The sequence below is a fragment of the Synechococcus sp. CCY 0621 genome (genome assembly GCF_019038465.1).
In the GTDB taxonomy this organism is placed as follows: Bacteria; Cyanobacteriota; Cyanobacteriia; order PCC-6307; family Cyanobiaceae; genus Cyanobium.
Genome location: NZ_JAFKRH010000026.1, coordinates 1 through 55250 on the forward strand (window position 1 = coordinate 1; position 55250 = coordinate 55250).

At 66.9% G+C, this 55250-nt stretch carries 56 protein-coding genes, 2 tRNA genes, 2 pseudogenes and 2 riboswitches (1 of these 62 running past the window's edge); of the genes and pseudogenes, 23 read left to right on the forward strand and 37 right to left on the reverse strand.

Annotated elements, in window-relative coordinates; translation table 11 throughout:
* The 3 genes and pseudogenes from KUG43_RS08070 to aroC form a co-directional block, all read left to right on the forward strand.
* Window positions 1-341: pseudogene (locus KUG43_RS08070) on the forward strand (photosystem II q(b) protein); the annotation flags it as partial.
* A gap of 222 nt (window positions 342-563) precedes the next feature.
* A complete protein-coding gene (locus KUG43_RS08075; protein WP_353617971.1) occupies window positions 564-1340 on the forward strand; it encodes a methyltransferase domain-containing protein in 777 nt (258 codons plus the stop codon).
* Window positions 1341-1388: 48 nt separating this feature from the next.
* Window positions 1389-2477 (forward strand): chorismate synthase, encoded by a 1089-nt coding sequence (gene aroC, locus KUG43_RS08080; RefSeq protein ID WP_216907919.1) that lies wholly within the window; start codon window positions 1389-1391, stop codon window positions 2475-2477.
* A gap of 8 nt (window positions 2478-2485) precedes the next feature.
* Here the strand turns inward: aroC and KUG43_RS08085 are convergent, their stop codons facing one another.
* The 4 genes from KUG43_RS08085 to psbO form a co-directional block, all read right to left on the reverse strand.
* Window positions 2486-3115, reverse strand: a complete 630-nt coding sequence (locus tag KUG43_RS08085; protein ID WP_216908093.1) for a bifunctional 4-hydroxy-2-oxoglutarate aldolase/2-dehydro-3-deoxy-phosphogluconate aldolase — start codon at window positions 3113-3115, stop codon at window positions 2486-2488.
* Window positions 3116-3131: 16 nt separating this feature from the next.
* On the reverse strand, window positions 3132-4976 hold the full coding sequence (ftsH3, locus tag KUG43_RS08090) for an ATP-dependent zinc metalloprotease FtsH3 (RefSeq protein ID WP_216907921.1): 1845 nt from the start codon (window positions 4974-4976) through the stop codon (window positions 3132-3134).
* A gap of 66 nt (window positions 4977-5042) precedes the next feature.
* A complete protein-coding gene (gene sat, locus KUG43_RS08095) occupies window positions 5043-6212 on the reverse strand; it encodes a sulfate adenylyltransferase (RefSeq protein ID WP_216907923.1) in 1170 nt (389 codons plus the stop codon).
* 105 nt (window positions 6213-6317) lie between these two features.
* A complete protein-coding gene (gene psbO, locus KUG43_RS08100) occupies window positions 6318-7130 on the reverse strand; it encodes a photosystem II manganese-stabilizing polypeptide (RefSeq protein ID WP_216907925.1) in 813 nt (270 codons plus the stop codon).
* A gap of 112 nt (window positions 7131-7242) precedes the next feature.
* Here psbO and KUG43_RS08105 point away from each other — a divergent pair, with 112 nt between their 5' ends.
* Window positions 7243-7581: a hypothetical protein gene (locus KUG43_RS08105; RefSeq protein ID WP_216907927.1), complete on the forward strand. Its 339-nt coding sequence runs from the start codon at window positions 7243-7245 to the stop codon at window positions 7579-7581.
* Here KUG43_RS08105 and coaBC read toward each other — a convergent pair.
* Together coaBC and isiD are read right to left on the reverse strand one after the other, a co-directional pair.
* Entirely contained in the window at window positions 7547-8845 is a 1299-nt protein-coding gene (gene coaBC, locus KUG43_RS08110; protein WP_216907929.1) for a bifunctional phosphopantothenoylcysteine decarboxylase/phosphopantothenate--cysteine ligase CoaBC, read from the reverse strand. The two genes, KUG43_RS08105 and coaBC, sit on opposite strands and share 35 nt — an antisense overlap.
* Window positions 8835-9053, reverse strand: a complete 219-nt coding sequence (isiD, locus tag KUG43_RS08115) for a protein IsiD (protein ID WP_216907931.1) — start codon at window positions 9051-9053, stop codon at window positions 8835-8837. Before isiD ends, coaBC begins: the two co-directional genes overlap by 11 nt.
* A gap of 46 nt (window positions 9054-9099) precedes the next feature.
* Between isiD and KUG43_RS08120 the strand changes: the two genes are divergently transcribed.
* From KUG43_RS08120 to KUG43_RS08135, 4 genes are all read left to right on the forward strand, one after another.
* Window positions 9100-9172, forward strand: a tRNA-Ala gene (locus KUG43_RS08120).
* Between the two features lie 69 nt (window positions 9173-9241).
* Window positions 9242-9415: a PCP reductase family protein gene (locus KUG43_RS08125; protein ID WP_502988589.1), complete on the forward strand. Its 174-nt coding sequence runs from the start codon at window positions 9242-9244 to the stop codon at window positions 9413-9415.
* A gap of 44 nt (window positions 9416-9459) precedes the next feature.
* Entirely contained in the window at window positions 9460-9657 is a 198-nt protein-coding gene (locus KUG43_RS08130; protein WP_015109473.1) for a DUF8635 family protein, read from the forward strand.
* 269 nt (window positions 9658-9926) lie between these two features.
* Window positions 9927-10313, forward strand: coding sequence for a DUF565 domain-containing protein (locus KUG43_RS08135; RefSeq protein WP_216907933.1), 387 nt, complete (start codon window positions 9927-9929; stop codon window positions 10311-10313).
* Between the two features lie 19 nt (window positions 10314-10332).
* Here the strand turns inward: KUG43_RS08135 and KUG43_RS08140 are convergent, their stop codons facing one another.
* Together KUG43_RS08140 and KUG43_RS08145 are read right to left on the reverse strand one after the other, a co-directional pair.
* Window positions 10333-11343, reverse strand: coding sequence for an aspartate carbamoyltransferase catalytic subunit (locus tag KUG43_RS08140; RefSeq protein WP_216907935.1), 1011 nt, complete (start codon window positions 11341-11343; stop codon window positions 10333-10335).
* Entirely contained in the window at window positions 11340-12005 is a 666-nt protein-coding gene (locus KUG43_RS08145) for a DNA-3-methyladenine glycosylase (protein ID WP_216907936.1), read from the reverse strand. Before KUG43_RS08145 ends, KUG43_RS08140 begins: the two co-directional genes overlap by 4 nt.
* 129 nt (window positions 12006-12134) lie before the next feature.
* Between KUG43_RS08145 and KUG43_RS08150 the strand changes: the two genes are divergently transcribed.
* A complete protein-coding gene (locus tag KUG43_RS08150; RefSeq protein ID WP_015109478.1) occupies window positions 12135-12272 on the forward strand; it encodes a DUF8629 family protein in 138 nt (45 codons plus the stop codon).
* Between the two features lie 28 nt (window positions 12273-12300).
* On the opposite strand, the gene KUG43_RS08155 is transcribed toward KUG43_RS08150, so the two are convergent.
* On the reverse strand, window positions 12301-12669 hold the full coding sequence (locus KUG43_RS08155) for a DUF6679 family protein (protein WP_502988590.1): 369 nt from the start codon (window positions 12667-12669) through the stop codon (window positions 12301-12303).
* Here KUG43_RS08155 and KUG43_RS08160 point away from each other — a divergent pair.
* Both KUG43_RS08160 and gatC read left to right on the forward strand, forming a co-directional pair.
* The gene (locus KUG43_RS08160; RefSeq protein ID WP_216907938.1) at window positions 12668-13486 is read left to right on the forward strand and encodes a creatininase family protein; all 819 of its coding nucleotides are present in this window, start codon (window positions 12668-12670) and stop codon (window positions 13484-13486) included. The genes KUG43_RS08155 and KUG43_RS08160 overlap by 2 nt on opposite strands.
* A gap of 27 nt (window positions 13487-13513) precedes the next feature.
* A complete protein-coding gene (gatC, locus tag KUG43_RS08165; protein WP_216907940.1) occupies window positions 13514-13807 on the forward strand; it encodes an Asp-tRNA(Asn)/Glu-tRNA(Gln) amidotransferase subunit GatC in 294 nt (97 codons plus the stop codon).
* Here gatC and crtR read toward each other — a convergent pair.
* The 3 genes from crtR to KUG43_RS08180 form a co-directional block, all read right to left on the reverse strand.
* Window positions 13804-14823 (reverse strand): beta-carotene hydroxylase, encoded by a 1020-nt coding sequence (gene crtR, locus KUG43_RS08170; protein WP_216907942.1) that lies wholly within the window; start codon window positions 14821-14823, stop codon window positions 13804-13806. The genes gatC and crtR overlap by 4 nt on opposite strands.
* Window positions 14824-14896: 73 nt before the next feature.
* Window positions 14897-16447 carry an alpha/beta hydrolase family protein gene (locus KUG43_RS08175; RefSeq protein WP_216907944.1) on the reverse strand — a complete coding sequence of 517 codons (1551 nt, stop codon included), beginning with the start codon at window positions 16445-16447 and terminating at the stop codon, window positions 14897-14899.
* A 77-nt stretch (window positions 16448-16524) separates the two neighbouring features.
* A tRNA-Leu gene (locus KUG43_RS08180) sits at window positions 16525-16606 on the reverse strand.
* A 91-nt stretch (window positions 16607-16697) separates the two neighbouring features.
* On the opposite strand from KUG43_RS08180, the gene KUG43_RS08185 reads away from it, so the two are divergent.
* Together KUG43_RS08185 and ileS are read left to right on the forward strand one after the other, a co-directional pair.
* Window positions 16698-17291, forward strand: a complete 594-nt coding sequence (locus tag KUG43_RS08185) for a Ycf66 family protein (protein WP_216907946.1) — start codon at window positions 16698-16700, stop codon at window positions 17289-17291.
* An 85-nt stretch (window positions 17292-17376) separates the two neighbouring features.
* A pseudogene (gene ileS / locus KUG43_RS08190) lies at window positions 17377-20211 on the forward strand (isoleucine--tRNA ligase); the annotation flags it as partial.
* Here the strand turns inward: ileS and KUG43_RS17465 are convergent.
* Window positions 20107-20922, reverse strand: coding sequence for a hypothetical protein (locus KUG43_RS17465; protein WP_502988591.1), 816 nt, complete (start codon window positions 20920-20922; stop codon window positions 20107-20109). The pseudogene ileS and the gene KUG43_RS17465 sit on opposite strands and share 105 nt — an antisense overlap.
* A 113-nt stretch (window positions 20923-21035) precedes the next feature.
* Between KUG43_RS17465 and mgtA the strand changes: the two genes are divergently transcribed.
* Entirely contained in the window at window positions 21036-23603 is a 2568-nt protein-coding gene (gene mgtA / locus KUG43_RS08195; protein WP_216907950.1) for a magnesium-translocating P-type ATPase, read from the forward strand.
* A gap of 111 nt (window positions 23604-23714) precedes the next feature.
* On the opposite strand, the gene KUG43_RS08200 is transcribed toward mgtA, so the two are convergent.
* The gene (locus KUG43_RS08200; RefSeq protein ID WP_216907952.1) at window positions 23715-25256 is read right to left on the reverse strand and encodes a glutamate synthase-related protein; all 1542 of its coding nucleotides are present in this window, start codon (window positions 25254-25256) and stop codon (window positions 23715-23717) included.
* Between the two features lie 43 nt (window positions 25257-25299).
* Here KUG43_RS08200 and KUG43_RS08205 point away from each other — a divergent pair, with 43 nt between their 5' ends.
* Window positions 25300-26418: a zinc-dependent alcohol dehydrogenase family protein gene (locus tag KUG43_RS08205; RefSeq protein ID WP_353617979.1), complete on the forward strand. Its 1119-nt coding sequence runs from the start codon at window positions 25300-25302 to the stop codon at window positions 26416-26418.
* On the opposite strand, the gene KUG43_RS08210 is transcribed toward KUG43_RS08205, so the two are convergent.
* Window positions 26419-26910: a nuclear transport factor 2 family protein gene (locus KUG43_RS08210; RefSeq protein WP_216907954.1), complete on the reverse strand. Its 492-nt coding sequence runs from the start codon at window positions 26908-26910 to the stop codon at window positions 26419-26421. It lies immediately after the preceding gene.
* Window positions 26911-27167: 257 nt separating this feature from the next.
* Between KUG43_RS08210 and KUG43_RS08215 the strand changes: the two genes are divergently transcribed.
* Window positions 27168-28706, forward strand: coding sequence for a SulP family inorganic anion transporter (locus KUG43_RS08215; protein WP_216907956.1), 1539 nt, complete (start codon window positions 27168-27170; stop codon window positions 28704-28706).
* 213 nt (window positions 28707-28919) lie between these two features.
* Here KUG43_RS08215 and KUG43_RS08220 read toward each other — a convergent pair whose 3' ends face one another.
* The 13 genes from KUG43_RS08220 to KUG43_RS08280 form a co-directional block, all read right to left on the reverse strand.
* Complete coding sequence (locus KUG43_RS08220) at window positions 28920-29216, reverse strand: DUF2442 domain-containing protein (protein ID WP_216907958.1); 297 nt, start codon at window positions 29214-29216, stop codon at window positions 28920-28922.
* A gap of 166 nt (window positions 29217-29382) precedes the next feature.
* Window positions 29383-29739 carry a hypothetical protein gene (locus KUG43_RS08225; RefSeq protein ID WP_216907960.1) on the reverse strand — a complete coding sequence of 119 codons (357 nt, stop codon included), beginning with the start codon at window positions 29737-29739 and terminating at the stop codon, window positions 29383-29385.
* 74 nt (window positions 29740-29813) lie between these two features.
* Window positions 29814-30161, reverse strand: coding sequence for a type II toxin-antitoxin system PemK/MazF family toxin (locus tag KUG43_RS08230; protein ID WP_216907962.1), 348 nt, complete (start codon window positions 30159-30161; stop codon window positions 29814-29816).
* A gap of 324 nt (window positions 30162-30485) precedes the next feature.
* On the reverse strand, window positions 30486-30767 hold the full coding sequence (locus KUG43_RS17315) for a ribbon-helix-helix domain-containing protein (protein WP_216907964.1): 282 nt from the start codon (window positions 30765-30767) through the stop codon (window positions 30486-30488).
* Complete coding sequence (locus KUG43_RS08240) at window positions 30730-31815, reverse strand: M14 family metallopeptidase (protein ID WP_216907966.1); 1086 nt, start codon at window positions 31813-31815, stop codon at window positions 30730-30732. The genes KUG43_RS17315 and KUG43_RS08240 overlap by 38 nt, the downstream gene beginning before the upstream one ends.
* A 303-nt stretch (window positions 31816-32118) precedes the next feature.
* Window positions 32119-32802 (reverse strand): hypothetical protein, encoded by a 684-nt coding sequence (locus tag KUG43_RS08245; protein WP_216907968.1) that lies wholly within the window; start codon window positions 32800-32802, stop codon window positions 32119-32121.
* Between the two features lie 11 nt (window positions 32803-32813).
* The gene (locus KUG43_RS08250; RefSeq protein WP_216907970.1) at window positions 32814-33953 is read right to left on the reverse strand and encodes a hypothetical protein; all 1140 of its coding nucleotides are present in this window, start codon (window positions 33951-33953) and stop codon (window positions 32814-32816) included.
* Window positions 33950-34942, reverse strand: a complete 993-nt coding sequence (locus KUG43_RS08255) for a PD-(D/E)XK nuclease domain-containing protein (RefSeq protein WP_502988592.1) — start codon at window positions 34940-34942, stop codon at window positions 33950-33952. The genes KUG43_RS08250 and KUG43_RS08255 overlap by 4 nt, the downstream gene beginning before the upstream one ends.
* 262 nt (window positions 34943-35204) lie before the next feature.
* On the reverse strand, window positions 35205-36041 hold the full coding sequence (locus KUG43_RS08260; RefSeq protein WP_216907974.1) for a hypothetical protein: 837 nt from the start codon (window positions 36039-36041) through the stop codon (window positions 35205-35207).
* A 929-nt stretch (window positions 36042-36970) separates the two neighbouring features.
* Entirely contained in the window at window positions 36971-37453 is a 483-nt protein-coding gene (locus KUG43_RS08265) for a hypothetical protein (protein ID WP_216907977.1), read from the reverse strand.
* Between the two features lie 90 nt (window positions 37454-37543).
* Window positions 37544-38422, reverse strand: a complete 879-nt coding sequence (locus KUG43_RS17320) for an FRG domain-containing protein (RefSeq protein ID WP_353617972.1) — start codon at window positions 38420-38422, stop codon at window positions 37544-37546.
* A 258-nt stretch (window positions 38423-38680) separates the two neighbouring features.
* Complete coding sequence (locus tag KUG43_RS08275) at window positions 38681-39871, reverse strand: MFS transporter (protein ID WP_216907980.1); 1191 nt, start codon at window positions 39869-39871, stop codon at window positions 38681-38683.
* On the reverse strand, window positions 39868-40587 hold the full coding sequence (locus tag KUG43_RS08280; RefSeq protein WP_216907981.1) for a Coq4 family protein: 720 nt from the start codon (window positions 40585-40587) through the stop codon (window positions 39868-39870). The genes KUG43_RS08275 and KUG43_RS08280 overlap by 4 nt, the downstream gene beginning before the upstream one ends.
* Before the next feature lie 118 nt (window positions 40588-40705).
* On the opposite strand from KUG43_RS08280, the gene KUG43_RS08285 reads away from it, so the two are divergent.
* On the forward strand, window positions 40706-41386 hold the full coding sequence (locus KUG43_RS08285) for a TetR/AcrR family transcriptional regulator (protein WP_216907983.1): 681 nt from the start codon (window positions 40706-40708) through the stop codon (window positions 41384-41386).
* Window positions 41387-41432: 46 nt separating this feature from the next.
* On the opposite strand, the gene KUG43_RS08290 is transcribed toward KUG43_RS08285, so the two are convergent.
* The 8 genes from KUG43_RS08290 to KUG43_RS08325 form a co-directional block, all read right to left on the reverse strand.
* A complete protein-coding gene (locus KUG43_RS08290; protein ID WP_216907985.1) occupies window positions 41433-42443 on the reverse strand; it encodes a pentapeptide repeat-containing protein in 1011 nt (336 codons plus the stop codon).
* Between the two features lie 435 nt (window positions 42444-42878).
* Entirely contained in the window at window positions 42879-43829 is a 951-nt protein-coding gene (locus KUG43_RS08295; RefSeq protein WP_286194547.1) for an aldo/keto reductase, read from the reverse strand.
* 22 nt (window positions 43830-43851) lie between these two features.
* On the reverse strand, window positions 43852-44403 hold the full coding sequence (locus KUG43_RS08300; RefSeq protein ID WP_216907987.1) for a hypothetical protein: 552 nt from the start codon (window positions 44401-44403) through the stop codon (window positions 43852-43854).
* Window positions 44378-44863, reverse strand: a complete 486-nt coding sequence (locus tag KUG43_RS08305) for a hypothetical protein (protein WP_216907989.1) — start codon at window positions 44861-44863, stop codon at window positions 44378-44380. Before KUG43_RS08305 ends, KUG43_RS08300 begins: the two co-directional genes overlap by 26 nt.
* 61 nt (window positions 44864-44924) lie before the next feature.
* On the reverse strand, window positions 44925-45782 hold the full coding sequence (locus KUG43_RS08310) for a hypothetical protein (RefSeq protein ID WP_216907991.1): 858 nt from the start codon (window positions 45780-45782) through the stop codon (window positions 44925-44927).
* Between the two features lie 51 nt (window positions 45783-45833).
* Window positions 45834-46250 carry a VOC family protein gene (locus KUG43_RS08315; RefSeq protein WP_502988593.1) on the reverse strand — a complete coding sequence of 139 codons (417 nt, stop codon included), beginning with the start codon at window positions 46248-46250 and terminating at the stop codon, window positions 45834-45836.
* 21 nt (window positions 46251-46271) lie between these two features.
* On the reverse strand, window positions 46272-46613 hold the full coding sequence (locus KUG43_RS08320; RefSeq protein ID WP_216907993.1) for a DUF7734 family protein: 342 nt from the start codon (window positions 46611-46613) through the stop codon (window positions 46272-46274).
* 4 nt (window positions 46614-46617) lie between these two features.
* Entirely contained in the window at window positions 46618-47229 is a 612-nt protein-coding gene (locus KUG43_RS08325; protein ID WP_216907994.1) for a DUF3177 family protein, read from the reverse strand.
* A 60-nt stretch (window positions 47230-47289) separates the two neighbouring features.
* Between KUG43_RS08325 and KUG43_RS08330 the strand changes: the two genes are divergently transcribed.
* The 5 genes from KUG43_RS08330 to KUG43_RS08350 are packed head-to-tail and all read left to right on the forward strand — an operon-like array spanning window position 47290 to window position 53696.
* Window positions 47290-48600, forward strand: a complete 1311-nt coding sequence (locus KUG43_RS08330; protein ID WP_216907996.1) for an FIST signal transduction protein — start codon at window positions 47290-47292, stop codon at window positions 48598-48600.
* Window positions 48601-48602: 2 nt separating this feature from the next.
* Entirely contained in the window at window positions 48603-49316 is a 714-nt protein-coding gene (locus tag KUG43_RS08335) for a methyltransferase domain-containing protein (RefSeq protein WP_216908105.1), read from the forward strand.
* Window positions 49316-50632: an IctB family putative bicarbonate transporter gene (locus KUG43_RS08340; protein WP_216907999.1), complete on the forward strand. Its 1317-nt coding sequence runs from the start codon at window positions 49316-49318 to the stop codon at window positions 50630-50632. The genes KUG43_RS08335 and KUG43_RS08340 overlap by 1 nt, the downstream gene beginning before the upstream one ends.
* The gene (locus tag KUG43_RS08345; protein WP_216908001.1) at window positions 50629-51615 is read left to right on the forward strand and encodes a BadF/BadG/BcrA/BcrD ATPase family protein; all 987 of its coding nucleotides are present in this window, start codon (window positions 50629-50631) and stop codon (window positions 51613-51615) included. The genes KUG43_RS08340 and KUG43_RS08345 overlap by 4 nt, the downstream gene beginning before the upstream one ends.
* Window positions 51616-51674: 59 nt before the next feature.
* Window positions 51675-53696, forward strand: a complete 2022-nt coding sequence (locus KUG43_RS08350; RefSeq protein WP_286194559.1) for an acyltransferase family protein — start codon at window positions 51675-51677, stop codon at window positions 53694-53696.
* An 18-nt stretch (window positions 53697-53714) separates the two neighbouring features.
* Here KUG43_RS08350 and KUG43_RS08355 read toward each other — a convergent pair whose 3' ends face one another.
* Window positions 53715-54365 carry a HupE/UreJ family protein gene (locus KUG43_RS08355; RefSeq protein WP_353617974.1) on the reverse strand — a complete coding sequence of 217 codons (651 nt, stop codon included), beginning with the start codon at window positions 54363-54365 and terminating at the stop codon, window positions 53715-53717.
* Window positions 54349-54507, reverse strand: a riboswitch (cobalamin riboswitch). (Overlaps the previous gene by 17 nt.)
* A gap of 50 nt (window positions 54508-54557) precedes the next feature.
* A riboswitch (cobalamin riboswitch) is annotated at window positions 54558-54722 on the forward strand.
* Window positions 54723-54749: 27 nt separating this feature from the next.
* Between KUG43_RS08355 and KUG43_RS08360 the strand changes: the two genes are divergently transcribed.
* Window positions 54750-55250: the 5' portion of a HupE/UreJ family protein gene (locus KUG43_RS08360; RefSeq protein ID WP_216908004.1), read on the forward strand. It continues 135 nt past the right edge of the window; 501 of the gene's 636 nt are visible here — the first part of the coding sequence; its start codon is at window positions 54750-54752; its stop codon lies off the right edge, out of view.

The window sequence follows — 55250 nt, forward strand, 5'->3', positions numbered from 1 at the left end:
ACATCGTGGCTGCCCACGGTTACTTCGGTCGCCTGATCTTCCAGTACGCCTCGTTCAACAACAGCCGCAGCCTCCACTTCTTCCTGGCGGCCTGGCCTGTGATCGGCATCTGGTTCACCGCCCTGGGCGTGAGCACGATGGCCTTCAACCTGAACGGCTTCAACTTCAACCAGTCGATCCTTGACGGTCAGGGCCGGGTGATCAACACCTGGGCCGACGTGCTCAACCGTGCCGGCCTGGGCATGGAAGTGATGCACGAGCGCAATGCGCACAACTTCCCGCTCGACCTGGCGGCTGCCAGCGCTACTCCTGTGGCCCTGACCGCCCCGGCCATCGGCTGATCCGGTTCCCCCGGTTTCCCTGGAATCCCCCTGACCGTCTGATCCTGGTCTGTCCTTGATCACTTTGAACCCCCTGCCTGTGCAGGGGGTTTTTTGTGGGCTTCAGGCGCCGGCCCAGATGTCTGGCAGGCTCGAAGGCAGCGAACGCCAGCTCCCCTGACAGCGCCTGAACCCAAGGCCCCAGCCGTCAGCAACGACACCTACGTGCTGGGCAACGATGCCGTGGAACTGGACCGGCTCCGTCTGCAGCACGACCTGTGGGGCCCCATCCTGCAGGCCGCCCTCGCGCGGGCCGCGCTCAGCCCCGGGGAACGGGTGATCGACCTGGGCGCAGGCCCGGGGTTCGTGGCCGTGGATCTGGCCAGGATCGTGGGCCCCACCGGCCAGGTGCTGGCCCTGGAGCAGAACCCGACCTACGTGAGCCATGGCCAGCAGCTGGCGCAGGACGCGGGCCTGGTCCAGCTGGAGATGCGTGGCCATGACCTGCTCCGCGATCCCCTGCCCGCCGGCGCCTTCGACCTGGTCTGGTGCCGCTGGGTGGCGATGTTCCTGCCAGAGGTCGAACCCCTGCTCGATCCGTTGCCGCGCTGTCTGGCCAGGGGCGGCCAGGTGCTGTTCCACGAATACGTCCACTGGGACACCTTTGGCCTCCACCCCCACGGCCACGCCATCGCCCGCTTCAGCCGGGCCGTGCAACGCAGCTTCCGCCAGGCCGGCGGTGACCCCGACATCAGCCGCCGGCTGCCCTCCCTGCTCGCCGCCAGGGGGTTCGTGATCGAGGATCTGCGGCCGCTGCCGGTGCTGGGGCGGGCGGGCGAAAGGCCGGCCCGCTGGCTGGAGATGTTCGTGACGCTGTACGGCTCCAAGCTCCAGGCCCTGGGGCTCTGGAGCCCGGAAGAAGCCGAGGCGGCCAGGCGGGAGATGGCGGCGAGCCGGGCCGATCCCGGCAGTTTCTGGGTGGGCCCCATCATCCTGGAGGTCAGGGCCCGACGGTCCTGAACCGTTCACCGCACCCGCTTCGTAGTCTCGCGCCAGTCACAGGACGCCATGGGCAGCAGCTTCGGCCACCTCTTCCGCATCAGCACCTTCGGTGAATCCCACGGCGGTGGCGTGGGCGTGATCATCGATGGCTGCCCGCCGCGGTTGTCGCTCGATCTGGAGGCCATCCAGGCGGAGCTCGACCGCCGCAAACCTGGCCAGAGCAAGATCACCACCCCACGCAAAGAAGACGATCGGGTCGAGGTTCTCAGCGGCCTCCTCGATGGCGTCACCCTCGGCACGCCGATCGCCATGGTGGTGCGCAACAAGGACCAGCGCCCCCAGGACTACAGGGAGATGGAGGTGGCCTTCCGCCCCTCCCACGCCGACGCCACCTACCAGGCCAAGTACGGCATCCAGGCCCGCAGCGGCGGCGGACGCGCCTCGGCCCGGGAGACCATCGGCCGGGTGGCCGCCGGCGCCATCGCCAAGCAGCTGCTGGCCCGGGCCGCCGGCACCGAGGTGATCGCCTGGGTGCGCCGGATCCACGACATCGAGGCCGCCGTGGATCCGGCCATGGTGACCCTGGAGGCGGTGGAGAGCACCATCGTGCGCTGTCCGGATCCGGCCGTCGCCGCGCGGATGATCGAGCGCATCGAGGCGATCGGGCGGGAGGGGGATTCCTGCGGCGGGGTGATCGAGTGCCTGGTGCGGCGGCCGCCGGTGGGTCTGGGCATGCCGGTGTTCGACAAGCTGGAGGCGGATCTGGCCAAGGCGCTGATGTCCCTGCCGGCCACCAAGGGCTTCGAGGTCGGCTCCGGCTTCGGCGGCACCCTGCTGCGCGGCAGCGAGCACAACGATGCTTTCCTGCCCAGCGAGGACGGCCGCCTGCGCACCGCCACCAACAACTCGGGCGGCATCCAGGGGGGCATCAGCAACGGCGAGGAGATCCGGCTGCGGGTGGCCTTCAAACCCACCGCCACGATCCGCAAGGAGCAGCAGACCATCGACGCCTCCGGCGCCGCCACCACCCTGGCGGCCAAGGGCCGCCACGATCCCTGTGTGCTGCCGCGGGCCGTGCCGATGGTGGAAGCGATGGTGGCCCTGGTGCTGGCGGATCACCTGCTGCGCCAGCAGGGCCAGTGCAGCCTCTGGTGACGGGCTGATCAGGGCCGCGTTGGCAGGGCGGCCAGAAGCTGCCGCAGCGGGTCTGTGGCGAAGGGGGCCGCCGCCGGCCCCTGGGCGCTGCCCACCAGCGACGCCCCCAGGGCGACGGCATCAACCCCCGCCTCCAGCCAGGGGAGGACATCACTCGGCTTCAGGCCCCCGGCGGCGATGCAGAAGGGCAGCGGCGCGCCCAGGGGATCCCGCAGCCGCCGCCAGTAGCCGATGCCCACCGTGGTGGCGGGGAACAGCTTGACGACGGAACAGCCCAGGGACCGGGCCCGGTTCACCTCGGTGGGTGACATCACACCAGGGACGAGGGTGAAGCCCGCAGCCGCCGACCTCGCCAGCAGGCGGCTGTCGAGGATGGGGGAGACGCCGTAGGCAAAACCAGCCTCCAGCACCGCCTCCAGGGCCGCTTGGCTGCAGATCGAGGCCGCCCCCAGACGCAGTTCCGGGAAGCTGGCAATCAGCTGCTGGCACTGGGCGATCCAGTCGGCGCCGGGGCCCCAGGCGATCTCAATGTGCCGCACCCCCAGATCACGCAGCTTATCGAGTTGGGGAACCAACAGGGACGGCTGCCAATGGCGAAGCACCACCAGCAGGGGCTGGTGGTGCAGGGAGGCGATCAGGGTGTGGCTGGGAGGCCTAGACGTAGGCCGCCACCGTGACGTTGCGGGAGATCAGCAGCTCCTGGAGCTCCTCGGCATCCACCGTCTCCTTCTCGACGAGGATCTCGGCCAGCTCATCGAGCACAGCCCTGTTGGCGAGCAGCACATCGGTGGCGCGGCGATAGGCATCCGCCACCAGCTGGGACACCTCCTCATCGATGGCGGCGGCGGTGTCCTCGGAGAAATCGCGCTCGGCGGCGATGTCGCGACCGAGGAACATGCCGCCCTGGGCACGGCCCAGGGCCACCGGACCGAGGCGGTCGCTCATGCCGAAGCGGGTCACCATCTGGCGCGCGACGCGGGCGACCTGCTGGAGGTCGTTGGAGGCCCCGGTGGTGACTTCATCTTCGCCGTAGACGATTTCCTCGGCGACGCGGCCACCCAGGGCGACGGCCATCTGGTTCTGCAGGTAGGAACGGGAGTACAGGCCCGACTCCATCCGCTCTTCGCTGGGGGTGAAGAAGGTGAGACCTCCGGCCTGGCCACGGGGAATGATGCTGATCTTCTGGACGGGGTCGTAATCGGGCATCAGGGCCCCGACCAGGGCGTGGCCGGACTCGTGGTAGGCCACCAGGCGCTTGCGGCGCTCGCTCATCACCCGATCCTTCTTCTCGGGGCCGGCCATGACCCGCTCGATGGCGTCATTGACCTCATCCATGGACACTTCGGTCAGCTGGCGCCGGGCCGCAAGAATGGCCGCTTCGTTGAGCAGGTTGGCCAGGTCGGCCCCAGTGAAGCCGGGGGTGCGGCGGGCCACCTTGTCGAGGTCCACATCCTTGGCGAGGGTCTTGCCGCGGGCATGGACGCCGAGGATCTGCAGCCGGCCGGCGTAGTCGGGGCGATCGACCACCACCTGGCGGTCGAAACGGCCCGGCCGCATCAGGGCCGAATCGAGCACGTCGGGGCGGTTGGTGGCCGCCACGATGATGATGCCGGTGTTGCCCTCGAAGCCGTCCATCTCGGTGAGCAGCTGGTTGAGGGTCTGCTCGCGTTCGTCGTTGCCACCGCCGAGGCCAGCGCCACGCTGGCGGCCCACGGCGTCGATCTCATCGATGAAGACGATGCAGGGGGCGTTCTTCTTGGCCTGCTCGAACAGGTCGCGCACGCGGCTGGCGCCGACGCCCACGAACATCTCGACGAACTCCGAACCGGAGATCGAGAAGAAGGGCACGCCCGCCTCACCGGCCACGGCCTTGGCCAGCAGGGTCTTGCCGGTGCCGGGGGGGCCCACCAGCAGCACACCCTTGGGGATCTTGGCGCCGACGGCGGTGAAGCGATCGGGGTTCTTGAGGAAGTCGACCACCTCGGTGAGTTCGAGCTTGGCGCCCTCGATACCGGCCACATCACCAAAGGTGACCTGGGTCTGGGGTTCCATCTGCACCCGCGCCTTGCTCTTGCCGAAGTTCATCGCCGGGTTGCCGCCACCGCCCTGGGCGCGCCGCAACAGGAAGAACAGGCCGCCAAGCAGCAGCAGCGGAAAGATCAGGCTGCCGATCGCCTGCTGCCAGGCCGCCGGCTCCCGGTTGGGCTGCACGGCGATATCGACGTTGTGGTCGGTGAGCAGCTTGAGCAGGTCCTTGTCGGGGGCGAGGTTCACCACGGCGCGCTGGCCGTCGTTCTCGACCACCTGGGCGGTGCCGCGGTCGGGGGAGATCAGAACCCGGGAGATCTCGTTGGCCTGCACGGCCTCGACGAAATCGCTGTAACGCAGGGTGCGGGGGACCCGGGCCGGGTCAGGACGCTCCAGGAAGGCGGTGCCTACCGCGATCATCACGATCACCAGGAGCACGTAGAGCCCTGCGTTGCGCCAGCGTTTCTTCACGGCCCTGTCTCCTGGATGAGGATGAAAGTAACAGAATGTTAAACGGTGTCCGGTGCTGGACGGGGCTCAGGCTGCGGCCCTGAGCACCTCCACCACGCTACGGAAGGCGAACCATTCTGGGATCTCTTCGCCGCCGCGCAGCATCTGGCGGAACTGGGTGCCGCTCAACTTACGGATGTGCAGCCCCCGGGCCTGGGCGTGCTCGGCGGTGACGTAGCCCTCCTCCTCGGTGTACACGAGGTTGAGCGACGGCACGGTTTCCATGCCCAGTTCGGTGGCCTGGTCGCGGGCGAAGTCCTGGGCCTCGTAGGGGCCATAGAAATCCTCCCCGGTCAGGGACGATTTGCAGCCCGCCATGTCGCGGCCAATGATGAAGTGGGTGCAGCCGTAGTTCTTGCGGATGATCATGTGCTGCAGGGCCTCCCGCGGGCCGGCCATGTGCATCGCATAGGGGAGGTAGGCCCAGCGGATGCGTGGGTTGGCCACCTCAGCCGCCAGGCGCTCATAGGTGGCGAAGCGCACCTCACCGGCGATGTCGTCCTCCTGGGTGGGGCCGCAGGTGGGGTGGACCAGCACCGCCGCGCCCTTGCTCACGTTGGGGGCCTCGAGGGCGCGCGTGAACAGTTCGTAGTGGGCCCGGTGGATGGGGTTGCGGCACTGGAAGGCCACCACGTCCTCGCCCGCCGGCAGGGTGGCGCGCACCTCGGCGGGGGTGCTGCAGGGGAACACCCTCTCGGGCAGGGCCAGACCCTGGAGGCGTCCGCCCAGGTAGTAGCGGCCCCGCTCGGTGGCGATCATGCGCACCGCCGGGTGCTCCAAAGAGGTGGTGCCGTAGCAGCCCTTGGCCTCGACCACCTTGTCCGGCTCCCAGCGGCTCTCAACGGTGAGCACGGCCAGGTCCTGCCCCTGGTAGGTGAGCAGCAGCCGCTCGCCCACGGCGATGCTGCCGTCGTCGGTGTCGAAGACGATCGGCAGGCCGAACAGCAGACCGCTGGTGGTGCGGTGGCCCGCCACCACCGCCTCGTAGTCCTCCTGGTGCATGAAGCCGCGCAAGGGCGAGAAGCCACCCACGATCAGCAGCTCCACGTCGCAGGCGTTGCGGTGACTGCAGTCCACCACCCGGTCCACCGCGGCACGCACCCCGTCACGCTGGTCGGTCGGCACCATCAGATCGACGAGGCTGCCGCCATGGGGGGCGATCAGATCGGAGTGAGGGGCGGTATTGGCGAGCGTCATGGCGACGGGCCGGGGCGTCACAGGGGATTCGATCCATCCTCCCAGACCGGCGCTCGGCCATGAAAAAAGGGGCCCTCAGGCCCCTTCGCTGAACGGCTTGCGCGATCAGACCTGCTCGAGACGGCCGTAGAGCTCGCCGGTGATCTTGACGTCGACGACGGCCTTGGTGCCCATGTCGGTGTCGGAGGGCTGGATGGCGGTGAACACCCCGGCGAACTCCCCGGTGCTGGGATCCACCTTGGTGATCGAGAGGTCCATGGTGCCGGTGCCATCCACGTAGCGCTTGACGGTTTCCCCGGTGAACTCATCACCGGCGGGCACCAGACCCACGGCGCTGCTGTAGCCGGTGGTGAGGCCCCGGCCCTTGGGATCGAGGAAGTTGCTGGTGCGGTAGCTGGGGGCGCGGTACTTGCCCTTCAGATCGGTGCTGGTGGAGAACGACGTGCCATCGGAGGAGGCCAACAGCTCCTTGCTGGAGAAGGTGAAGGGCACCTCCTCTCCACCGGGCAGCAGCACGGTGATCGGCTGGAAGTCGATGCCACCGAGCTCCTTGAAGCTGAGGCCGCCCGCTGTCACGGAGAGGTCGCCATAGACCTGATCAAGGCTGGAGGTGAAGCGGGTGAGGATCTTGCCGGCGACGAACTGGGCCTCCTGGCGCTTGTTGGCGGGCTCCCCCTTCACGAAGACCTCGGAGGGGTGCATGCAGATCTCCTTCAGCTGGTAACGGGCCGACGGATCCAGGGAGATCGTGCCGCGGGCGGAATCGGGCAGGGTCGGGCAGTCGTTGGCCAGCCCGGTGTTGTGGATGTCTTCGTAGGTGAGATTGGCCCGATCAACGGCCTTGGCCCCGCCGCTGCATGCGGACACCAGGGTCAGGCACAGAGCCAGCACGAGGGCCAGCAGGGGACGGAAACGCATGGGGAGAAGCCGCAGAGACGGAACGGGAACTGGGCTGGCCGGGATCCTACCGGTGCAAAACACCCATTCCAGGCGGCTTGCGTGGGCTCTCAACAACCTGTATGAGAGGACGATGTCCCTGAGCCGCACCCACCCGATCGACGACTCCACGCCCTTGGCGCCGCCGTCCCCAGCACAGGCCGCCCCCGACCTCCAGGAGCCCCTCGACGCCCTGCTCCGGATCGCCGAACAGCGCGCCCAGGAGCCCGAAGCCCTGCTTGACCTGCTGCGTCGCATCGAACACCTGCACCGCAGCATCCAGGACGGCCCCTTCCGCAACAGCCTCCCCAGCGACCGCAACGGCCTGTTCACCCTGCTCTCCGAGATGGAAAGCAGCGGCGGCTGGCCCTACATCCCGCGGTTGCAGCTGCGCACGTTCATGGATCTGCTGTCGCCTGAACCGGAGCCCTGAGCGCCATCGCCTCGGCCAGCGCCGACAGCAGTTCGTGGGCCAGGGCCAGTTTGCCCGTGGGGCCGAAGTGGCGCTGCCGCTCCCTGGGGCCGAGCAGCCAGCCCTCGTTGCTGGCGGCCCCGAACCCCGCATCGGCGCGATCGATCGGATTGGCGAACAGCAGGTCGCAGCCTTTGCGGGCGAACTTGGCCTGTGCCTCCTGCAGCAGTTCGCCGCTCTGGGCCGCGAACCCCAGGATCGCCTGAGCCGGCGGACGGCGTTGCACCAGGCCCGCCAGCAGATCGGGCACCGCCTCCCATTCGCTGCGAAGCGCCTCCGCCATGGCCTGCTTTGGGAGCTTGGCGGCCAGCGGGGTGCGGCGGCGGTGGTCGGCGACGGCGGCGGCCATGGCGATGGCATCGGCACCGCCCTGCAGCCGCTCCAGTGCCGCTTCCATCTCGGCCGCCGTGACGACGGGGTGGCCGTGCAGGCCCTCCAGCCAGGCCGGATCGACTGCCAGAGGGCCATGCACCAGGTCGACGCTGGCGCCGCGCAGTCGGGCGGCCTGGGCCAGCAGCACGCCCATGCGGCCCGTGCTGGGGTTGGTGAGGCAGCGGGCCGGATCCAGGGCCTCCCGGGTGGGGCCGGCACTCACCAGCAGGCGGCGCCCCCGCCAGTCGCGGCGGCAGCCGGCCACCAGCAGCGATTCCAGGGCCAGCAGCAGCAGCTCCGGGGCGGCCATGCGGCCATCGCCGACCCGGTCGCAGGCCAGCAGGCCACTGCCCGGCTCCAGGGGCAGCACCCGCTCCCAGCCCTGCAGCTCCCGCCAGTTGCGGCGCACCGACGGGGCGGCCCACATGGCGCTGTTCATGGCCGGGGCGGCCAGCACGGGGGCCTCGCAGGCGATCAGGGTGCTGGCCAGCAGGGTGTCGGCCAGGCCATGCACCCAGCGGGCCAGGCTGGTGGCACTGAGGGGAGCCAGCAGCACCACCTCGGCCCACTCGGCCAGCTCGATGTGCAGGGGCCGGGCCGCCCGGTGGCTCCACTGGTCGGACTCGACGTGGCAGGGGGCACGGCTGAGGCTGGCCAGGGCCACGGCGCTCACCAGCCGCTCGGCGCTGGGGCTGAGCACGCAGCGCACCAGGGCGCCCCGCTGCACGAGAGCGCTGACCACCAGGGGCAGCTTGACCGCCGCGATACTGCCGCTGATCAGGACCAGCACCCGCCGCCCGGCGAGCGGATCGCTGGGGCCCTCAAGGGAGACCGGCTGGGTCTCACTCCTCATCGAAGGGTTCCTGATCCACCAGGTGGACGTAGGGCTGGATCAGGTCGGGTCGGTGGATCGCCAGGGCCCGCAGCAGGTGCCAGTCGGCGAGGCCTGCGAACGGTGTCGGGTAGTCGTCCTCCTCGAGGCGACGGGCCAGTTCGGCGATGGACGCGTCGTCGAAGGCCGCGAGCTGCTCGGGGGTGATGGACAGACTGGAATCAACCAAGGGGGCGGCCGGGAAGGGGGACGGGATGGTGATAATGGCGATCGAAGGGGAATTAGCTCAGCTGGTAGAGCGCTGCGATCGCACCGCAGAGGTCAGGGGTTCGAGTCCCCTATTCTCCATCCACCATTCTGGCCGCAGGCAGGGGTCCCCCAAGCCCGGACGTGATCGCCGGCCAGCACCAGACCCCCATGCCCGCAGCGATGAACTGGAGCAGCGACGCGGAAACCAGCCTCAAGGAGATTCCCTTCGTGGTGCGGCCGATCATTCGCCGGCGGATCGAATCCATGGCCCGCGACGCCGGCCTGGATGGTGTGGATCTGGCCTTCTACGAGCAGGCCAAGGAGCGTTTCGGACGGAAGTGAGACGGCGATGGGGTAAAAGAGGGGGTTGATCAGGGGCCCGCTCGATGTCGCAGTCCAAACGAGAACAGGTTGTCAGTCATCTGCGCTACATCCGACAGGAGCTGCGGGAGATGCACCAGGGCGTGATGGAAGATGGCCTGCTGCCCGAGGCCGGCGAGGTGCGGGGTGTGATGGCCCAGATGGAGGCGCTGCTGGAGTTGCTGGAGGGCAAGGGCTCTCGCAAGAAGGACGGGGACGGTTGAAGCGCGACGTCTGAGACCGACCACCCCGGCCGTCAAGCCCCCGCAGGGACGCTCCGGTCAGCGGCTGCCCCCCCTTGCCCGAGCCCGAAGAGCTTGGTTTGCTGGTGTCGTCCCCATCACCCGCCCGGGCCTTGGCCTCGGGCTTTTTTATTGGTATCCCCTATCGGTGGGGGGAAAATGCTGTCAAGACGCCAGAGATGGTGTAGACAAGAGGTCGCAGGGTTTGGGCCGGGTGATGGGGATCACCGCCAGCGGCTTTTCACCCTTGGGTGTTGAGCCCCCTGCTCCCCCTTCTCAACAGCGGCAGGTTTCCACCATTGCCTCCCCGCTTCCAGCAGACCCGATTCCAGCAGCGCATCACCCAGTCGGGCAATCTGCTGGAGGCCTGGGCGCAGAATCCCTGGCGGCGCCTTTCCCTGCTGCTGATTGTGCTGCTGAGCGGATTCGTGGTCGGCGGCGGCATCGGCTCGATCACCGGCGCCCTGTCCCTGTTTGATCCCCTCGGGGCCCTGGTCTGTGTGCTGGCCATCGAGCTGGCGGCCCGTCTGCGCAGAAAGCTGCTGCGCCAGCCCCTGAAACTGCGGCTGCAGGTGCTCGACATGGCCCGCATGGGGCTGCTCTACGGCCTGCTGCTGGATGGCTTCAAGCTGCTCTGAGAGGTGCCGCTGACGGCGCTCAGGTGGCGGCGAGCAGATACAGCAAGGCCATGCGGGTCGGGATGCCGTTGCGGACCTGTTCCTCCACCAGACAGCGGCCGGCATCATCCAGCAGCTCGCCGGCGATCTCCACCCCCCGGTTCACCGGGCCGGGGTGCAGCACCGGCACCCCGTCGCCGCAGAGGGCGAGGCGCCGGTGGCTGAGGCCGTACTGGCGGTGATAGGTGTCCAGGCTGGTGAGCAGGTGCTGCTGCATCCGCTCCTTCTGCAGGCGCAGGGTCATCACCGCATCGGCCCCGGGCAGGGCCTGCTCCAGCCGGCGCTCCACTTTCACCCGGCCCCGGGTGACCACCGGATCGGCAGCCTGCCCCGGCGGCGGCGCCAGGATGAAGTCGGCGAAGCAGTCGGGCAGCAGGGTCGGCGGACCGCAGAGCACCACATCGGCGCCGCAGGCGGTGAGGGCCCAGAGGTTGGAGCGGGCCACCCGGGAATGGAGCACGTCGCCGACGATGACGATGCGGCGGCCCCGCAGGCTCTCGGGGGTGGGGGCCTCGGGGGAGAAATGACGCGCCAGGGTGAAGAGGTCAAGCAGGCCCTGGCTGGGATGGCTGTGCAGGCCATCACCGGCGTTGAGCACGGACACCCGCTCGCCACAGCGATCCAGGTCGCGGGCCAGGCTGTGGGGCACACCGGTGCAGCGGTGGCGCACCACCAGGATGTCGGCCCCCATCGCCACGTAGGTGCGGGCGGTGTCCAGCAGGCTTTCCCCCTTGCTGAGGGAACTGGAGGACGGGGAAAAGCTCTGCACCTCGGCCGACAGCCGCTTGGCCGCCAGTTCGAAGCTGGTGCGGGTGCGGGTGCTGGGCTCGAAGAACAGGCTGGTCATCAGCCGGCCCTGCAGGGCGGGCAACCGGCGCGCACCGGCCACGGGCAGGGCCCGAAAGCGCTGGGCCAGTTCCAGAACGGTGGCGAAGTCTGCGACCGAAAAGGACGCCAGGTCGAGCACGTGGCGGTGACTCCAGCCGCTCAAGGCGTCCTGCTCCCATCGAACGTTCCAACCGTAGAGGCCAGCACGGCCGCCAACCCATCGAGGCGGGGGGTGCGATCGCCCCGGGCCCGCCGGCTGACACTGCGGCTGGCGCGCAGGTACCAGCGCCAGGGCAGCTCCTGCCCCTGGGACACGCCGATGCGCTGGGTCTGCAGCACCCCCGCCTCGCCAGCCTCTGCCGCCAGCTCAGGCGGCCGGGGCGCCAGCCAGAGGCCGGAAGCCGGTGCGGCCAGCAGGCCGTCGTGGCCGCGGTCGAGGCCGAAACGGCGGGCCAGCAGGCCCGGCCCGGCGGCCGTCCGCTCCGGCTCCCCCGGCAGGGCGGCCGCCCGCAGCAGCACGCCATTGGCCCAGTCGCGCCGGCCGGTGACGACGTTGACGCAGTGATACACCCCGTAGGTGAGATACACGTAGAAGCGGCCGGGCTCGCCGAAGAGGGTGTCGTTGCTGGGGCTGCGGCGGCGGTGGCCATGGCAGGCGGGCTCCGATTGGCAGTAGGCCTCGGTCTCGACGATCACGCCCGCCAGCAGTGCCCCATCGGGCTGGCGTTTCAGCAGCAGGCAGCCGAGCAGCTCGGGGGCCACCACCTCGGCGGGGCGGGCAAAGAAGCGCGGGGGGAGGGCGGGGACGGCCTCGCGGACGTTCACGGGCGGCGACGCGGGGGAATGGTGCGGGGAAGCGGACCCAGAAGGCCCGAGGGGGGCAGGCCCGGCGCGGCGGGGCCACACTGGCGGCAGTCCTGACCTGTCAGGCTCCCGCCGATCAACGCTTCCCGCATGGAAACCGCCAGCTTCAACCTCGGCACCGTCCTGCTGGCCGTCAGCGGCCTGTTCGTGCTGACCACCCTGTTCTTCGGCACCAAGGGCGGCTACTACGACACCGACGACTACGACGGCAACGGCACCGCCCACTGATCACTGCCCACTGAATCCGGCGGGCTGATCAGGGACGCCCGAGCCGCTCGGCCTCGGGACAGTCGCCGGTGGTGGGCAGGTCGTCGGCATCGGCGGAGAGGCTCACCGAGGCCAGCCGGGTGCTGACGGCCCCGATTGAGGCGAGGCGGACGCTCTCCTCCCAGCTGTGGCGCTCGTCACCGTCTTCCTCGTCGAAGCGGAGGGTGACCAGATCGCCCTCGATCTCCACCACCAGAGCCCGCTCGATCCAGCGCTGCTGGTCGAGCAGATAGACCCAGACCGGCCGCTGCTCCAGGCGAAATCGGTCGAGCTTGCGATGCAGCATCGTGACGCCGCGGATAGGGTCGATCCTAGGCAGCACGGCGCCGGCCGCCATGTTCACCATGACCCGATCCATGCCCAGCACCGCCCCAGGCCCCAGCACGGTTCCGGGCCCCGTCGCCGGCAGCGAGGCGATCCGGCTGCAGCTGCGCAGCTGGCCCGAGGTGGAGGCCTACCTGGCCCACTGCCGTGGGGTGATCGTGCCGCTGGGCTCCACCGAGCAGCACGGGCCCACCGGCGCCATCGGCACCGACGCCCTCACCGCCGAAGCGGTGGCCCTGGAGGTGGGACGTCGCACGGGCGTGCTGGTGACGCCCGCCCAGGCCTTCGGCATGGCCGAGCACCATCTGGGCTTCGCCGGCACCATCAGCCTGCAGCCCTCCACCCTGCTGGCGGTCCTCCATGACGTGGTGCTTTCCCTGGCGCGCCACGGCTTCGAGCGCATCTACGTGATCAACGGCCACGGCGGCAACATCGCCACGGCCCGGGCCGCGTTCGCCCAGGCCTACGGCACGGCCGCGGCCAGGGGCCTGCCGGGGGCCGAGCGGCTGCGCTGCCGTCTGGCCAACTGGTTCACCGCCGGCCCGGTGATGCGGGAGGCCCGCGATCGCTACGGCGAGCGGGAGGGGCACCATGCGACCCCCAGCGAGATCGCCCTCACCCTGCACCTGGAGCCGAGCCTCTTGGCCAAGCAGCGGCCCCTGCCCGAGGCGGCGCCGGCCGGGCCGATCCACGGCCCCGAGGACTTCCGCCGCCGCCATCCCGATGGCCGCATGGGCTCCGACCCCTTCCTGGCCACGGCCGACGACGGCGCCCGCTTCCTGGAGCTGGCGGCCGCGGCCCTGAGTGAGGACCTGGCCGCTTTCCTGGGGCCGGAAGGGGACGGCGGCTAGGTTCGGGTTCGGATGTGTGGACGGACGATGGGACGGATCTCAGAAGAGGACGTGCGCAAGGTGGCCCACCTGGCCCGCCTGGCCCTGCCGGAAGAGCGCATCGCCACCTACACCGGCCAACTCGAGCGGATCCTCGACTACGTGGCCCATCTGGAGCAGGTGGACACCGAAGGGGTGCCCCCCACCACCCGGGCGGTGGAGGTGGTGAACGTGACCCGCCCCGACGCGGTGGACCCCACCCCGGTACGGGAAGAACTGCTCTCGCTAGCTCCCCAGCGGGAAGGCGATTTCTTCCGGGTGCCCCGGATCCTGGGGGACTAGCGAACGGGTGAGACGGCGGTGCGGTGCAACAGCTCCAGCACCCGCCGGCGGGCATGGCGGGTGGGCATCAGCCTGACGATGGGCCGCAGGCGGCTGCGGCGCTTCTTGTGGGAGCGCACGCCAAGGAAGATGTCGTAAAGGAAGTTGAGGCTGTCGGTGCGGCTCTCGAACAGTCCCAGCCGCTGGGGGGAACCCTTGGCATCAAGAATCGGCTTGGTGGCGTGATACGCAGGCTGGTATTCAAACCAGGGGATCGACGGCCAGAGGTGGTGAATCAGGTGATAGTTCTGGCCCATGATCAGCCAGTTCATCAGCCTGCTGGGGTAGACGCGGGCGTTGTGCCAGCGGTTGCGGGACTGGAAGGGGCGATGGGGCAGATAGTCGAAGAACAGGCCCAGGGTGACCCCCACCATCAGGGCCGGGGCGAACCAGCAGTTGAACACGAACGGCAGGAAGTTGTGGCGGGCGGCCGCCACAACAATCAGCACGAAGATGGTGCGGGCCAGGACCCACTCAAACAGTTCGTTGTGGCGCCAGAGGCGATGTTTGAAGAAAAAGACTTCGTGATAGAAAAATCGCGGCGCGATCAGCCACAGGGGCCCGAAGGTGCTGACGATGTGATCGGGATCGAGCTTGGGATCGTTGACGTGGGCGTGGTGCTGCAGGTGCACCCGTGTGAACACCGGGAAGCTGAAGCCCAGCAGCAGGGCGGCGCCGTGGCCCATCACCGCGTTCCAGAAGCGGTGGGGATGGGCGGCGTTGTGGCAGGCGTCGTGGATCACCGTGCCTTCCAGGTGCAGGGCCAGGAAGCCCAGGGCCAGCAGGGGCGGCAGGGGCCAGCCGCCAACGAACCAGCCCCAGATCGTCAGGGCCGCCAGGCCATAGCCGGCCAGAAACAGGCCCACCGTGGGGTTCCAGGCGGCAGGGGGATCGAGGTACTCCCTCGGAACGCTGCGCCGAGGCACGGCCGTGGTCGCGGCCAGGGTGGCGGACGAGGGTGCCAGCGTGTCGGTCATGACCTGGGCCAGGTCTGGAGTCCCGAGGGAGGACCCAGATTACGGAACCCGCCCCATCGGCGCGACAGCACCATCACGGCTGATTTGGGGCAACCGGCAGGGTGCGCAGGTTGGCGGTGACATCCACCAGGGGGAACTCCGTGTCGCCCCAGCCATCGGGGGGCAGCAGCGACGGGGCGCTCGGGCTCGGGCCGACGGCGACACCAGCGGTAAAGGCGCCGTCGGTCCAGGCCAGCAGCAGCCCCCGCAGGGCCCCGCCGCCCTCCTCGTAGGAGGAGCGCAGGTTGAAGTGGTCGCCATCTTTGGCCAGCACCAGCCGGTGGCCGCCGCCCACGTTGCGTGCCTCCAGCGCCATGGGCCGCAGGGCCTCGGGCCCGGAGGGCACCACCCAGTCGCGGCTGCCGCTCACCACCAGTGCCCGGGCGGTCATGGTGCGGGCTGAGCCCTGGTCGAACAGCAGCGACATCGGCGGACTGACCGCTACCACCGCCTTGACGCGGGGATCAGCCAGGCCGGCCTGGTCGGCGGAGGTGAGGAAACTGCACTGCAGCACCCAGCTGATGTTGCGTTCCGGATTGGTGACGTCCTTGCAGAAGCGGTTGAGCAGGCCCGCGCTGGGTCGGGCCCCGGCCAGCTGCAGCACCGTTGTGGCGCCATAGGACTGGCCCATCGCCACGACGTTGTCGGTGCGCAGGCCCGCCGGCAAGGCCAGGCTGCCCGCCGCGGCCGCATCGATCACCGCGCTCATGTCCATGGGCCGCAGCCTCAGGTCATCCGGGCTGGGGGGCGGCATCTGGCCGGAGAGCATGGCCTGCTGCTGTGAGCGGTCGCTGCCGGGGTGACGGGGCAGCAGCACCGTGTAGCCATGGCTGGCCAGGTGCCGGCCCCAGCCCTCGAAGCTTTCCGGGTCGTCCCAGAGGCCATGGGAGATCAGCACCAGGCGGCCATTGGAGCCCGTTTCCGGCTGGATCGTGACCACCTGCAGGGGCTTGGGGCGGTGCTGGACGGGGATCGCCAGCTCCTGGCGCTTCACCGCCAGCGGGCCCGTCTGGCTGAGGGCCGGGTTGATCGCGGCGGCGGGCAGGGACGTCACCAGGGAGTTGCCCAGACGTTGCTGCCTGGTGACGCGATCAATGGCAAGGACCACCCGCTGCAGATCCACCGAAGCGCTCTTGCCGGGCATGGCTTCGAGCACGTCCAGCAGGTTGAGGCTGCCCTTCGCCTGGCTGGCGGCCAGCGAAGCGGCCAACCCCTGGCTGTCGATCGGCTGGGTAACCCCCTCCACCAGCACCACCGAAGAGAGCAGCAGCAGCACCTGGTTGACCAGGGGCGACCCGACCGACTGCTCGGCGAAGGCCTTCAGCGGCAGGGGCAGGGGGGTCTGGAAAGCCTCGACCAGCCTCTGGCCGATCGCCCCATCGGTGGCCCGGTCGAGCTCGGCAAGATCGCTGTCGCCGGAGAGCAGTTTGCGCTGATCCCTGAGCTCGCTGAGCTGGATCGTGAACGGGGTATCGATCAGGGGAAGGATCATCTGGATCTGCTCCAGCGCCTGGCCAGGCGCCCCCGCCAGCAGCGACCCAGCGCCCAGGAGCAGCGCCGTGAGCTGGCGGAGTGGGCTCTTCATGCTTCGGTTCCTGATGGTGGTCAGCGTAGGTGTGCCACCCAAACGACACCCCTGGGATGGCCTGGATCGCTCATCGATGCCCACCGGGGGACTTGAACCCCCACGACCTGAGCCACTGGAACCTAAATCCAGCGCGTCTACCAATTCCGCCAGGTGGGCGCTGAGCAACTCTAAGCAGCGGCGCCGTCGCCATCTGAACGAAGCAGCCCCAGCGTCACCGCCCAGAATGGACAGAGATGTTGTCCTGGCCATGCTTGCCACCCTCGGAGGCTCCCTGGCCCTGCTGTTCGGGCTGCTGCTGCTGCTGCTGCCGCTGCTGGCCTCCGAGCTGAGTCGGGCCCGGGACTCGGTCTGGGGGGCGGTGGTGCTGCTGCTGGGCCTGGTGCTGGTCACCAGCGCCGAACGGCTCACAGGCGCGCCGATGCTGGCGGTGCTCTGCGGCGGCCTGCTGATCGGCCGGCTCGGGGTGGAAGTGGGCCAGGGCCGCTGGCGGCTGCTGACGGAGGAGGAACGCCAGCGGCTGTGGTCGGTGGAGCGCTGGCAGACCAGCCTGAGCCAGATCGGCGCCTCCCTCGGCCGCCTGCTGCAACTGGCCAGCGGCGTGGTGGGCGGGCTGGGCTCCTGGCTGGCGGAACGGCGCACGGCCCGCCCCGCCAGCACCAAGAAATGGGTGCGGCCCGAAGCCAAGGTGCCAGAAGTGGAGGAGCCGGTGGAGCCTGGCGACGATCCCGTCGTGGTCAGCGGCTTCGAGGAGATCGACGCCCTGCTGGAGCAGGCGGTGCCGGAAGCCCCGCCCGAGCCGGCGACGCCGGAGCCGGGGGAGGGTCTCGGCGAAGCGGGATAATCCAGCCTTCTCGCGCCCCGGCGACGTGACGGCAAGCCCGGCGTCCTACAAGGACACGCTCAACCTGCTGCAGACGCCCTTCGCGATGCGGGCGAACGCCAAGGTGCGGGAGCCGGAACTGCAGGCCTTCTGGAAGGCGCACGATCTGTATGGGCGGCTGAGCCGCGGCAACCCGGGCGACCCCTTCACCCTCCACGACGGACCGCCCTACGCCAACGGCGCCCTGCACGTGGGGCACGCCCTCAACAAGATCCTCAAGGACATCATCAACAAGCACGCCCTGCTGCAGGGGAAGCGGGCCCGGTTCGTGCCGGGCTGGGACTGCCACGGCCTGCCGATCGAACTGAAGGTGCTGCAGGGCCTGGGCAGTGAAGAGCGGCGGCAGCTCACCCCCATCGACCTGCGACGCCGGGCCCATGCCTATGCCCTCGAGCAGGTGGAGGGCCAGATGGGCGGCTTCCGGCGCTGGGGCATCTGGGCCGACTGGGACGAGCCGTACCTGACCTTGAACAAGGAGTACGAAGCGGCCCAGATCGCCGTTTTCAGCAGGATGGTGCTGGCCGGCCACATCTACCGGGGCCTCAAGCCGGTGCACTGGAGCCCCAGCTCCCGCACCGCCCTGGCCGAGGCCGAGCTGGAGTACCCCGACGGCCACACCTCCCCCAGCGTCTACGTGGCCTTTCCGGTGGTGGAGCTGCCGGAAGCCGTGGCCGGGCTCCTGGCGGCCGCCGGCATCGACGGACCCACCGATGCGGCCCACCGGGAGCAGCTGTTCGTGGCCATCTGGACCACCACCCCCTGGACCCTGCCGGCCAACCTGGCGGTGTCCGTGAATGGCCAGCTGGATTACGCCATCTGCCGTGACGGCACCACCAACGGCGGCACCCCCCGCTACCTGGTGGTGGCCGCCCAGTTGGTGGAGCAGCTGCGCACGAGCCTGGAACGCCCACTCGAACCGCTGCTCACCCTCAAGGGGGCCCAGCTGGAGGGGATCCTGTACCGCCATCCGCTGCTGGATCGCACCAGCCCCGTGGTGATCGGCGGCGACTACATCACCACCGAGACCGGCACCGGCCTGGTGCACACGGCCCCTGGCCACGGCGTCGACGACTTCCACACCGGCAACAAGTACGGCCTGCCGGTGCTCTGCCCGGTGGACGAGGCCGGCACCCTCACCGCCGAGGCCGGCCCCTTCGCCGGGCTCAACGTGCTCAAGGACGCCAACCCGGCGATCATCACCGCCCTGCGGGATGCCGGGCTGCTGCTGGCCGAGCAGCGCTACGAGCACCGCTACCCCTACGACTGGCGCACGAAGAAACCGACCATCTTCCGGGCCACCGAGCAGTGGTTCGCCTCCGTCGACGGCTTCCGCGCCCAGGCCCTGGAGGCGATCGCGGCGGTGGAGTGGCTGCCGGCCAGCGGCCGCAACCGCATCGAGGCGATGGTGCGGGACCGGGGCGACTGGTGCATCTCCCGCCAGCGCTCCTGGGGGGTGCCGATCCCCGTCTTCTATCACCGCGAGACGGGCGAGGTGCTGCTCAACGCCGACACCCTGGCCCACGCCGAGGCCCTGATCGGCGAGCACGGCTCGGACGTGTGGTGGGAGCGGGACGAGGCGGGCCTGCTGCCGCCGGCCTGGGCCGACCAGGCCGACCAGTGGCGCAAGGGCACCGACACGATGGATGTGTGGTTCGACTCGGGCTCCTCCTGGGCCGCCGTGCTGGAGGGCCGGGGGCTGGGTTATCCCGCCGACCTCTATCTGGAGGGCTCCGACCAGCACCGCGGCTGGTTCCAGAGCAGCCTGCTCACCTCGGTGGCGGTGAACGGAAAGGCGCCCTACCGCCGGGTGCTCACCCACGGTTTCACCCTCGATGAGAAGGGCCGCAAGATGAGCAAATCGCTCGGCAACGTGGTGGACCCCCTCGTGCTGGTGGAAGGGGGCAAGAACGAGAAACAGGAGCCGGCCTACGGCGCCGACGTGCTGCGGCTGTGGGTGAGCTCGGTGGATTATTCCGCCGATGTGCCGCTGGGGCCGGGGATCGTCAAACAGCTGGCGGATGTGTACCGCAAGGTGCGCAACACGGCCCGCTACCTGCTGGGCAACCTGCACGATTTCGTGCCCGCCGAGCATGCCGTGCCAATCGCGGATCTCCCCCTGCTGGATCGCTGGATGCTGCAGCGCACCGCCAGCCTGATCGAGGAGGTGAGCGCCGATTTCGAGCGCTTCGAGTTCTACCGCTTCTTCCAGGCCCTGCAGAACTTCTGCGTGGTGGACCTCTCCAATGTCTATCTCGACATCGCCAAGGACCGCCTCTATGTGAGTGCGGCCGGCGACGCCCGGCGGCGCAGCTGCCAGACCGTGCTGCACCTGGTGGTGGAACGGCTGGCGGGGCTGATCGCGCCGGTGCTCTGCCACATGGCCGAGGACATCTGGCAGAACCTGCCCTATCCGGTGGCCGAGGCCTCGGTGTTCGAGCGGGGCTGGCCCACGGTGCCGGCCACCTGGGCGGCACCGGAGCTGGTGGCGCCGATGCAGCGGATCCTGGAGCTGCGCGCCCAGGTGAACCGGACGCTGGAGGGCTGCCGGGGCCGGGGCGAGCTGGGCGCCTCCCTCGAAGCCCAGGTGCAGCTGGAGCTGGCGGGGTCGGCGCCCCTGCGGGAGGCCCTGGACCTGCTGGCCACCAGCCCCCACCCCGAGGTCGACAACCTGGCCGACTGGCTGCTGGTGTCGGCCCTGCGCCTCGGCGGCGCGCCGCTGGAGGCGCCGCTGGCGGAGATCGGGGAGGAGGGCGTCACGGTGCGGATCGCCCGGGCGTCAGGCAGCAAGTGCGAGCGCTGCTGGCATCACGAGGACGACATCGGTGCGCACCCCAGCCATCCCAGCCTGTGCGGGCGCTGTGTGGGGGTGCTCGAGCGCCAGGGCGCCGGGACGGCTGGCTGAAGGGGCCGGCAGGACAGCGCCCTGCGCTGGCGGCGGACTCGGCTTCAAGGGGGGGAACAGCCGGGCGCCGAGGCTGAAGGCCCCCGCCAGCAGGCCGGCCAGGGCGATCAGCACACTCCACAGCTGGACCGGACGGAGGGCACCGAGCAGGTCGGCGATGGACAGCTCGGCCGGGTTGAGGGCCTGGGGCCCATGCGGCTCCCGCGCCAGCACCTTCTCCTTCCAGTCGGCGAGCACGCCGTTGAATTCGTTGGAGCCCAGCGCCGTCTCGGCCAGGGGAAGGGTCTGCACGTACCAGTCGTAACCCGGCTCCAGCAATCCCTCCGCCTTCAGTCCGTCTTCGACGATGACCAGCAGCGGCAAGTGCTTGGTGTAGGCCATCGCCGCTTCGATGTGATTCCACGGCGTCGGCAGCCTTGTGTCGGTCAGATTCACCTGACGCGGACCGCCGCGCTTATCGAGACCGGAGGGGAAGTAGGAGCGCTCGAGGGCGATGACGACGATGCCGGAACACTTCTCCATCAGTTCGGTGATGGCCTTCAGCGGTGCATCGGCGCTGAAGGTGTTGCGGCCGACGGTTTTGGGGATCAGGGATTCACTGCGCAGGCGATCTTCGATCGATCGCACGAAGGATTCCTGCTCCGCCGTGGCGGTGGCACCCACACTCACGAAGACGAGTTTCTCCTCCATCCGGCGCCACAACTCTCTGAGCGGAGCCTAACGATGCCCCCTCCGGCGCGCCCGCGCCGATGTGGCCGCCTGCCCATGAATCGATCAGCCTGGGGAGATCCGGGCCTGCGCCGATGTCCCGTCCAGCCCCCGGCCAGCCGCCAGCCACCGCCAGCGGCGACCCCTTCTGGAGCGAGCCGATCGCCGAGCTGCTGGCCAGGCTCGGTACGGGGGCGAACGGGCTGAGCTCCCAGGAAGCGGGCCGGCGCCTGCTCAGCGAGGGCCCCAACAGCCTCGTCGCTCCGGCACGGGGTGGGGCGCTGTGGCTGCTGCTGCGCCAGTTCACCAGCCCGATCATCCTGATCCTGGCCGGCGCGGCCCTGCTCTCCTTCCTGCTGGATTCGCCCACCGACGGGCTGATCATCCTGGTGATCGTGCTGATCAGCGGCCTGCTGGGCTTCTGGCAGGAGCACGGGGCCGCCGGCGCCATGGAGCAGCTGCTGCGCACGGTGCAGACCACCGCTCGGGTGCGCCGCGACGGCAGCGAGCAGCCCATCCCGGTGGCCCAGGTGGTGCCGGGCGATCTGCTGGTGCTCTCGGCCGGGGCCGGGATCCCCGCCGACTGCCGCCTGCTGGAGGAACGGGACCTCAGCCTCAACGAGGCGGCCCTCACCGGTGAGAGCTTTCCGGTGAGCAAGCACGCGGTGGCCGTGGCCGCCGACGCCCCCCTGGCGGCGCGCACCGGGGTGCTGTACTTCGGCACCCACGTGGTCAGCGGCAGCGGCACCGCGGTGGTGGTGCGCACCGGCGCCGCCACCCAGTTCGCGGCCATCGCCGAGCGGCTGCGGCAGCGGAGCCCCGAGACGGACTTCGAGCGGGGCGTGCGCCGTTTCGGCGCCCTGCTGCTGGAGGTGACGCTGGCTCTGGTGATCGCGATCTTCGCGGTCAACGTGTACCTGCGCCGGCCGGTGGTGGATTCGTTCCTGTTCGCCCTGGCCCTCGGCGTGGGGCTCACACCGCAGCTGCTGCCGGCGATCATCTCCGTGAACCTGGCCCAGGGCGCGCGCCGGATGGCCGCCCGCCAGGTGATCGTCAAGCGGCTCTCGTCGATCGAGAACTTCGGCAGCATGGCGATCCTCTGCTCCGACAAGACCGGCACGCTCACCGAGGGCACGGCCCGGGTGGCGCGCAGCTGCGGCATCGACGGTGGCCCCAACCCGGCGGTGCTGCGCCACGCGGCCGTGAACGCCGGCTTCGAGACGGGCTTCAGCAACCCGATCGATGCGGCGATCCGGGAGGCCGGCGGCGGCGATCTCGGCGACTGGAGCAAGCTCGACGAGCTCCCCTTCGACTTCGTCCGCAAACGCCTGAGCGTGCTGGCCCTCCAGGGGGACACGCCGGTGCTGATCACCAAGGGGGCCTTCCTCAAGGTGCTGGAGGTGTGCGACCGGGCCGAGGCTGCCGATGGTTCCACGCTGCCGCTGGCGGCGGTGGAGCCGGAGCTGCGCCGCCTCTATGGCGCCTGGAGCGCCGAGGGGTACCGGGTGCTGGCGGTGGCCGTGCGGCGCTGGCCCGCGCAAGGCTCCCTGGTGCCCCGCCGGGTGCGTCCCCAGGACGAGGCGGGAATGACGTTCCTGGGCCTGCTCGGCCTCAGCGATCCCCTGCGCCCCGGGGTGCGGGACACCGTGGCCGAACTGGAGCGGCTGGGGGTGCGGCTCAAGATCATCACCGGCGACAACGCCCTGGTGGCGGCCCGGGTGGGCCAGGAGGCGGGCCTGCGCAACCCCGAGGTGCTCACCGGCGCCCAGCTGCAGCAGCTCAGCGACATCGCCCTGCCGGTGCGGGCCGAAGCGGTGGATGTGTTCGCCGAGATCGAACCGAACCAGAAGGAGCGGCTGATCCATGCCCTGCGCAACGCCGGCCATGTGGTGGGCTACCTGGGGGACGGCATCAACGACGCTCCCGCCCTCCATGCCGCCGATGTGGGCCTCTCGGTGCAGGGGGCGGTGGACGTGGCCAAGGAGGCGGCCGACATCGTGCTGCTCGAGCCGGACCTGGCGGTGCTGCTGGCGGGCATCCGCGAGGGCCGGCGCACCTTCGCCAACACGCTCAAGTACGTGTTCATGGCCACCAGCGCCAACTTCGGCAACATGTTCTCCATGGCCGGCGCCTCCCTGCTGCTGCCGTTCCTGCCGTTCTTGCCGAAGCAGATCCTGCTCACCAACCTGCTGACCGACCTGCCGGAGATGACCATCGCCACCGACCGGGTGGATCCCGACTGGATCGAGCGGCCGCACCGCTGGAGCCTGCCCTTCATCCGGCGCTTCATGGTCACCTTCGGGCTGGTCAGCTCGGTGTTCGACTACCTCACCTTCGCGGTGCTGCTCTGGGTGCTGAAGGCGGATGCGGCCCAGTTCCGCACCGGCTGGTTCGTGGAGTCGGTGATCTCGGCCGCCTCGATCGTGCTGGTGATCCGCACCCGCGGGCCCCTGTTCCGCAGCCGGCCCTCCCGCTGGCTGGTGGCTGCCACGGTGGCCGTGGTGGGCCTCACCCTGCTGCTGCCCTGGACACCCGTGGGCGCGCTGTTCGGCCTGGTGCCCCTGCCGCCGGTGTTCCTGGCCCTGCTGGCGGTGATCCTGGCGGCCTACGTGGCGAGCGCCGAAACGGCCAAGGGCTGGTTCTACCGGCATCTGGGGCGCTGATGGCCCCAACCCTCAACGCAGTCTTCGCCCACCTTCCGGGCGCGTTCCACTCCCTCGCCGCCGACGTGCTGCTGCGGGGGCTGGAGGCTGGAGGCCTGCTGAGTCCCCCGCTCAGGGGGCGGCGCCGCTCCAGGCGATGCCGGCCAGGGCCGCCAGGTCCCGGTGCCAGCTGGCCAGATCGTTGCGCTCCAGCTGGCGCAGGTGGTCGTGGCCGCAGGCCCGCGCCAGCACCTGCATCAGCGCCACCGTCGAGCGGAAGAAGCGATCCAGCCGCTGGGCGGCGTGCTCGACCTCCAGCCGGCGGCGCAGGTGGGGATCCTGGGTGGCCACTCCCGCCGGGCAGCGGTTGGTGTGGCAGATCCGGGAGCCGACGCAGCCGATCGCCTGGATGGCGGCATTGGCCAGGGCGATCCCGTCGGCCCCCAGGGCCAGGGCCTTGACGCAGTCGGCCGGGGTGCGCAGGCCGCCGGTGACGATCAACGTCACCTGGCCGCTGGCGCCGCGGCGGTTGAGGTGGGCCCGGGCCCGGGCCAGGGCCGGGATGGTGGGCACGGCGATGTGATCACGGAACAGCAGCGGGGCGCCGCCGGTGCCGCCGCCGCGGCCATCGAGGATCAGGTAGTCGGCCCCGGCCTCGAGGGCGAAGTCCAGATCGGCCTCGATGTGCTGGGCGCTGAGCTTGAAGCCCACCGGGATGCCGCCGCTGAGCTCCCGCACCCGATCGCCGAAGGCGCGGAAATCGGCCGGGGTGTGGAGATCGGCGAAGGTGGCGGGGGAGCAGGCCGGCTCGCCTGCGGGGATGCCGCGGATCGCGGCGATGCGCGCCGAGACCTTGGCGCCGGGCAGATGGCCGCCGGTGCCGGTCTTGGCCGCCTGGCCGGCCTTGAAGTGGAAGGCTTGCACCAGGGGCATCAGGGCGTCCCGGTCGCCGAACATCGCCGGGGCGAGCTCGTAGAGGTAGCGGTGGTTGGCGGCCTGCTCCTCCGGCAGCATCCCTCCCTCGCCGGAGCAGATGCCCGTGCCGGCCCGTTCGGCCCCGGTGGCCAGGGCCAGCTTGGCCTCCTCGGAGAGGGCGCCGAAGCTCATGTCCGACACCAGCAGCGGGATCTCCAGCCGCAGGGGGCGCCGGGCCGCAGGGCCGATCACCAGCTCCGTGCCGACCGGCGCATCAACGGCCAGGGGCCGGCGCGCCAGCTGGGCCGTCAGGATCTGGATGTCGTCCCAGAGGGGCAGCTGGGCGCGGGGCACCCCCATGGCCGCTACCGGCCCTTCCGGCCCCACCGCGTCGAGGCCATGCTCGGCGAGTTCGTGGATCAGCTCCAGGTTGGGCTCCTCCGCCGTGGCGTGGGGCGCGGGCATCCCGCCACCATCAGCGACCCCATCCACCGAAAATGTGGTGCCCACCCGATCGGCGGGAACGCGGGCATGGGTGCCGTCGCAGAAGGGGGGCGTGGCGGTCTGCTTGCAGCGGCACAGGAGCGCCCTGCCGCTGCTCTCGGCCACGAAGGACAGGGGGGTGAAGCCGCTGCCTTCGTGGGATCCATCGCAGAACGGCTGGCCCGCTGAGCGGCCGCAGGCGCAATAGAAGTACTCCTTTCCCTGCTCCAGCGTCACGCTGATGGGTGTCCTGGCGGCGACCGTCGGTGCGGGCATCGGACGTCTCGCGAAGGTACGGAGGCCTGGGGCCCCGTTGCCAGTGTGGGCGCCAGAGTGGATCCTGCGAACGCGCGCCGGGACACTGCGCCGGGCCGCCGGGGAGGCCGACATGAAGGCGATGGTGATCGAGGCCTGCTGCGACATGGCGCGCACACCGGCCCCGCTGGTGCCGATGGACCTGCCGCCGCCCGTGCCGGGGCCCGGCGAACTGCTGGTGAAGGTGGAGGTCTGCGGGGTGTGCCACACCGAACTCGATGAGATCGAAGGCCGCACCCCGCCGCCCCGCTTTCCGGTGATCCCGGGCCATCAGATCGTCGGCACCGTGGCCGCCAGCGGCCCCGGCAGCGAAGGCTTCGCTCCGGGCGACGCGGTGGGCATCGCCTGGATCTTCCACGCCTGCGGCAGCTGCGCGTTCTGCCGCAGCGGCCGGGAGAACCTCTGCCCGGCCTTCGTGGCCACCGGCCGGGACGTCAACGGCGGCTACGCGGAATACGTGACCGTGCCGGCAGCGTTCGCCCATCCCCTGCCGGCGGGGCTGGAGGCCGCGTCGGTGGCACCCATGCTCTGCGCCGGGGCGATCGGTTACCGCTCGCTCGAACTCTCCGGCCTGGCCGATGGGCAGGACCTGGGGCTCACCGGCTTCGGGGCTTCGGCCCACCTGGTGCTGCCGATGGTGCGCCACCGCTTTCCGGCCTCGCGGGTGTTCGTGTTCGCCCGCAGCGCCGTGCAGCGGGCCTTCGCCCTGGAACTGGGGGCCACCTGGGCCGGGGCCACCGAAGCCGAATCCCCCGTGAAGCTCCACGCCGTGATCGACACCACCCCGGCCTGGACACCGGTGGTGGCCGCCCTGAAGAACCTGCACCCCGGCGGCCGGCTGGTGATCAACGCCATCGGCAAGCAGGAGGCTGACAAGGCGGCCCTGCTCAGCCTCGACTACCCCCGCGATCTCTGGCGCGAGAAGGAGATCCGCACGGTGGCCAACGTGACCCGCGCCGACGTGCGGGAGTTCCTGGCCCTGGCCGCCGCCGCCGGCATCCGCCCGGAGGTGAAGGAATTCCCCCTGGCGGAAGCCAACCGGGCCCTGCAGGACCTGCGCACCGGCCAGGGGCGGGGGGCCAAGGTGCTGCGGATCGGTTCGGTCTGCGCTGCCGGGAACTGATCAGAGCCCCAGATCGGACAGGCCCGGGTGATCGTCGGGGCGGCGGCCCAGTGGCCAGTGGTACTTCCTCTCGCTCTCTTTGATCGGCAGGTCGTTGATGCTGGCGATGCGGGTGTGCATGAACCCCTGGGCATCGAACTCCCAGTTTTCGTTGCCGTAGGCACGGAACCACTGGCCGGAATCGTCGTGCCATTCGTAGGCGAAACGCACGGCGATGCGGTTGCCGTGGAACGCCCAGAGTTCCTTGATCAGGCGATAGTCGAGCTCGCGGGCCCATTTACGCGCCAGAAACTGCTGGATGGCCTCGCGGCCGCGGACGAACTCGGCCCGGTTGCGCCAGACGCTGTCCGGGCTGTAGGCCAGCGCCACCCGTTCCGGATCACGGCCGTTCCAGGCATCCTCGGCCAGGCGCACTTTCTTCGCCGCCGATTCGGCATCGAAGGGGGGAAAGGGGGGCCTGGGGGATTCCGGAGTGGTCACTGGAGCGGTCATCAAGGCAGCCCTTCCATAGCGCGCGCAGGCTAAGTCGGCTGTTCAGGCTGTCCGGCGTCGCCCGATGATCAGCCGGCACCCGCCGGCGGAGCCAGATCGGCGTGACCTCCCTTGGTGGTCTCACGGCAGTGGTGACGGGGGGCTGGTACGGTCAGCTCCATGACGATCACCCCCCCGTAGGCCACCGCCGCCGTGGCTGCACCCGGTCGGCCCGCTGCCGGGGGACCTGAACAGGGATTGATCCGTACAAGCTTTCCATGACCTTCTCCATCAAGGAGTGGTGGGGCCAGCCCCACCGCGACATCCTCTCGGGCCTGGTGGTGGCCTTCGCCATGATTCCGGAGGCGATCGCCTTCTCCGGCATCGCCGGGGTGGACCCCAGCGTGGGCCTGTTCGGGGCCTTCCTGTTGTCGGTGACCCTGGCGGTGGTGGGGGGCCGCACGGCGATGATCACCTCCGCCACCGGCTCCACGGCCCTGCTGATGACGGGCCTGGTGCAGCAGGGTGAGCTGCTGGGCCAGGGGCTGGGCCTGCAATACCTGCTGGCGGCGGGACTGCTCACCGGGGTCTTCCAGATCGCCTGGGGCTACCTGCGGCTGGCCCACCAGATGCGCTTCGTGCCGCAGCCGGTGATGGCGGGGTTCGTCAATGCCCTGGCGATCCTGATCCTGCTGGCCCAGCTGCCCCAGCTGGGGCTCGATGTCTTTCACCCGGAGACGGTGGTGGTCGAGGCCGCCCAGCTGCCGGCGGTGTGGGGACTGATGCTGCTCACCCTGGCGATCATCTACCTGCTGCCGCGCCTCACCCGGGTGGTGCCGTCGGCCCTGATCGCCATCCTGATCACCACCGGGATCTCGATCGGCCTGGGGCTTGATCTGCCCACGGTGGCCAGCCTGGGCACGCTGCCCGCGGGTCTACCCCGGTTCGCCCTGCCGCAGGTGCCCCTGAGTTTCGGCACCCTGGGCCTGGTCCTGCCCACGGCCCTGGCGATCTCGCTGGTGGGGCTGATGGAGACCTTCCTCACCCAGGACATCCTCGACGACCTCACCGACCAGACCAGCCACAAGAACAGCGAGGCCCGGGGCCAGGGCATCGGCAACATCGTCAGTTCCCTGTTCGGCGGCATGGCCGGCTGCGCGTTGGTGGGCCAGTCGGTGATGAATGTGGGCTACGGCGGCCGCACGCGGCTGTCGACGCTGGCCTCGGGGGTGAGCCTGCTGGCGATGATCCTGCTGGCCCGTGACTGGGTGAACCAGATCCCGATGGCCACCCTGGTGGGCGTGATGGTGATGATCGCCATCAACACCGCCAACATCGGTTCGATCACGGGGATCCGGCGGATTCCCAAGAGCGACACCGCCGTGATGCTGCTCACCGTGGGAATCACCGTGATCACCCACAACCTGGCGATCGGCCTGCTCGCCGGTGTGGCCCTGGCCGGAATCCTGTTCAGCCGCAAGGTGGCCAAGGTGATCGCTGTGGAGAGCCGCCTCGAGGGCGACGACCATCGCGTTTATGTGGTGCGCGGCCAGCTGTTCTTCGTGAGCAGCGTCTATTTCCGGGCGGGTTTCGAGATCCACGAACACCCGGCCCGGGTGACGATTGACATGGCCGACGCCCACATCTGGGACCAGAGCGGCGTCACCGCCCTCGATCAGGTGATCCGCCGGCTCAAGCTCGGTGGCAGCGTGGTGGAGGTGGTGCACCTGAACCGCGAGAGCACCGATCTGTTCGCCCGCATCGGCCAGGCCGAGGAAGCCGGTGGCGGCGGTGGAGCGCTCGGCTCGCTGCACTGAGTCAGCCTGGAGGGCCCTATTTGGGAATCGTGTAGGTGTTGCCCCGCTCACTGCGCACGACGACGCCAAGGAACATTGCCCACGAGAACCAGGGGCAATTGTGGATTGCTCATGGCGAAAGGATGGGCTTCGCGAAAGATTCTTTGTGAGGAAGCACCTGACCTTTGCCATCACCAGGCCGCAGAGAGCATGGGCCCCATGAGACCCATGGCATCAGTGGACTGGAGGGGGCGGCTCAGGTGAGTGGAATGACTTGGACGTTGTCTTCGCCCTCAGCGGGAACCTCTCGGGATGGCGTATCGACTCAACGGACAAATCAACGTCTAGATCAGGCCAATAGAGATGGTCGGCCGTGGGTCGCAGGACGTTGATGATCTGCTGAATCGTAGCCGCTTTGAACCAAGGAAACTCGGCATAAGGAAGGGCCAGCTCCTCATCATCAATAAGCATCCAGATGCAATGGCCAGAAACATTCGTGACCTCAGCCCCCAAAGTGGTTGTTCCAGGCATCGATGATCTCCTGCTGGTGTAACTCAACTAACCGTAAAAGAAGAAAAGCCGAAATTCGCCATCCCGGAAGACGGTTGGTGACAATGGCGCTCCCGAGCTTCATTAACAGAATAGCCCTGCTGCCACGAGCAGGCGAACTTGACCGTTGCCCAATGGCCAACCGAATTCAATAGGGAATCGAGTAGGTGTTGCCCCGCTCACTGCGCACCAGGAAGACGGAGGCGGTCTGCCGGTAGGTGGCCAGGGTGGTCCGGCCATTGCTGGGCTCGGTGATCAGCAACTTGCCGCATTCCTCCTGATCCCCTTGGCCGCAGGTCCAGGGCTCGCCCACCTTCTCCATCTCGATCTGCTTGCCGTCGGAGCGGAAGGTGACCGTGAACGAGGTGGAGCCGCCCGCGACCAGGCAGGCTTCGGCGCGGCCGTTGAAGCTGCAGGTCTGCCAGGCGGCCTGGGCCTGGGCCGCCGGGATTGGCGGGATCAGCAGAGCGGCAACGGCACACAGGGCCACCAGGGGGGATCGCATCGGGCAGGGGCACCGGGAGGATCCACTCTCGTCCCCTCGGTGCCCAGGGCTGCCCCCATTGATGCGGAGGCACGTCACCGCTCAAGGCCACCTGCACGCAGGATCTCGACCAACACATCCAAGGCCTCAGACATTTTCACAGGATTCAGCCGGCCGGCCACTCCAGAAACGATCGAAGAATTCGCAGTGAACAACTTTCCGATGCGCACAAAGCTCTCACGCTTGAGCCCACCTTCGGCAAAGTCACTGTCCGAAAGAGGAATCGCGAGCCTGTCTGCGTAGGACTTGCTTGTGATCTGACACAGCACAAAGTCTCCCATTCCAACATCTGCAATGACCAAGGCCGGCCTGCGCTTGGCTTGCGAGAGGTCGGAATAGGGAAAAGGGATGAGTACGACGTCCCCTATTGCAGGTGGGCCCATGCAGCTTCCTCTTCTGAGTTCAGCCAGTCGGCCGCCAGGGCCGTTTCACTCAAGACAACTCCGCTGATGACAGAGTCAGGGTCGTCACCGGGAACTGAAACGAACACCTTCGCCCCCGCCTTCAGATGGACAGGACTCTGGATTCTGATACGCCCATCTTTTTCAACGACAGCCTCAAATGTGTTTTCCATAGGAATGGTTCAAATGTCCTACGTCAGCGTTCATTCAGCATAGCTCCAATCTTGTCGGTGTGAAAGCAAGTCTCAGCAACCACAGCCTCACAGCTCAACAGCACAGCCCAAGGTCCCGAATCAAGCCAAACCGTCACGAAGGATTGATTCCGAAATCAGCCAGGTAAACAGGGTTGGATGACAGATCAGCGGGCCCGCCTTCGCAACAGCCCACGAGATCGGCCAACAGATCAGCCGCGGAGGGTTGGGCCGCGTCCTCCACGCCCTGCTCTGAGGATTCGAGATACACCGTCAACGCGCGTCGAACCAATTCGGACTTGCTGAGCCGGCGCCGTTGGGCCTGCTCGGTGAGCTGCGCATCAAGGGCCCCGCCCCGCTCAACCCCCCAACCCCCGACAAGCCCGCAACACCACATCGGCGCAGCGGCCGTAGATGGCGGCCCGCCAGGCGGGGCTGTCGATCAGGAAGGCGTCGCGCACCTGGCGGCGGATCGACTCGCGGTGGGGGGTGGGGCGATCGGGCACGGCGTGCAGCCAGGCATCGGCGCGCAGGGCCGCCAGCACCTGATCGATCGGTCGGGTGCCGAACTCCAGGGCCAGGACGGTGAGCTCCACCGCAGGGAGCTTTCGGCGCAGAAACACCGGTACCGACCCCGACACCACCGACGAGCTGGACGGGCCCTGGCCGGGCCGGGTGACCTCCGGGCCATACCAACGCTGCAGCCGCTCCCAGTCGTCGCCTGAGCTGCCGCTGCCGATCAGCTCCCCGTAGCCCCAGGGGCCCAGGCCGGTGTGCAGGTCGATCACCGCCAGGCGGCGGCATGCCGGGCCCAGGTGGTCGGTGAGGATCGTCTCCAGGGTGGACAGCGACCAGCTGGGGCGGCTGCCGCCGTAGAAGAGGCCGGTGGGATGGGTGTACTGACCGCGCTGCAGCGCCGCCTGGTAGGCGGCCATCCCGTGCCCAGTGATGAAGGTCTCCAGCAGGGCGTCGGCCCGTTGCCGCTCGGGCCCGTCCCAGTCGCCGGGCAGCAGGGCGTCGTGGAGGGCGTCGTAGGCGGGGTTCTCGGGCAGGGGGCCGCGGAAGTCGAGGCCGTTGCGGTTGAGATCGATGTTGTGTTCGTTGCCGCGGCGCAGCCAGGCGAAGCCATGGGGGTTGAGGGCATGGATCAGCAGCGCCCCGCCGCCGGCCGGCAGGGCGCCGTGGAGTTCATCCAGCAGAACGCCCACCTGGCAACCGGATCCGGCCAGGCCCTCCACGCCGTGGGTACCGGAAATCAGCAGCAGCAGGGACTCGGGCTCGGCGGGACCCAGGGCCGCCGCATCGATGGCGAGCGGCTCGCCAGCCGGGCCGCGGTGATCGGGCAGGACATGGCTGCTGAGCCGGGCGCAGGCGCCAACGGCGGCGGCCAGGAACGCCTCACGGGCCGAGCGGTAGTCGGGGCGGAAGAAGTCGCTGGTGGCCATGGGGGAGGGTGCGGGGCCGTGGGGGATGAAAACTGGTGGTCGTGGTTGGGGTCACCGCGTAGATGCCGGACCAGCGATAGGAATCGAAGTCAAAGCCCGGCAGAAACAGTGGGCCTCCGCAAGCCTCCACTAGACCCAACCGCCGCGGCATAAGAATGGCAACTGCATTCCTACTCGCGGGACGCGGTAGGGGAATCGCAAATTCGCTTCTCTGCGCTGCCCAGATTGGAAGACGAGAACTTTAGAACATGATCAGGGTATCTGCAGAGGGCTGTCTACTCTAGGGGGTTGCCAAAATGCCTATTACTTCACAGCCTCAAGGAAAGCTGACCAGAGATCATCTGCAATTTGCATTGGTCGCCATGAGTTAACCACTGCAGAACAGTTTGCGCGTATCTCACACGTACCCCTTGAGTCTCCATCGGTAAACTCAAGTGTTGCGCAAGAAATCAAAGGCTCTCTTCCAGAGAGAAAACGGCTTGCGTCTTGCCTAACATCTCCTTGGCCACTGAAGCGTATCGCTGCTCTCGTGGCACGTCCTACGGTCACGTCGGAGAGCAACACATCTTGGACCACAACATCGAACTCACGACGCGACCACTGATTCAACCAAGTTCGTACATCAATTTGTGGCGTCTCAAGATTCATTCCCATCAGCCCCCGCAACTCAGAAAAGAAACCCTTTAAACTACGTGGAGGGTCAGTAAGGCGAAGCGCCAACGGATATCGCATAAGTTGAAATTTTACGAGGTTAAAATGAATTGTTGAATATTTATACACTCCACCTAGGGGAGAGACGGCTTCCACATCGGCATGAAGTTCCTCGACGAATTCGCCTTCGATGCGTGTTGAATGGACTTTCTCGAGGCGGAAACCTGTCGGATTACCTTCGCTGTAAGGCAAGGCCAACATCTTCATTGAAACTTCCACAAAGTCAATATCCTTATCTTTTAGGGCTAAGAGATACCACCTAAAGCGACGCTTCATTTCAGCTTCTCCTATACACCAACCATATCCACTGTGTTCGGCACAGGGATGGCGAAGGCGTGCTCAAGTTTGGCTGCGATCAGGTGAGCCGAATCCTCAAGGGCTCGACTCAACTCACGAATTTCACCAGCTGACGGACGTTGCGATGTCTTGTAGAATCCACCACTCTCCTTCTTCCGCAACACGTTTTTCACAATATAAACGAACTGGTGTGCTGCGGCTGAATCCCGAAACTGAGCTTCGATCTCAAACCGATCACCAGAAGTTGAATCTGCCAACCATGAGGCCTTATAGACGAAGAAGGCAGTCTGAGTGTTCTGAAACTCGGCACTCTCGAAGACTTCATCACCTTCGAAAACAGCCTTGTGTATAAGACCTGCCGTGAGAAGTTCCTCAGCACTTTCGGAGTCTTCCTCTGAGTCCTCTTCACCGGCATCGGCTCCCAATGGAGTCGATGCCATATCTCGGCAAACGCCAACCTTGGTCACGCTATACGGTACGAGTCCCTGAGTCTGCTTAATTAGCTCGACCCAGAACTTTGTACGCGCACCTCGGTCTACGATTCCAGACAGTGAGATCGGGATGATCGGAATGGGGGTTGCCGATCTACTTTCAAGTTTCTGGACTAACTTCTCGGCGATTTCCTTCGCCTTGGGATTCGCGGTATGCCGAATTGTATACTCGCCAGTCGATGTCGGCTCAACCTGGAGTGTAACCTCATTTTCTGTGCGCTGCCTCAATGAAGACTTTCGGTGATTGAGTTCTGTGTAGCCAACTTTGATTTCCAAGCAGTCATCCTTTTTGGTGACCAACCATTGTTCGTCCTTATCTGTCCTTGCCTTCTGCAGATCTGTGATCGTGTCAGCGAAAGTGTTCGCATGAGCACTAGTATTGATTCGTACTGACGTTGTGCGTTGCGCCCTCCCTGGAGATTCAATCTGATCGCATAGATCCTGCAGCTGACTTTGAGAAAATGGCAGCGTCGAGAGAAACTGAATAATGTCTACCCTATCTTCTGCGGGTGAAAGGATTATGCCTCTTCTGAGGGCAAGTTCTAGAAGGCGGGTCTTGCTAAACCGCTTGATCTCTGGCTCAATGAGATCAAAAATGTCGGCATCTGTCGCGAAGTATAAGGGCTTAGATGTAGTCAACGTTCCCCCATCCCAATTTCAACCTCGCTGAACTGTGGGACAATGCCGGATAGGGCTCGATACTTAATAATCTCAAGTCTCTGCCTCATCTCTTTGACACCATGGAACTGTTGCGAAACGTACGTATCGACGGCTTGGCTAAATTGTGCTGCGGCTTCCTTGTCAGGGCGCGCAATACAGACAGTGACCTCATCAGCGTGCTGAAGAATTTGAAATCGGAAAAGACCATCGATAAGATAGATAAACTCTCGAAAGTCGGCGCCCGGCCCTCTATAGTAGACAGTATACTTGGTCTCAATGCTTCTGCCATTTGGCATCTGGTATCGAACGATCTGGTAAGGGCTAAGAAGCATTTCAAGGGTAGCCGCACGATTTTCACTTTTTCGTGCCTTCACTCTCACCAAGTCCGGGTAGAAGAACTCTAGGTCTTCGCTTGATAACGGATAGCGTTGGACTCCTCGCTGCATTTTCATGTCATGAGCCAGATTGTTTATGTACAGGACATCTTCTGGCCCCATTACGAATACCCTTCGGCCCCGCCTAAGTTCATGTGATACTCCTTCCATAGCCTGGGCAAGGGTGGCGCGGAAATTCTTATCATAGTTTGCGTCGTGGTTGTATATAAACAATAACCCAACTACTTCGCAGTTAATGCCTGGCTCTACGTATCGCCGCTGGAACTCTCCAGAGAGATTGGCACATTCAGTTGCAAGAAGTAAGCTTTTGATGGCGGTCCGCAAACTTGCCTTAGTAAGAGAGCCAGCTGCATAGCTCTTCAGATCCGTAGTCACGTAGGTTCGGACATCGGCCTCAGCATAGGGATTAGAATAGTGAAAGACTACGTCAGAAGGGTGCGTAAGCTTGTCATGTGTTTGATCAACACATTCCCAGTTTTGATCGCGCGGCCCCGTAGCCTTCCATCCGAATTCGACTAAGCAGTCGCTGTGAACTCGCTCCGCCATGGCGGAAATGTTTATGGTTTCCGACATTTGAAGGCTACGAGCTGTCGATCTCGAACTGCAAACACAGAAATAGCGCACCGGCGTGCATCATGCAAGACCATTCGTCAAAGGAGCGTCTAGTGCACGATGGGGTGGTGGCAGAAAGCACCTGAAGCCAATAGTTGGTTCAATCCCTTCCAACCCAACCCATGAATGGCAGGCATGAGGCTTCAAGTAGACATCTCATCGGATTTAGCGGCCTGTCTACTCGACGTGAGTGCTATGCGAACATCATTGCCTAGAAGCAGTTCTACTCACGCTCATCCATGAGATTGCAAATAACAAGTTCACACATTTCTTCCTCCTTGTTGCCCAGCAGGCATTTCACTTCTTCATGAGTCGACAATGTAAAGCCGCATCCACAAGTTAGGGCAACAGCAGTTGCTTCTGCATAGACGCCTAGAATGACTCCTTCTCTATGATCCACATCTACATCCCAGTCGATATCAAAAAGGACGGATGCCGCTTGGGTGCACACTGGGCAGATCATGCATAATTGCTTATGTTCAGGATTGATGTCAATCTTTTGGCATGGAAGTGGCTGCCCCTGGGTGTGCAGCCTTTGAAGATGCGCAATGCGTTGCTCAAGTTCAAGACTCTCAGCATTGCGATAGGCATCTCTATTTTTTTGGAGAAGCATCCATGCATCTTGACCAATTACCTGCCCTGGCGGTTCGCGGAGACAATCATTGCACAAAGCCTCAGCAAAGTCAGCTACTCTCACCTGTACATTTCTCTCAAGACGTGCTATTTCTAAGTAGCCATAGTTATGCATCAGAAGGTTCCTATCTTCAATAACAGCTTTTATGTCTCGCTGGAAGGCAGAAAGTGCTGGATAAAGCTTAATGATTCGATTGAGCGCCAACTCAAATGAGATTGTATTCCTGTTGTCAAAGCCCTCACCATTCTCCTGAGCCAAAAGTTCCTCAAATGACACTTTCTCGTAGAGAATCATTAGAGGATTCCTGAGTTGGATGACACTCTTGGCCAGCTTTTCAAGAGCAACAATGAGTAGAATGCTTCCGCTAATTACCGAAAAGTCGTCGCACTGGCCAGGGGCAAGAAGGCTGACTGCTTTGGCGAACAAGCCCTTTGAGTAGCTTCGGAGATCTAGATTTATCTTTGAACTCACAATCGCTTGCTCTTTATCAGGGTCTGGCTAAGCGTAGCTTGGATAAATCAGATGGCACAGGGCTTAGATGCGCATGATGTCTGAGTTAAGCAGCTCCCCGAGGCGGCATCGGCTTGGACGTCATGTTAGGCCTTGCCCGGCTGACCTTGTTTTGTAGGCCCGGAACCGAGGAGAAATGCCGGATGAGATACATTTCAAGAGCTGGCGCGAGGTAGGAGAGCCTGTCGGGAAACGCAATAGTAGTACCGTGTGATGCCGATTTCCAGCGTTCTTTTGGCTTATAGTGGCGCACGGATTGAGCAGATCTATCCCAGTCGATGCACAGAACATGTTTGTACAGGCGACTCCCGATGCCGTGGCCGACATATCTTCCTGCACCCGATGAAGCTGCGAGCCCGATGTAGACCAATGCGTTCTGCTCAAAAATAGCGTAGCAGCCCTGTTATCATGGTTCGGTATAGGTCCAGGACTCGTGAGCGACCAAAGTGGGAGCCACCAGCGGGGCGCTGCTTCGCCATCCCCTTTGGGCCAGTGCAGCTCAAAGAATCGGGCTGTAGCAGCCGCTAACGCCTCACGACTATCCAACATTTCGCCCTCGCTCGCCACGTTCGGTGTTTTCACAAATGAGATTGCCTTCCAGAATTTGTTGACGATTGCGGATCTGTTGCCCTTCAGCGCACTTGGACTAATGCTGCTCACACTCATCAAGCAAGGCCAACTATCCCACTTAATCAAATTAGTAGATAAGCCCGCTAATGCTGGGGGCTTTCGAGTCCGACATGATTCACTCTTGTGGCAAAGAAGCCTAATGCGCCGGAGCAAGCCACGCGGAGGCGTCTGCTACATTGACTTGTCAGGTGATTATCCACTAAATCGCCAAGTCTTCATAATGTCTCACCGCTTGATTCCGGAGAATGCCTATTCGTGACGGCTTCAATGGGCTCTTCAAGCAATGTTGCGAAGTCTCGAGTTTCGGTCATAAGTGTTTTGACACACGCGCGCGAACGAGCCCTAACTGCTTCAAATCTGATGCTCATTCTGGCTAGCAATTCTTCGCTCGTCTGTTCCTCTAACGTGAGGATGAAGGATTGGTGCGCACAGTAGTTCCGTTCACTCGCAAGTGAGCGAAGTTCTTTGATAAGCACATCGTTGACATACAGCTCTTCGTACTTTGTTATGAGTTTTCCAAGGGAGTCTTTCTCTAAGTTGCTTCGGGTGCGCTTGAATTTGATCTTTGCCGGCGCCGTGCGACGAATGGCCTCATAGCCACTAGAAATCACGATCTTCAGCAATTCCTCAATCCACTGAAAATCTACGCTGATCTGGCCTACGACCTCCTTGTATCTTTGAAATGCCTCTGGGCTCATAACAACACCTAACGCTGGCCCTGAGTGGCAAGCAAGAAGTGTAGAGCCCATACTGAAGATCGTTGGTGGCCTGGCCAATCATGGTGTTGGTTAAGCCTGCATGCGATGAATTGAGCCGAGCACTTTGCCAGCTGGCTTAACTCCGCTGAGCAGTTCTCGATAGCCATAGTCATAGAACGCTGGTGGGAAGAGGGAGTGTGTAGTTAGCGTTGATGCGTCGCCAAGCCAGTCAAGGGCAGCTTCGAGTCGTACTCGGATAGTGCCCACATGAAGCGCTAACTGATCACTAACAGGTTGGCCGGTATTGCTCAGCCGGCGGACCAGCAGCCCGTGCTGAGCGTGCGGGCGGACAAAGTGCGAAGGAACTGCAGTTCGTAGGTCGATTGTCTCGGATCGATCATCCTTGAAGCGGCCTGGCTTTCCGTGCACAGGAGTCGAGTATGCAGATGCCAGCAGAAGAACATAAGCGTACTCTTGATTGACTCGAGGATTAGGTATTCGCTTCTCAAAATGAAGATACTCTTCAGGCAACCCAACTGAACGAGCCGTGTGGCAGGCGAACCATAGCGCAATCCAGATGTTATCGACGACATCAAGCCAAGTAGTGCGAATGCCGTAATGCTGTAGGAGGGGTTCACGGCAGTCAAGATCTACCGCACGTAGCGCAGAAGCCTCAACTTCAATTGAAGACAGTAGTGCATCCAGGAGTGCCCTTCGCCGAACACTGGGCGGACCATCATTTACCCCACGAAGCAAACTGGGTGACAACGTCTTGTACAGACGACATTGACCACGGAAGAAAACCCCCTGCCCGATCGTCTTTGCCAAGTTGTACTTTAGGTACCCGGCCGCCTGGATCAAAGAGTGAGAGGTTGGAGCATCAAACACCTCAAGGCCTGATTCTGCGTCGATGACATGCCTGCCGTACTCGTGATTTAGCTTGGAGAGAGGGTAAGGGTGAGATGACATAGTGGTCGGCTTGTAGTCCTATCAACTCATTAGACGGTTCCAAGAACCACTCCTCCCTTATTCTCCCTTTACGAGAACCACCTGTCGAGCGGCAGGGAGGATGGCCTGAAATCCCGATGCTGCACAGTCCTTCGAGAGCAAAATCCGCTTTCTAGCAGTGGTTCACTGGGACCATAACCCCCTGTAGCCAGCGATACCCAAGTATTGTCAACCTGCCCACCTTGAGCAGTTCAAGTCCCGCAAAGAGATCCAGCCCGCTCACCCCCGCCCACTGCGCAGAGCAAACGGCACGGTGAGCAGCAGGCTCCCCCCCGCGACCACGAACAGCCCCGGCAGGGAGATGTCGATCAGCACCCCCGAGAGGGCCTGGGACAGGGGATCGAAGGCGACGCCGGCCAGCATGGCCAGGGCCATCACCCGGCCCTGCAGCGGTGCCGGGGTCTCCCGCTGCAACCAGGCCGTGGCCAGCACCCCCACCAGCCCGCCGCCGATTCCCATCGCCGCCAGCAGGGCGGCCGCCGTCCACCACTGGCCGGCCACCGCCAGCCCCAGCAGGCCCGCCCCCAGCCCGGCCGACAACCAGCCCAGCGCGCCCCCCGGATGGGCGATGGCGCCGAACCGGCCGGCCCACCAGACCCCCACCAGGGCGCCCACGCCGTAGGCGGCCTGGAGCCAGCCGTAGCTGGCGGCGCCACGGCCGAAGCGCAGCGTCACCAGCTCCACCACGCCGATCACCACCGGGCCCAGCACGGCCAGGTTGATCATGGCGATCAGCGTCAGGCCCGTGCGGATCGCCCCGTGGCCCCAGGCGAAGGCGATCCCCTCCCGCAGGCCCTGCCCCAGGCCCCCCGACGGAGCCGTGTCCGCCGCGGCCAGGCGGGGCCGCACCTGCACGAAGCAGCCCACGGCCAGCAGCAGCAGCACGGTGTCGAAGGCCAGGGCCGCCGTCGCCCCGGCCACAGCGAGGGACAGCCCCGCCAGGGCGGGGCCGGCCACGTTGCTGATCTGCTCGCTGCCCTGGAGCCAGGCGTGGGCCCGGCCGAGATGGCGGTCCTCCAGCAGGCGGGGCAGCAGGGCCAGGGCGGCGGGGTAGAGGCAGGCTTCCGCCGCCCCGAACACGGCGGCCAGCACCAGCACCGGGCCCAGGTCGAGGGCGTCGCGGCTGGCCAGCAGGGTGAGCACCCCGGTGGCCGTCGCCAGGATCCAGCCGGCCCGCACCGCCAGCGCCCGGGGCGGATGGCGGTCGCTGAGGACGCCGCCCAGCAGCAGCAGCAGCCCCCGGGGCAGGGCCGCCGCCATCAGCACCAGGGCCAGGGAGGTGCCCGAGCCCGTGCGCTGCAGCATCAGCCAGGTGACGGCGACGAACCAGAACTGGACGCCGGCGAACAGGAGGGTCTGGCCCAGCCAGAGCCAGCGGAAGCCCGGCCGCCGCAGCAGGGAGCCGCTCACAGCTGCCCCACCCGCTCGGCAAACGGACGCAGCTGCAGCGCCTCGCGCCACTCGTGCAGCGGCCGCTCCCAGCCCTCCTCCCAGCGCTGGGCGAACAGGGGCCTGGCCTCCAGGCCCATCTGCAGCCCGGTGCGGATCGTCTCCACCAGCTCCGGCAGCAGTTCGGGGGCCCCGAGGGTGGCCGACACCAGGGCCTGGGCCGTGAGCACGGCCCCCAGGGGGTAGGGGAACTGGGTGAGATGGAAGGCCTGCAGGCCGATCTCGCCCGTCACCGTGGTGTCGAAGCCGGTGACCACGTGCCAGAGGTCGTGGGTCTGGCTGAGCCGCAGCTCCACGTAGGCCGCATCACTTCCTGGCGCCATGCCGGCGTGCAGGTTGGGGTCGTAGCCCAGCCGTGCCAGCGACGCCGCGTAGGCCTGGCCGAGGCTGCCCTCGGGCAGGGCGGCCAGCTGCGCCAGGTCGTGGGCCGGGGGGATCCAGCGCGCCTCGATCAACGCGGCGCAGGCCGGATCGCGGCGCAGCTGCTCGGCCATCAGGGCATAGGAGGGCGTCTCCAGCAGGGCGTCGGCCAGGGCCCCCACCAGCTCGAGGTCGGTGTCGCCGCCGCTCATGGCCACGAAGGTGCCGAGGACGCGGAACAGCTGGGGCGGCAACTCCTGGGCCTCGAACGGCACAGCGGTGGTTGCGGGGGTGGGGCGGAAAACGGTGGAGGTCATCGGGAAGGTCGCGAAAGAACGTGAGCAGTCCTCACGTCCAAGAAAATATGAGCGTCCCTCGCCTTTGTCAATGGGATGCGAGGATTGCTCAGGTTTTCCCGGTCTGCCGCTTCCCGCCATGGCCGACGAGCCCTCGCCCCTGCGCCGTCAGCCCCGCCAGGCCCGCAGCCAGAAACGGGTGCGGCGGATCCTGGCGGCGGCCGAGGAGCTGTTCGTGGCAGGCGGCGTCGGCAGCACCACCACCAACGCCATCGCCGCCAAAGCCGGCGTGCCGATCGGCTCCCTCTACCAGTTCTTCCCCGACAAGGGGGCAATCCTGCGCAGCCTCGCCCAGCTCTACACCGAGCAGCTGCACGGGCTGCTCACGGCCTTCTTCGACCGGGGGGACGGCCGCTGCCTCTCCCTGGAGGCCTCGATCACCGCCGCCGTGGCCCTCACCGATCGCTTCTTCCGCGACCACCCCGGCTACCCGGCCATCTTCCTGGATGTGCAGAGCGCCACCCCCGAGCTGCTGGCCATCGAGGAGGAGGCCGACGTCCGGCTGATCAACGACTGGAGCGGCCTGATCGTCGAAAAGGCCGCCGCCGAGGGCAGCCACCTCAGCTCGGAGGAGGGCCACCTGATCGCCTACGTGCTGGTCAAGACCGTCGGCCACCTGCTCTGGCTGGCGGCCACCCAGGAGCAGGGCCGCCGCGACCGGCTGGTGGCCGAATGCGGCGACCTCGCCATCGCCTACCTGCGCCGGCGGCTCACCGCGGCGTGCTCACCCCACCAGCTCTCCCAGGCACTGGACCCCTGATGGGGGGTCCCATCACCCTCCCTTGGCGCACCCATGGGGGTGGGGGCTAGGGCAAGGCCTGGACTGTCGTGCCAAGCCATTGGCTGATCGGCACCAATTGGCTGCCATCCCCTGCCTCCGATAGATCCACCATGGAGGTCGGCAGATTGTTGAGTGTTGCTCCGGCGAGGCAGACGGCATGCACGCGGGCTCCCTCGAAATTCGTGCAATCCAAGGTGGCATTCTCAAATGACGCGCCGCGCAAGTCGGCCATCTTGAAGTTCGCTTCGGTACAATCGGCCTCATTGAAGACAGCGTTCGTGGCCGAAGCTTCCCGAAACTGGGCACACGTCAGCTTGGATTTACGGAATGAAGCTCGTGCTAAATCAGCGGCATAAAAATCCGCGTAGCTGAAATCGCAACGAGCCCAATAGGCATCGTGGGCCTTCGCTCCTGAGAGGTCTATGCCCCGCACGTCAGCCAGAGGGTCGTCCGGTTTGGCTTTGTAAAGGATCAAGTTGATGGTCAGCGTCTTCAACACCTTCTGGTCAGTCTCGATGGACAAGGCCGCCGCCAGAACCTGCTTGGTCAGTTGCATGAGCTGCTCACGGCGGGCGCCGCTGACGTTCCACTCCGCCGGGAAGGAGTTCAATACCGAGCCAAGCTTCACCGCAGCGGCAGCGCGCAGAACCGGCGACTCGGCTGCCAGCTCCTGGATGATTGACTGGTAGACGTCGTCGACATTCTTTCTGTCCTCAAAGCCGATCCTTGCCTGGGTTGTACGGCTTTGCCCGATGAGGTAGCCGCCAACGGCACCGCCCACGGTCACAAAGAGGGCGATCACCTTGAGGGCAAACAGACTGCCGGCGGTATCGCTGCGGATCTGGCGGATTTCGGCGTCCAGCTTACTGATCTCGTAGCTGTCCTTTGGAGTTGGTGCCCTGTTGCCGGCCTGCGTGCGGTCCAGTTCAATGACATATTGGGCACCCAGTGATGTCACCAAAGCGACACCAAGGGACACCACCACGAGGACAACGATGTGGCTATTCGATAGCCCCTTCTTGAAGTCAAAGTCCATCTAGAAGTGCCTCACAGGGAGATTGACCCCGAGCTCCCCATGAGCCACAAACCTGCCGCTACGGCCGGGCGCCCGCCCTCCGTAGATCCCAGCCAGAAACCAAAGGGATTGATGCGGCAATCAGCCATTCCATGTTCCTCCGATGGGCCCAGTCATCACGCCCGGAACAATGCAGGCGATGTTCTCTGATCACCCTACCGTGCATCGAGCGGTGAGGGGCACTGATTCGGAATCCGTAAAGTCCGGTGCGAGATTTGCCAAGGCAGGAACCCTGTCCGGGGGATGGAGAGGTTGTTGCGCAGGGTGCAAAGACCGTGTCTGCGCCTGCCTCCAGGTCGCGTTGATTACCTGGCACCCTGATGCTGCAATTGCTTTGGCGACAACCTCCCATGTCCAGCGGTGTTACACGGTTCCGAAACCACCCGTAGACAGAGATCAGGCCCAGACGCTCTCCAGGGTGTAGGGGCCGCCTTCCTTCACCCAGAAGGAGCCGTCGATGAAGCGATGGCTGCGGTCGAGGGCCTCCATCGCGTCCATATCTTCTTGGGCCAGCTCGCCCTCGGCGGCGGCAAGGTTCTCGGCCAGGCGCGCCGGCGACACCGACTTGGGAATCACGGCGGTGCCGCGCTGCAGGGCCCAGCGCAGCACCACCTGGGCCGGCGTGAGGCCCCGCCGCGTGGCGATCGCCGTGATGGTGGGGTCCTCCAGCAGCACCGGCTGGCCGGGGGGCCGCATCTGGGGGGGCAGGCCCGGGGTCCCCAGCGGTGAATAGCCCGTGAGGTGCACGCCGTGGGCCTCGCAGAAGGCGAACAGCCCCTTCTGCTGCAGATAGGGATGCAGCTCCACCTGGTTCATGGCCGGCCGGATGCGCGCCTGCCCCAGCAGGCTGTAGAGGCTGGCCATGCCGAAGTTGCTGACGCCGATGTGGCGGCACAGGCCCCGCTCCACGGCCGCTTCCATCGCCGCCCAGGTGGCCGTGATCGGCAGAGTCTCGAGAGACACCAGATCCTCGGCGCTCTCGGGCATCACCACGCCCGGCCGGAACGCCACCGGCCAGTGGATCAGATACAGATCGAGGTGGTCGAGCTGCAGATCGGCCAGGGTGCGCTCCAGGGCCGGGGCCACGTCCTCGGGGGCATGGGCGTTGTTCCACAGCTTGGAGGTGATCCAGAGGTCGTCGCGCCGCACCAGGCCCGAGCCGATCGCCCCAGCCACGGCCTCGCCGATCTCCGCCTCATTGCCGTAGATGGCGGCACAGTCGATGTGGCGGTAGCCGAGCTTGATCGCCGCCGTCACCGCCGCGCCCACCTCGCCCGGGGGGGCGTTCCAGGTGCCCAGGCCGAGCATCGGCATCTCAGCGCCGTCTTCGAAGCGGAGTGTCTTCAAGGCGGTGAACCCCAAACGAGCGTCACTCCACCCTGGCGCGGGCCGTGAATGACTGCAGGACGAAGCTGCGGGCCTGCGGCTTTTGCGATTCGATCAGCAGCTGCAGCCGTTCCCCCTGCCGTCCGGGTCGGTCGATGGTCACCGTGTCGAGCACCTGGCCCATGCCGTCGAGCACATCGAACTTGGCCTGGATGTCCCCGCAGGGACGCTCCAGGCAGGCGACTTCCATCACATCGATGATGCCGCCGCCATAGAGCCGGGGCTTGCGGCAGATCCCCTGGCAGCGGCGGGTGAACACCCCCTGATCCGATTCCACCCAGCCATCGGCGAGCAGGTCCTGGCGGCTCTCGCCCCTGCCACCGGCGGCCGGCTTCTCCGCCAGGGACGCCCGCAGGCCGGCCGCCATCCAGCCGGCGCCGAAGCCCAGCAGCACCAGGCCCACCATCAGCAGCCGCTGGAGGAACGGAAACCGGGCGGGTTTTGACGCCGGGGGGAGGGCCGGTGGCCGTCCCCCGGGTGGCACTGGCTCCATCTCGACGATCAGGTCCTCAACGGTCTTCTCTTTCCTTGCCATCGTCGTAGGCCATCAGTGAACGAAACATCAGCCCGCCGCCGCTGCCGATCAGGGCGAACATCGTCAGCAGGTTCCAGAGAGAGGTGGGCTGGAAGCTCATGATCAGGGTCTGGAGCACGCCCACCGCCAGGGCCGCCACCGAGGCCAGCACCAGGAACCAGCCCCAGCGCTGGTTGCGCAGGGCGAACAGCAGGCACACCCCGATCGTCAGCGGGATCAGCAGCAGGCCGAAACCGCCGCCCAGGCCCTGGGAGAAGCCGAAACCGCCGCCCCAGCCGCCGCCCCAGGCCGCACCGGCACCACCCCAGCCACCCGCGGCGCGCCGGCCGAAGCGGAGGCCCAGGCCCATCGGCACAGAGCTGACCATCACCTGGTTGAAGAACAGGAACGCGCCCATGCTGAAGAGCACGCCCCCCAGCAGGAAGCTGAAGAAGTCGCGGATCGGGTCCCTGGCGGCCATGGCCCTCCTGCCGGCCCCGTCATGATGGCCGGCCCGCCTGGGTTTGTCTGTCAGCCGCCCGTCAATCGACCGGCCGGCAGCCCTCGAACCACATGACGTGCCGGGCAGGGTCGTAGTCCTTGTACTGACCCGTCAGCTGGATGCCCTGGCCGGTCCTCAGCGAGAGGGCATAGGCGCCCTGGCCCTTGGCGGCCAGGCAACTGATCTGCGTCAGGAAGCGGAACTTGCCGAACCGGATGGCCAGATCGTTGGTGGAATTGGGAATCTCGTAGGCGATGCGATAGGAACCGCCATCCTTGGCGACGTGGGCCACCCGACCCTTGATCGTGAAGGTCTTGCCCTGGTAACGGGAGGGAATCGACGCGGCGTTGGTGTCGGCTTCCTGCGAGATCTGCTGCGACAGCACCAACGCATCAATGACCACCGGCGCCGCCGATGATACCGCCCCCGCGCCGCGCTCCGCAGCAGCGATGCCGTCGGGGCCACCCTTGATGGCGTTGAGCATGGCGCAGAGTTCGTTGCGGGCTCCACCAGCCCCCGCCAGCATGCCGGCCGGCAATTTCGCTTCCAGCTTCACCCGGGCGGCGGCCTGCTCGGCAAGGGCGGTGGCGATGATCGGGAACGGCCGGGCGGAGCCCGATCGCGGCTGCTCCAGCAACATGCTGCCGTCGTCAGCCTCTTCGCTGAGGATGTCGTAACCCCGGGTGGCCGCGATGCCGCGCAGCTGGCGAATTGCCACCGGTGGTGACAACTCCGCGACGGTGACTTCGGCGTGGAAGCGAATGCCGGAGAGGGGGTTGCCCTTCTGCGCGAAGGTGTCTTCACAGCTGCCGGCACGGGCCGCCGAAGGTAGGGCGAGCGCAACGGCCAGACCGGCCAGGGGAACAACGAATCGAAGGGGTGAGCGGAACAAATTCATCAGGGGCTCTCGGGGGATGACTTTACCGAGATCCTGCGCGGTTTGTCCCAGCTACTCCGCGTGGCTGTCCCAGGATTCCCCTTGCAACACGATGCGATAGCCATCGTGGTCGGCGAACGTGCGCCCATTCTTCTCCCAGTAGGGATTGAAGGAGGCGGCGGACTTGAACCCAGCCAACGCCATAGCCTGGCAACGCTGCAACCATTCCTGCCTATCGGGCACAAAGAAGACAACCAAATCTTCCGGGGTGGGTGTTGGGGCGACAGGATGATGGCGGCAGCAGGTGAATTCGAAGTGATAACTACCTCCCGGCGCCCCAAGCATGACGCCGTCAAAGCCATCGTGATCCTCGAAATTGTCGAGGCGCATCAGGCCAAGACCGTCGCGATACATCACCTCGGTGCGGCGCAGATCCGTCACCGGACGGGCCAATCGGACATGGGGCTCCATGACCATCGTCAACGCCATCCATCGATCCTGACGGAATCGTCAGCCCGCGGTCGCTCCTTCCCAGGCCCCCGGATCCAGAAACGTCTCCGCCGGCAGCGGTCCCGCCAGGCACCGCTCGTCACTGGGGTTGAGGGGCCCGGCCAACAGTTCGGCCGCGGTGATGCGGGCCGACTCGGGCAGGGCCGGCTGGTCGGGGTCGAAGGCGGTGGGGTGGGTGATGCTGCTGGAGAAGCCCCGGAAGATCAGCAGCTCGAAGGGCTCGTCCTCCCCCTGGGCCGGCAGGGTGCCCACCAGGCGCAGCACCCGGTCGGGGCGACCACGGCTGATCGTCTCCAGGGCAGCCAGCAGGGCGGCGATGGCGGGGGAGGCGGCGTCGGTCATGGCTTCAGAACTCGCCGGCCACCCGGCCCAGCCGCGGCAGGCGCACCACCAGCCATTGCAGCAGCCCCACGGCGTAGGCCACCAGGGCCGCATAGCCCACGAAGGCGGCCACCCCCGTCGTCCACTCGCCGCCGAACACGAAGGCGAACACCTTGGCCACCACACCGTGCAGCCCCAGGGGCGCCTCCTGCCAGGCCCGGCAGAGGCGCAGGGTGGAGCCGCCCATGCAGGGAAGGCCAGTGACGGCCAGGCTGGCCCCTGCCAGCGACAGCAGGGTCAGGCTCCAGCGCCAGATGCGCAGGGTGAGGGGCAGGGCCCGCCAGGGGGGCATGTCGGCCAGCTCCTCGTTGAGATCCACCCAGAACCACAGGCTCACCACCACCAGCAGCGGCGCCACCACCAGCAGCAGGAAGCCGGCGGGGCGGTTGTCGGTGAGCAGCAGCAGGGCGATCAGCTGCAGGCTGGCCACCTTCCAGTACAGGCCCATCAGACGCACCAGCGCCTGCTCCTTGCGGAGCGCCGCCCAGAGGAGCAGCACCAGCGGCAGCCCCACGGCGAACAGCATTCCCAGCCGCACGTCGAGCCAGACCAGGGAGCGATAGAGCTGTTCCGGCACGTCCGCTCGGTTCGGTAAGGCGCCATTATCCGTGTGCCCCCCAGGCGATAGGGTCCGTTGATGGGTTCCCTCCCCTCCTTTCCCTGGTTGCAACGCCGTCCCGGTGGCCCCTGGTGCCGCACCGCCCTCGGCCGGGACAGCTCGCTTCAGGAAGCGGTCAACCAGGTGTTCGAGCAGCTTCGGGGCGCCCCGGAGGCCGACCTGGCCCTGGTGTTCGCCTCCGCCAGCTACGCCAGCGACCTGCCCCGCCTGCTGCCCCTGCTGCAGCAGAAGCTCAGCGCCGCCCATTGGCTGGGCTGCGTCGGCGGCGGCGTGGTGGGCACCGATCCGGCCGGCGCGCCCCATGAAATCGAGCACCAGCCGGCCCTGGCGGTCACCCTGCTGCGGCTCCCCGGCGCCAGCCTGCGCCCCTTCGCCATCGACACCACCGCCCTGCCCGACCTCGATGGTCCGGCCGAGCCCTGGCGCGAGCGGGTGGGGGCCGAACTGGAGGAGGGCCAGTCGATGCTGCTGCTGCTCGACCCCACCGGCACCGCCATCAACGACCTGATCAGCGGCCTGGATTACGCCTACCCCAACACCACCAAGGTGGGCGGCATCGCCGGCCCCCACAGCGCCGCCCACGGCTCGCTTCTCTTCGGCAGCGGTGACAGCGACCCCGCTGACACCGTCCGCACCGGCGCGGTGGGCTGCCTGATCAGCGGCTCCTGGCGGCTCGATCCGCTGGTGGCCCAGGGCTGCCGGCCGATCGGCCCGGTGCTGGAGGTGGAGCAGGCCCAGCGCAACGTGGTGATCGAGGTGAGCTGCGGCAGCACCCGCAACAGCCCGGTGGCGGCGTTGCAGTCGATCCTCACCGACCTCACCCCCGCCGAGCGGGAGCAGGTGAAGCATTCCCTGTTCCTCGGCGTCGGCCGCAGCGACTTCAGCCTCCCCACCGCCGACCTCACCCCCGTGGCGGAGGCGCCGGGCTCCTTCCTGGTGCGCAACCTGATCGGCGTCGACCCCCGCAACGGGGCGGTGGCGGTGGGCGAACGGATGCGGGTGGGCCAGAAGGTGCAGTTCCAGCTCCGCGATGCCGATGCCTCCCGGGACGAATCCCGCCAGCTGCTGGCCGGCCAGGCCCGGCGGCGCAGCGAGCCCCTGGCCGCCTTCCTGTTCGCCTGCCTGGGCCGGGGCGAAGGCCTCTACGGCGAGGCCGACGGCGACGTGAACCTCTGCCGGGAGGTGTTCGGCACCGTGCCGATCGCCGGCCTGTTCTGCAACGGCGAGATCGGCCCGGTGGGCGGCACCACCCACCTGCACGGCTACACCGCCAGCTGGGGCTTCCTGGTGCCGAACGAGCCGCCCGGGGGCACCGCCACAGCGCTCTGATGGTGCGTCAGCACGTCAATCCCCTCAGCCGGATCCACCAGCTGGCACGGCCCCTGCCGCCGCTGATCGAGCTGTTCGCCGATCCCTCCCTGCCCCTCAACCTCGACATCGGCTCCGCCCGGGGCCGTTTTCTGCTGGCCATGGCCCCCCTGGCGCCGCAGCGCAACCACCTGGGCCTGGAGATCCGCCGGACCCTGGTGGAGGCCGCCGAGGACGACCGCCGCCGCCAGGGGCTGTCCAACCTGCGCTTCCTCTACGGCAACGCCAACGTCAACCTGCCGGAGTGGCTGGCGCTGCTTCCCGCCGGGCAGCTGGAGCTGGTCACGCTGCAGTTCCCCGATCCCTGGTTCAAGCTGCGCCACCGCAAACGCCGGGTGCTGCAGCCCGCCCTGCTGCTGGCGATCGCCGCGGCCCTGGCTCCCGGCCGCCGCCTGTTCCTGCAGAGCGATGTGGAAGCCCTGATCGCCCCGATGCGGCAGCTGGTGGAGGCCAGCGGCGCCTTCGAGGCCGCCGGGCCCGAGGAGTGCGGCCCCGAGGTGAATCCCCTGCCGGTGGCCACCGAACGGGAAGGTCAGGTGCTGGCGGGGGGCCTGCCGGTGCACCGCAGCCTCTACCGCCGCAACACCGCCCCCCTGCCGCCGCTGGCCGATCTGGAAGCCCAGCTGGAGCCCACCGCCAGCGGCACCGATAATCGCCTCGACGCTGAAGCGGATTGATGGTGCCTGCCCCAGCTCCCGTGCCCCTGCTGCTGCGCTGGCAGGGGCTGCTGGCCGGGCTTCCCGCCGGCCGTCTCGGCGCCCATCTGCCCCTGCTGGCGGGCTGGATCCTCTGCGCCCTGATGGCCGGCCTGCCCCTGGTGACCCGGGCAGGCCTCAGCCTGCTGATCGCCGCCTCCGCCCTCCTCTGGGTGGTCTGGGCCCTGCGCACCCCGCCGGGTCGCCTCGGCGCCATCAACCTCTGGCTGCTGCTGGTGATCGCGGTGGCCGTGGTGGCCACCGGCTTCTCGCCGGTGCCCAAGGCCGCCCTGGTGGGGCTGTTCAAGCTGCTCAGCTACCTGAGCGTCTACGCCCTGATGCGCCAGCTGCTGGCCACCGCCCCGGTGTGGTGGGACCGGCTCGTCGGCGCCCTGCTGGCCGGTGAACTGGTCACCAGCGTGATCGGCATCCGTCAGCTCTACGAAGCCCCCGGGGCCCTGGCCCGCTGGTCGGACAACAACTCGGTGGCCGAAGGCACGGTGCGCATCTACAGCACCCTGGAGAACCCCAACCTGCTGGGGGGCTACCTGCTGCCGATCCTGCCCCTGGCCGTGGTGGCCCTTCTGCGCTGGCAGGGCCGGGGCCGGCGCCTGTTCGCCCTGGCCAGCCTGGTGCTGGGCCTGGTGGCCCTGGTGCTCACCTACAGCCGCGGCGCCTGGATGGGCATGGTGGCCTCCCTCGGCCTGTTGGGCCTGCTGCTGGTGCTGCGGCAGACCCGCGACTGGCCGCCGTTGTGGCGGCGCCTGTTCCCCCTGCTGCTCCTGGTGGGCGCCACCGTGCTGCTGGTTCTGCTGGTCACCCAGGTGGAGCCCCTGCGGGTGCGGGTGATGAGCCTGGTGGCGGGCCGGGAGGACAGCTCCAACAACTTCCGCATGAACGTCTGGACCTCCGCCCTGGCGATGATCCAGGACCGCCCCTGGATCGGCATCGGGCCGGGCAACAGCGCCTTCAACCTCATCTATCCCCTGTACCAGCAGCCCAAGTTCAATGCCCTCAGCGCCTACTCCATCCCCCTGGAGCTGCTCGTGGAGGCCGGCATTCCGGGGCTGCTGGCGGGGCTGGGCCTGCTGCTGAGCGCCGTCAAGGTGGGCCTGGGCCAGTGGCGCAGCAGCGCCCCCCTCGCCCTGCCCTGCCTGGCAGCGGTGGCCGTGTTCGCAGGCCTGGGGGTTCAGGGCCTCACCGACACGATCTTCTTCCGGCCGGAGGTGCAGCTCATCGCCCTGTTCAGCCTGGCCACCCTGGCCGCCGCCGCCCGGCCGGCGGATTCCCTGCCGTGAAGCTGATCGCCGGCTTCGATGCCGGCCAGACCCACACCACCTGCCGACTGGCCCTGGCCGGCGATGGCCTGGCGCCCACTCCGGTCCGGGTGATCGGCGAAGGCGACGGCCCCGGTGTGTGCCACCTGGCGGCCCCGGAGGGTCCTGAACGTTTCGAGGCCGCCTTGCGCGAGAGCCTGGTGCGGGCCCGGGCCCATCTCGTCGACGCCGGCGAGCCCGCCGGCACGGCCGTCCTGGTGGCGGCCGCCGTGGGGGCCAGCGGCATCGAGCTGGGCTCGCCGGTACAGGCCCACGGCCAGGCGTTGGCAGCCGAGGCCCTGGGACTGCCCCTGGAGCGGGTGCTGGTCACCGGCGATGAGCGCACCGCCCTGCGCGGGGCCTTCCCTGACGGCGCCGGACTCGTGGTGATCAGCGGCACCGGCACCATTGCCGTCGGCCGCGACGGCCAGGGGCGCGAGCACCGCTGCGGCGGCTGGGGCTGGCTGCTGGATGGGGCCGGCTCCGCCATGGACATCGGCCGCGACGGCCTGGCCCTCAGCCTGCAGATGGCCGACGGCCGCGCCCCCGACACCCCCCTGCGGCGGGCCCTGTGGGCTGCCCTGGATCTGGACCCGGACGATCCGGGTTCAGCGCAGCGGCTCAAGGCGCTGGTGGTGGCGGCCAGCTTCGGCCCCGCCGGCTTCGCCCGGCTGGCGCCGGTGGTGGATCAGCAAGCCAGTGCAGGGGAAGCGGAGGCCATCGCGGTGATGGAGCGCAACGCTGATGCGCTGGCGGCCATGGCAGCGGGGGTGGCCCGGGGCCTGGATCTGCTGGGGCCGGCGGTGTGCCCGATGGGCGGGGCGCTGCACCACCTGGAACAGTTGCGACGCCCCTTCACCTCCCGGCTGGCGGTGGTCCTGCCCGGCAGCCGGTTGATGTCGGCGGCCGGTGATGCCTGCCAGGGGGCACTGGCCATGGCGGTGGAGCTGACCGCCCGGGGCTGAAGCAGAAGTCCAGAACCTTCATGCAACACTCTTCATGCATGAATTCTCTTCAAGCGGGAATGGTGAGTGCCAGCGAGACGTCTCGACCAGAAGAGAACACCGCCAGCCGTTATCGACCGGACATTGATGGCCTGAGGGCCGTGGCGATCGTCGCCGTGATCATCAACCACTTCAACGACCGTTTACTCCCGAGCGGCTATCTGGGCGTCGATATCTTCTTCGTGATCTCAGGATTTGTGATCACCTCCTCCCTGGCCACCCACGCCAAGGAATCTTTCGCCGACTTCTTTCTGCGGTTCTATGCCAGGAGGGTGAAGAGGCTGCTGCCGGCACTGATCGTCTTCGTGCTCATCAGCGCCTTTCTGATCTGTCTCTTTGATCCGGATCCGGGCGTTTCACTGCGGACCGGTACAGCATCTCTGTTTGGCCTGTCCAACCTCTTTCTGCTGCACCAAGCCGTCGATTACTTCGCCGAATCCACCGACCTCAACATCTTCACCCATACCTGGTCGCTTGGCGTGGAGGAGCAGTTTTACCTGGTTTTTCCATTCCTCATCTGGTTCAGCGGCTTCGGCAGGCCCCGGATCGGGGGGGGCAGGAGACTTTTCCTGCTCATCGCCCCGCTGGCCGTGATGTCCTGGCTGGCGTTCCACTGGCTGAACGGCCACGAACAGCCGGCCAGCGCCTTCTACCTGATGCCAGCCCGCTTCTGGGAACTCGCAGCCGGCTGCCTGATCTTTCTGCTGCTGCAGCGCGCTCGCCTGAAGGCTCTGCTCCAACGCCTCCCCCCCTTGCCGGTTCTGGGCCTCTTGGTGGCGACCCTGTTCAGCGCCCACCTCCCCTACACCACCGTGCGGGTCACCACGATCGTGGTTCTACTGAGCTGCCTGCTGATCGCCAGCCTGCGGGCCGATACGGCCGGCCAGGCCCTGCTCTGCCGACCGGCGCTGGTGAGCCTGGGCCTGATCTCCTATTCGCTCTACCTCTGGCATTGGACGGTCCTCTGCCTGAGCCGATGGACCATCGGGATCCACGTCTGGACGGCCCCCTTCCAGGTGGCCCTGATGCTGGTCCTGGCGATGGCCAGCCACCGTTGGCTGGAGCGGCCCCTGCGCCGTGCGCGCTGGTCGAAGCGGGCCTGGGCAACCATCGCCTATGGCGGCGCAGCCCTGCTGGGGGCTGCCGGGCTGATGGCTGGAATGGCCAGTGCGGCGGGATTCCTGTCGCTGGATCGCCGCTATTCGCCCGCACTGTTCACCAATAACCACGACACCGTTGAAGCCAAACCAGGCCAGGACCAACAGTCCATGTGCTCCGCCGGGAACCAGGTGACACGCGAACTGTTCGATCGCTGCCTAGGGAACGGAGCCAGCAGCATCGTGAAGCCGAAGGTGATCATCCTGGGCGACTCCCATACCGGGCACTACGTCAACGCGATCGTCAGGGCCCTTCCGGACATGGATGTAAGGAACTTCAATGTGGGTTGGGCCTGCGGCGTGATCGACAAGCGTGATATCGGCATTCATGAACTCTCTGGCCTTGTCAACTGCGCCGATTACGTGGACCTGGTCGATGGGATGCTGGCCAACGTTGTGCAGGCGGGTGATCTGTTGATCGTTGGCCATCGCTGGGAAGAGAAGCGGCGTTTTCCGCATCAGGCGGAGGCGCTTGAACGATTGGCCCTGAAGACGGCGCAGCGACATGCCTATCTTCTGCTTCTGGATGACGTTGGTGAACTCAAGACCAGCAACCCACTTTTCTGCGTCAGAAGCCCCTGGAGGCCCCTCCCTCCCGCCTCATGCAAACAGTCTCTCGCCAGCATCAACAAGGAACAGGCCGAACTGGACAGAGCCTCCAAGAGAGCACTGCAAAACAATCCAAACAGCTTCTATCTTTCGTTGAGAAAGTTATACTGCGAAACAACGGAGTCCTGTGGCGCCTATCTCGGCGAACAACTTGTCTACGCCGATGGCAATCATTTGACGTATCAAGCCAGCCAGATCGGGGCCAGCGCCATCGGAGCCCGCGTCAGAGACATGCTCGCCCATCCAAAGCCCTGGCCATCCTTCCCAGGCCATTGAACGGGCGAACCCCATGCCCTAACGGGCCAGCAGACCCACGGGTGCCAGGGCCAGGGCGCCGCCGAGAACGGCCAGCAGCAGGGCCAGACGGGCCGTCCAGACCAGGGGCAGCCGGCGCAGCGCCAGGAACGAGCCACCGCTGACCAGCAGCGAGGCCGCCAGGGCGCCCGCCCACCAGCCCAGGGCCGAGCCATCGACGGGGGCCTCGCCGCCGTGCAGCAGGGCGTGCAGGGCGACCGCACCGGCCACCAGGGTGCCGGCGAAGGCCAGCCCGGGGCTGCGGCCATCCCGGTGGGAGCGCAGGATCAACAGCGCCACTGCCGAGATCGCCAGGGCAGCCAGCACCTCGGCGAAGGGCAGGGCGAAGCCCATGGCCCCGGCCAGGCCCCCGAGCACCGCTCCGGCCAGGCCCCAGAGCAGCAGCTGGGCGGACAGATAGGACGCCGCCGCCCCGACACCGATCAGCAACAGCAGGTGGTCGACGCCGGTGATGGGGTGGAGGAAGCCGTAGCCGAGGCCGCCGTGGGCCAGGCCATGGGCCTGGGCCGGCTGGCCGATCAGCACGAAACCGAGGGCGGCCGCGCCCCCCAGAAGGGTCCAGGAGCGGAGGCCGGAGAAGTGGGTCATCGAGGTGCCCGGTCCGCGCCGGGGATGGAAGGAACGGTTCACGGCGAGCGTTCTGGCTGAGGGTGACCCCATCACAGCTGCGGGACAGCGCCGGAATGACGACGGGGGGAACCCTGCCGTGCACCGGACTTTCCTCGTTTCCTCCCGGAGGTGAATCCCGGGAACCGTCCACCCATTGTGACCGCAGCCGGTGACGTTGCCGCCCGATGACCGCAGCTTCTGACCAGGAAGGGGGGAGGATGGCGCCCAGGAGGTTCCTTCCCTTCACGGGGAGGACGCAAGGAGGAAAGGCGGTGAGGGGTTTGCCCGAGTCCGCCGCTGTCCCGCAGCTGTGATGGACACCAGGCTTCCCGGCCCGGCGTCCTCAGTCAGAACGCTCACCCCCACTCGACCCCATTTCCTGCCGGCGAGGACCGGAGATTTCCCATGAACCTGCCTTCTCTGGCTGAGCGACGCGGCATCCGGCCCATCGCCACGCCCATCGCCCTCGCCGCCCTGGCCGCCCTGCCCCTGCTGCTGGCGGCCCCGGCCTCGGCCCACCACCTGATGGATCTCACCGGACTGAAGCCCGGTGTCCTCACCGGGGTGCTGAGCGGCCTGGCCCACCCGATCCTTGGCCCCGACCACCTGCTGTTCCTGCTGGCGATCGGCCTGGTGGGCATCGTCCAGCCCTTCCGCTGGGTGCTGGCCCTGCTGGGCTGCGGCCTGGTGGGCAATGCCCTGGGGCTGGCCCTGCCGGGCCTCAACTGGGTCGAGCCGCTGGTGGCCCTGTCGGTGGCCCTCACCGGCCTGGTGCTGGCGCGGCGCCTGCCGCCCGCCGTGCTGGTGCCCGCCTTCCTGCTGCACGGCTATGCCCTCAGCGGCGCCGTGATCGGCTGGGAGCCGGCCCCGATCGGCTTCTATCTGGCCGGTCTGCTGGTCAGCCAG

Coding starts and splice junctions, on each gene's coding strand:
- aroC (WP_216907919.1), top strand. CDS start 1,389: ATGGGCAGCAGCTTCGGCCACCTCTTCCGCATCAGCACCTTCGGTGAA.
- sat (WP_216907923.1), bottom strand. CDS start 6,212: ATGACGCTCGCCAATACCGCCCCTCACTCCGATCTGATCGCCCCCCAT.
- psbO (WP_216907925.1), bottom strand. CDS start 7,130: ATGCGTTTCCGTCCCCTGCTGGCCCTCGTGCTGGCTCTGTGCCTGACC.
- KUG43_RS08105 (WP_216907927.1), top strand. CDS start 7,243: ATGTCCCTGAGCCGCACCCACCCGATCGACGACTCCACGCCCTTGGCG.
- coaBC (WP_216907929.1), bottom strand. CDS start 8,845: ATGAGGAGTGAGACCCAGCCGGTCTCCCTTGAGGGCCCCAGCGATCCG.
- KUG43_RS08125 (WP_502988589.1), top strand. CDS start 9,242: ATGCCCGCAGCGATGAACTGGAGCAGCGACGCGGAAACCAGCCTCAAG.
- KUG43_RS08130 (WP_015109473.1), top strand. CDS start 9,460: ATGTCGCAGTCCAAACGAGAACAGGTTGTCAGTCATCTGCGCTACATC.
- KUG43_RS08150 (WP_015109478.1), top strand. CDS start 12,135: ATGGAAACCGCCAGCTTCAACCTCGGCACCGTCCTGCTGGCCGTCAGC.
- KUG43_RS08160 (WP_216907938.1), top strand. CDS start 12,668: ATGCCCAGCACCGCCCCAGGCCCCAGCACGGTTCCGGGCCCCGTCGCC.
- KUG43_RS08155 (WP_502988590.1), bottom strand. CDS start 12,669: ATGGATCGGGTCATGGTGAACATGGCGGCCGGCGCCGTGCTGCCTAGG.
- gatC (WP_216907940.1), top strand. CDS start 13,514: ATGGGACGGATCTCAGAAGAGGACGTGCGCAAGGTGGCCCACCTGGCC.
- crtR (WP_216907942.1), bottom strand. CDS start 14,823: ATGACCGACACGCTGGCACCCTCGTCCGCCACCCTGGCCGCGACCACG.
- KUG43_RS08175 (WP_216907944.1), bottom strand. CDS start 16,447: ATGAAGAGCCCACTCCGCCAGCTCACGGCGCTGCTCCTGGGCGCTGGG.
- KUG43_RS08185 (WP_216907946.1), top strand. CDS start 16,698: ATGCTTGCCACCCTCGGAGGCTCCCTGGCCCTGCTGTTCGGGCTGCTG.
- KUG43_RS17465 (WP_502988591.1), bottom strand. CDS start 20,922: ATGGAGGAGAAACTCGTCTTCGTGAGTGTGGGTGCCACCGCCACGGCG.
- mgtA (WP_216907950.1), top strand. CDS start 21,036: ATGTCCCGTCCAGCCCCCGGCCAGCCGCCAGCCACCGCCAGCGGCGAC.
- KUG43_RS08200 (WP_216907952.1), bottom strand. CDS start 25,256: ATGCCCGCACCGACGGTCGCCGCCAGGACACCCATCAGCGTGACGCTG.
- KUG43_RS08210 (WP_216907954.1), bottom strand. CDS start 26,910: ATGACCGCTCCAGTGACCACTCCGGAATCCCCCAGGCCCCCCTTTCCC.
- KUG43_RS08215 (WP_216907956.1), top strand. CDS start 27,168: ATGACCTTCTCCATCAAGGAGTGGTGGGGCCAGCCCCACCGCGACATC.
- KUG43_RS08220 (WP_216907958.1), bottom strand. CDS start 29,216: ATGCCTGGAACAACCACTTTGGGGGCTGAGGTCACGAATGTTTCTGGC.
- KUG43_RS08225 (WP_216907960.1), bottom strand. CDS start 29,739: ATGCGATCCCCCCTGGTGGCCCTGTGTGCCGTTGCCGCTCTGCTGATC.
- KUG43_RS08230 (WP_216907962.1), bottom strand. CDS start 30,161: ATGGGCCCACCTGCAATAGGGGACGTCGTACTCATCCCTTTTCCCTAT.
- KUG43_RS17315 (WP_216907964.1), bottom strand. CDS start 30,767: ATGTGGTGTTGCGGGCTTGTCGGGGGTTGGGGGGTTGAGCGGGGCGGG.
- KUG43_RS08240 (WP_216907966.1), bottom strand. CDS start 31,815: ATGGCCACCAGCGACTTCTTCCGCCCCGACTACCGCTCGGCCCGTGAG.
- KUG43_RS08245 (WP_216907968.1), bottom strand. CDS start 32,802: ATGAAGCGTCGCTTTAGGTGGTATCTCTTAGCCCTAAAAGATAAGGAT.
- KUG43_RS08255 (WP_502988592.1), bottom strand. CDS start 34,942: ATGTCGGAAACCATAAACATTTCCGCCATGGCGGAGCGAGTTCACAGC.
- KUG43_RS08265 (WP_216907977.1), bottom strand. CDS start 37,453: ATGAGCCCAGAGGCATTTCAAAGATACAAGGAGGTCGTAGGCCAGATC.
- KUG43_RS17320 (WP_353617972.1), bottom strand. CDS start 38,422: ATGTCATCTCACCCTTACCCTCTCTCCAAGCTAAATCACGAGTACGGC.
- KUG43_RS08280 (WP_216907981.1), bottom strand. CDS start 40,587: ATGACCTCCACCGTTTTCCGCCCCACCCCCGCAACCACCGCTGTGCCG.
- KUG43_RS08285 (WP_216907983.1), top strand. CDS start 40,706: ATGGCCGACGAGCCCTCGCCCCTGCGCCGTCAGCCCCGCCAGGCCCGC.
- KUG43_RS08290 (WP_216907985.1), bottom strand. CDS start 42,443: ATGGACTTTGACTTCAAGAAGGGGCTATCGAATAGCCACATCGTTGTC.
- KUG43_RS08300 (WP_216907987.1), bottom strand. CDS start 44,403: ATGGCAAGGAAAGAGAAGACCGTTGAGGACCTGATCGTCGAGATGGAG.
- KUG43_RS08305 (WP_216907989.1), bottom strand. CDS start 44,863: ATGGCCGCCAGGGACCCGATCCGCGACTTCTTCAGCTTCCTGCTGGGG.
- KUG43_RS08310 (WP_216907991.1), bottom strand. CDS start 45,782: ATGAATTTGTTCCGCTCACCCCTTCGATTCGTTGTTCCCCTGGCCGGT.
- KUG43_RS08315 (WP_502988593.1), bottom strand. CDS start 46,250: ATGGCGTTGACGATGGTCATGGAGCCCCATGTCCGATTGGCCCGTCCG.
- KUG43_RS08320 (WP_216907993.1), bottom strand. CDS start 46,613: ATGACCGACGCCGCCTCCCCCGCCATCGCCGCCCTGCTGGCTGCCCTG.
- KUG43_RS08330 (WP_216907996.1), top strand. CDS start 47,290: ATGGGTTCCCTCCCCTCCTTTCCCTGGTTGCAACGCCGTCCCGGTGGC.
- KUG43_RS08340 (WP_216907999.1), top strand. CDS start 49,316: ATGGTGCCTGCCCCAGCTCCCGTGCCCCTGCTGCTGCGCTGGCAGGGG.
- KUG43_RS08350 (WP_286194559.1), top strand. CDS start 51,675: ATGGTGAGTGCCAGCGAGACGTCTCGACCAGAAGAGAACACCGCCAGC.